49 protein-coding genes (2 of these 49 only partly in view) are annotated in these 57,671 nt (G+C 65.7%); 21 read left to right on the forward strand and 28 right to left on the reverse strand.

Annotated elements, in window-relative coordinates; all coding sequences use genetic code 11:
* On the reverse strand, positions 1–333 hold the start of the coding sequence (locus tag ASE49_RS08850) for an OPT family oligopeptide transporter (RefSeq protein ID WP_056770636.1). 1,635 nt of this gene lie to the left of the window's left edge; only the first 333 of its 1,968 coding nucleotides appear in the window; it begins with the start codon at positions 331–333; its stop codon lies off the left edge, out of view.
* 130 nt (positions 334–463) lie between these two features.
* Here ASE49_RS08850 and ASE49_RS08855 point away from each other — a divergent pair, with 130 nt between their 5' ends.
* On the forward strand, positions 464–1,339 hold the full coding sequence (locus ASE49_RS08855) for a 2-C-methyl-D-erythritol 4-phosphate cytidylyltransferase (RefSeq protein ID WP_056770638.1): 876 nt from the start codon (positions 464–466) through the stop codon (positions 1,337–1,339).
* A 68-nt stretch (positions 1,340–1,407) separates the two neighbouring features.
* Here the strand turns inward: ASE49_RS08855 and ASE49_RS08860 are convergent, their stop codons facing one another.
* A complete protein-coding gene (locus ASE49_RS08860) occupies positions 1,408–1,674 on the reverse strand; it encodes a DUF2171 domain-containing protein (RefSeq protein ID WP_056770643.1) in 267 nt (88 codons plus the stop codon).
* 190 nt (positions 1,675–1,864) lie between these two features.
* On the opposite strand from ASE49_RS08860, the gene ASE49_RS08865 reads away from it, so the two are divergent.
* Together ASE49_RS08865 and ASE49_RS08870 are read left to right on the forward strand one after the other, a co-directional pair.
* A complete protein-coding gene (locus tag ASE49_RS08865) occupies positions 1,865–4,357 on the forward strand; it encodes a putative bifunctional diguanylate cyclase/phosphodiesterase (protein WP_235522898.1) in 2,493 nt (830 codons plus the stop codon).
* Between the two features lie 993 nt (positions 4,358–5,350).
* A complete protein-coding gene (locus tag ASE49_RS08870; RefSeq protein WP_268778247.1) occupies positions 5,351–5,740 on the forward strand; it encodes a PilZ domain-containing protein in 390 nt (129 codons plus the stop codon).
* 12 nt (positions 5,741–5,752) lie between these two features.
* Here ASE49_RS08870 and ASE49_RS08875 read toward each other — a convergent pair whose 3' ends face one another.
* The 4 genes from ASE49_RS08875 to ASE49_RS08890 form a co-directional block, all read right to left on the reverse strand.
* Positions 5,753–6,709, reverse strand: coding sequence for a MarR family transcriptional regulator (locus ASE49_RS08875; RefSeq protein ID WP_056770647.1), 957 nt, complete (start codon positions 6,707–6,709; stop codon positions 5,753–5,755).
* An 87-nt stretch (positions 6,710–6,796) separates the two neighbouring features.
* On the reverse strand, positions 6,797–7,819 hold the full coding sequence (hemH, locus tag ASE49_RS08880) for a ferrochelatase (RefSeq protein WP_056770651.1): 1,023 nt from the start codon (positions 7,817–7,819) through the stop codon (positions 6,797–6,799).
* Complete coding sequence (locus ASE49_RS08885; protein WP_056770654.1) at positions 7,819–10,077, reverse strand: xanthine dehydrogenase family protein molybdopterin-binding subunit; 2,259 nt, start codon at positions 10,075–10,077, stop codon at positions 7,819–7,821. The genes hemH and ASE49_RS08885 overlap by 1 nt, the downstream gene beginning before the upstream one ends.
* Positions 10,074–10,871, reverse strand: a complete 798-nt coding sequence (locus tag ASE49_RS08890) for a P-loop NTPase (protein ID WP_235522915.1) — start codon at positions 10,869–10,871, stop codon at positions 10,074–10,076. The genes ASE49_RS08885 and ASE49_RS08890 overlap by 4 nt, the downstream gene beginning before the upstream one ends.
* Positions 10,872–11,299: 428 nt before the next feature.
* Between ASE49_RS08890 and hflK the strand changes: the two genes are divergently transcribed.
* The 3 genes from hflK to ASE49_RS08905 all read left to right on the forward strand — a co-directional run bounded on the left by hflK (position 11,300) and on the right by ASE49_RS08905 (position 15,075).
* Positions 11,300–12,493, forward strand: a complete 1,194-nt coding sequence (hflK, locus tag ASE49_RS08895; protein ID WP_056771045.1) for a protease modulator HflK — start codon at positions 11,300–11,302, stop codon at positions 12,491–12,493.
* Positions 12,493–13,344 carry a protease modulator HflC gene (hflC, locus tag ASE49_RS08900; RefSeq protein ID WP_056770658.1) on the forward strand — a complete coding sequence of 284 codons (852 nt, stop codon included), beginning with the start codon at positions 12,493–12,495 and terminating at the stop codon, positions 13,342–13,344. Before hflK ends, hflC begins: the two co-directional genes overlap by 1 nt.
* Before the next feature lie 177 nt (positions 13,345–13,521).
* A complete protein-coding gene (locus ASE49_RS08905) occupies positions 13,522–15,075 on the forward strand; it encodes a Do family serine endopeptidase (protein ID WP_235522916.1) in 1,554 nt (517 codons plus the stop codon).
* 775 nt (positions 15,076–15,850) lie between these two features.
* Here the strand turns inward: ASE49_RS08905 and ASE49_RS08910 are convergent.
* Positions 15,851–17,929, reverse strand: coding sequence for an NAD(+) synthase (locus tag ASE49_RS08910; RefSeq protein ID WP_056770660.1), 2,079 nt, complete (start codon positions 17,927–17,929; stop codon positions 15,851–15,853).
* A gap of 78 nt (positions 17,930–18,007) precedes the next feature.
* On the opposite strand from ASE49_RS08910, the gene ASE49_RS08915 reads away from it, so the two are divergent.
* Positions 18,008–18,418, forward strand: coding sequence for a SufE family protein (locus ASE49_RS08915; protein ID WP_056770663.1), 411 nt, complete (start codon positions 18,008–18,010; stop codon positions 18,416–18,418).
* Complete coding sequence (locus ASE49_RS08920; RefSeq protein ID WP_056770666.1) at positions 18,405–18,764, forward strand: YbaN family protein; 360 nt, start codon at positions 18,405–18,407, stop codon at positions 18,762–18,764. Before ASE49_RS08915 ends, ASE49_RS08920 begins: the two co-directional genes overlap by 14 nt.
* A gap of 210 nt (positions 18,765–18,974) precedes the next feature.
* On the opposite strand, the gene ASE49_RS08925 is transcribed toward ASE49_RS08920, so the two are convergent.
* Entirely contained in the window at positions 18,975–19,496 is a 522-nt protein-coding gene (locus tag ASE49_RS08925; RefSeq protein WP_056770670.1) for a sterol desaturase family protein, read from the reverse strand.
* Positions 19,497–19,702: 206 nt separating this feature from the next.
* Between ASE49_RS08925 and ASE49_RS08930 the strand changes: the two genes are divergently transcribed.
* The 8 genes from ASE49_RS08930 to ASE49_RS08965 all read left to right on the forward strand — a co-directional run bounded on the left by ASE49_RS08930 (position 19,703) and on the right by ASE49_RS08965 (position 24,541).
* The gene (locus ASE49_RS08930; RefSeq protein ID WP_056770674.1) at positions 19,703–20,062 is read left to right on the forward strand and encodes a hypothetical protein; all 360 of its coding nucleotides are present in this window, start codon (positions 19,703–19,705) and stop codon (positions 20,060–20,062) included.
* A 94-nt stretch (positions 20,063–20,156) separates the two neighbouring features.
* Positions 20,157–21,608 (forward strand): 3-isopropylmalate dehydratase large subunit, encoded by a 1,452-nt coding sequence (gene leuC, locus ASE49_RS08935; protein WP_056770677.1) that lies wholly within the window; start codon positions 20,157–20,159, stop codon positions 21,606–21,608.
* A gap of 13 nt (positions 21,609–21,621) precedes the next feature.
* The gene (locus ASE49_RS08940; protein ID WP_056770679.1) at positions 21,622–21,804 is read left to right on the forward strand and encodes a hypothetical protein; all 183 of its coding nucleotides are present in this window, start codon (positions 21,622–21,624) and stop codon (positions 21,802–21,804) included.
* Entirely contained in the window at positions 21,804–22,406 is a 603-nt protein-coding gene (leuD, locus tag ASE49_RS08945; protein WP_056770683.1) for a 3-isopropylmalate dehydratase small subunit, read from the forward strand. Before ASE49_RS08940 ends, leuD begins: the two co-directional genes overlap by 1 nt.
* A 97-nt stretch (positions 22,407–22,503) precedes the next feature.
* Positions 22,504–22,821, forward strand: a complete 318-nt coding sequence (locus ASE49_RS08950; RefSeq protein ID WP_056770687.1) for a DUF1476 domain-containing protein — start codon at positions 22,504–22,506, stop codon at positions 22,819–22,821.
* Between the two features lie 11 nt (positions 22,822–22,832).
* The gene (locus ASE49_RS08955; RefSeq protein WP_056770690.1) at positions 22,833–23,066 is read left to right on the forward strand and encodes a BolA/IbaG family iron-sulfur metabolism protein; all 234 of its coding nucleotides are present in this window, start codon (positions 22,833–22,835) and stop codon (positions 23,064–23,066) included.
* A 30-nt stretch (positions 23,067–23,096) separates the two neighbouring features.
* Positions 23,097–23,426, forward strand: coding sequence for a Grx4 family monothiol glutaredoxin (gene grxD / locus ASE49_RS08960; protein WP_056770694.1), 330 nt, complete (start codon positions 23,097–23,099; stop codon positions 23,424–23,426).
* A gap of 347 nt (positions 23,427–23,773) precedes the next feature.
* Entirely contained in the window at positions 23,774–24,541 is a 768-nt protein-coding gene (locus ASE49_RS08965; protein WP_235522900.1) for an NUDIX hydrolase, read from the forward strand.
* Between the two features lie 7 nt (positions 24,542–24,548).
* On the opposite strand, the gene ASE49_RS08970 is transcribed toward ASE49_RS08965, so the two are convergent.
* The 5 genes from ASE49_RS08970 to ASE49_RS08990 all read right to left on the reverse strand — a co-directional run bounded on the left by ASE49_RS08970 (position 24,549) and on the right by ASE49_RS08990 (position 30,349).
* Positions 24,549–24,863 (reverse strand): PilZ domain-containing protein, encoded by a 315-nt coding sequence (locus tag ASE49_RS08970; protein WP_056770699.1) that lies wholly within the window; start codon positions 24,861–24,863, stop codon positions 24,549–24,551.
* A gap of 32 nt (positions 24,864–24,895) precedes the next feature.
* Positions 24,896–26,206: a sugar MFS transporter gene (locus tag ASE49_RS08975; protein WP_056770702.1), complete on the reverse strand. Its 1,311-nt coding sequence runs from the start codon at positions 26,204–26,206 to the stop codon at positions 24,896–24,898.
* Between the two features lie 215 nt (positions 26,207–26,421).
* A complete protein-coding gene (locus ASE49_RS08980) occupies positions 26,422–26,799 on the reverse strand; it encodes a hypothetical protein (RefSeq protein ID WP_056770707.1) in 378 nt (125 codons plus the stop codon).
* A gap of 177 nt (positions 26,800–26,976) precedes the next feature.
* Positions 26,977–29,442 (reverse strand): PhoX family protein, encoded by a 2,466-nt coding sequence (locus tag ASE49_RS08985; RefSeq protein ID WP_056770710.1) that lies wholly within the window; start codon positions 29,440–29,442, stop codon positions 26,977–26,979.
* Between the two features lie 154 nt (positions 29,443–29,596).
* Positions 29,597–30,349 carry a Crp/Fnr family transcriptional regulator gene (locus ASE49_RS08990; protein WP_056770714.1) on the reverse strand — a complete coding sequence of 251 codons (753 nt, stop codon included), beginning with the start codon at positions 30,347–30,349 and terminating at the stop codon, positions 29,597–29,599.
* A gap of 225 nt (positions 30,350–30,574) precedes the next feature.
* Here ASE49_RS08990 and ASE49_RS08995 point away from each other — a divergent pair, with 225 nt between their 5' ends.
* The gene (locus ASE49_RS08995) at positions 30,575–31,177 is read left to right on the forward strand and encodes a hypothetical protein (RefSeq protein WP_056770717.1); all 603 of its coding nucleotides are present in this window, start codon (positions 30,575–30,577) and stop codon (positions 31,175–31,177) included.
* Positions 31,170–33,317, forward strand: a complete 2,148-nt coding sequence (locus ASE49_RS09000) for an HWE histidine kinase domain-containing protein (RefSeq protein WP_082456368.1) — start codon at positions 31,170–31,172, stop codon at positions 33,315–33,317. Before ASE49_RS08995 ends, ASE49_RS09000 begins: the two co-directional genes overlap by 8 nt.
* A gap of 137 nt (positions 33,318–33,454) precedes the next feature.
* On the opposite strand, the gene ASE49_RS09005 is transcribed toward ASE49_RS09000, so the two are convergent.
* From ASE49_RS09005 to phhA, 11 genes are all read right to left on the reverse strand, one after another.
* Positions 33,455–34,576 (reverse strand): M23 family metallopeptidase, encoded by a 1,122-nt coding sequence (locus ASE49_RS09005; protein WP_056770719.1) that lies wholly within the window; start codon positions 34,574–34,576, stop codon positions 33,455–33,457.
* A 329-nt stretch (positions 34,577–34,905) separates the two neighbouring features.
* Positions 34,906–36,210 carry an ABC transporter ATP-binding protein gene (locus ASE49_RS09010; RefSeq protein ID WP_056770723.1) on the reverse strand — a complete coding sequence of 435 codons (1,305 nt, stop codon included), beginning with the start codon at positions 36,208–36,210 and terminating at the stop codon, positions 34,906–34,908.
* A gap of 29 nt (positions 36,211–36,239) precedes the next feature.
* Complete coding sequence (locus ASE49_RS09015) at positions 36,240–37,940, reverse strand: ABC transporter permease (protein ID WP_235522901.1); 1,701 nt, start codon at positions 37,938–37,940, stop codon at positions 36,240–36,242.
* A 308-nt stretch (positions 37,941–38,248) separates the two neighbouring features.
* Entirely contained in the window at positions 38,249–38,920 is a 672-nt protein-coding gene (locus ASE49_RS09020) for a response regulator transcription factor (protein WP_056770733.1), read from the reverse strand.
* On the reverse strand, positions 38,917–40,038 hold the full coding sequence (locus ASE49_RS09025; RefSeq protein WP_156370224.1) for a sensor histidine kinase: 1,122 nt from the start codon (positions 40,036–40,038) through the stop codon (positions 38,917–38,919). The genes ASE49_RS09020 and ASE49_RS09025 overlap by 4 nt, the downstream gene beginning before the upstream one ends.
* On the reverse strand, positions 40,035–41,237 hold the full coding sequence (locus ASE49_RS09030; protein ID WP_056770736.1) for a DUF1501 domain-containing protein: 1,203 nt from the start codon (positions 41,235–41,237) through the stop codon (positions 40,035–40,037). The genes ASE49_RS09025 and ASE49_RS09030 overlap by 4 nt, the downstream gene beginning before the upstream one ends.
* Positions 41,238–41,249: 12 nt before the next feature.
* A complete protein-coding gene (locus ASE49_RS09035; protein WP_082456370.1) occupies positions 41,250–42,785 on the reverse strand; it encodes a DUF1800 domain-containing protein in 1,536 nt (511 codons plus the stop codon).
* A 98-nt stretch (positions 42,786–42,883) separates the two neighbouring features.
* Complete coding sequence (locus ASE49_RS09040; protein ID WP_056771059.1) at positions 42,884–43,510, reverse strand: glutathione S-transferase; 627 nt, start codon at positions 43,508–43,510, stop codon at positions 42,884–42,886.
* An 81-nt stretch (positions 43,511–43,591) separates the two neighbouring features.
* Positions 43,592–44,158 carry a VOC family protein gene (locus tag ASE49_RS09045; RefSeq protein ID WP_082456371.1) on the reverse strand — a complete coding sequence of 189 codons (567 nt, stop codon included), beginning with the start codon at positions 44,156–44,158 and terminating at the stop codon, positions 43,592–43,594.
* Between the two features lie 31 nt (positions 44,159–44,189).
* Positions 44,190–45,290, reverse strand: coding sequence for a 4-hydroxyphenylpyruvate dioxygenase (hppD, locus tag ASE49_RS09050; protein WP_056770738.1), 1,101 nt, complete (start codon positions 45,288–45,290; stop codon positions 44,190–44,192).
* A complete protein-coding gene (gene phhA / locus ASE49_RS09055; protein WP_056770742.1) occupies positions 45,287–46,144 on the reverse strand; it encodes a phenylalanine 4-monooxygenase in 858 nt (285 codons plus the stop codon). The genes hppD and phhA overlap by 4 nt, the downstream gene beginning before the upstream one ends.
* A gap of 106 nt (positions 46,145–46,250) precedes the next feature.
* Here phhA and ASE49_RS09060 point away from each other — a divergent pair, with 106 nt between their 5' ends.
* Positions 46,251–46,712 (forward strand): Lrp/AsnC family transcriptional regulator, encoded by a 462-nt coding sequence (locus ASE49_RS09060; RefSeq protein ID WP_056770745.1) that lies wholly within the window; start codon positions 46,251–46,253, stop codon positions 46,710–46,712.
* Positions 46,713–46,756: 44 nt separating this feature from the next.
* Here ASE49_RS09060 and ASE49_RS09065 read toward each other — a convergent pair whose 3' ends face one another.
* Both ASE49_RS09065 and ASE49_RS09070 read right to left on the reverse strand, forming a co-directional pair.
* Complete coding sequence (locus tag ASE49_RS09065; protein ID WP_056770748.1) at positions 46,757–51,511, reverse strand: NAD-glutamate dehydrogenase domain-containing protein; 4,755 nt, start codon at positions 51,509–51,511, stop codon at positions 46,757–46,759.
* Positions 51,512–51,698: 187 nt separating this feature from the next.
* Complete coding sequence (locus tag ASE49_RS09070) at positions 51,699–52,607, reverse strand: ROK family protein (RefSeq protein ID WP_056770751.1); 909 nt, start codon at positions 52,605–52,607, stop codon at positions 51,699–51,701.
* Between the two features lie 148 nt (positions 52,608–52,755).
* On the opposite strand from ASE49_RS09070, the gene msrA reads away from it, so the two are divergent.
* Positions 52,756–53,424 carry a peptide-methionine (S)-S-oxide reductase MsrA gene (gene msrA / locus ASE49_RS09075; RefSeq protein WP_056770753.1) on the forward strand — a complete coding sequence of 223 codons (669 nt, stop codon included), beginning with the start codon at positions 52,756–52,758 and terminating at the stop codon, positions 53,422–53,424.
* Positions 53,425–53,440: 16 nt separating this feature from the next.
* Here the strand turns inward: msrA and ASE49_RS09080 are convergent, their stop codons facing one another.
* Both ASE49_RS09080 and ASE49_RS09085 read right to left on the reverse strand, forming a co-directional pair.
* Positions 53,441–54,628: an NAD(P)/FAD-dependent oxidoreductase gene (locus tag ASE49_RS09080; RefSeq protein ID WP_056770756.1), complete on the reverse strand. Its 1,188-nt coding sequence runs from the start codon at positions 54,626–54,628 to the stop codon at positions 53,441–53,443.
* Positions 54,625–56,253, reverse strand: coding sequence for an NAD(P)/FAD-dependent oxidoreductase (locus tag ASE49_RS09085; RefSeq protein ID WP_056770759.1), 1,629 nt, complete (start codon positions 56,251–56,253; stop codon positions 54,625–54,627). The genes ASE49_RS09080 and ASE49_RS09085 overlap by 4 nt, the downstream gene beginning before the upstream one ends.
* 94 nt (positions 56,254–56,347) lie before the next feature.
* On the opposite strand from ASE49_RS09085, the gene ASE49_RS09090 reads away from it, so the two are divergent.
* A protein-coding gene (locus ASE49_RS09090) for a tetratricopeptide repeat-containing sulfotransferase family protein (protein ID WP_056770760.1) crosses the window boundary here: on the forward strand, positions 56,348–57,671 show its 5' portion. The gene runs 272 nt beyond the window's last position; the window shows 1,324 of its 1,596 coding nt (coding positions 1–1,324); its start codon is at positions 56,348–56,350; its stop codon lies off the right edge, out of view.

Raw genomic sequence — 57,671 nt, forward strand, 5'->3', positions numbered from 1 at the left:
GATCGCCGCCGTGGTCCAATAGGGGAAGCCCTGCCACCAGCCGATCATCACCAGACCGGGCAGCACGAAGATGATCGCCGCCAGCGTACCTGCCGCGCTCGCCACGGTCTGGACGATATTGTTTTCCCAGATCGTGGAATCGCGAAAGCCGCGCAGCACCGCCATCGAGATCACGGCGGCGGGAATGGACGTGGCGAACGTCAACCCCACCTTGAGCCCGAGATAGACGTTGGCGGCGGTGAACAGCAACGTGATGATGCCGCCCAGCGCAATGCCGCGAAGCGTCAGCTCCTTTACCGATGCCGGACGCGTTTCCCCCTGATCGTTCGCCATGCGTATCTTTGCCTTTTGCGTTTCAAGCCATTATTGCCACGGGGCGCTCCTTCGCAACAGGCAAAACGCGCGCATTGCGGACCTGTCGGTTTCATCGCTCCGTCACATCGGTGCCGCACAGCGTATAGCCATGGACCTTTCAACGCACCCCGCAGCGCCTGTCATCGCTGCCCTGGAACCGGATCGCCCGGTGCGGGTCATCGTACTGGCCGGGCGCGGCAGCGCAGGGGCGGACGCTCTGGCCCGCCGGTTCGGCGTGACTCACCCCTGTCTGGTGCCGCTGGCCGGGCAGCCGCTGATCGCCCATGTGCTCAAGGTGGCCGCCCTGCACCCCAGCGTAGAAAGTCTGGCTGTGTCGATCGCGCCCGACGCTTTCGACGCGGTGTTCGATGTGCTGTCGCATGTGCCGGGGCGCGGGATCGTCAAGCTGGTGGCGGCGCGCGAGACCGAAGCGCAGAGCATCGCCGCCGCTGCCGAAGGGTGGGGCGGCGCGCTGGTCATCACTCGTGCAACCCACGCACTGCTGACAGGCGAAGCGGTCGATACCATGATCGCTGCGCTGGACGGTGCGCAGGCTGCCTTCGCGGTCATCCGCTCGCAAAATACAATTACCGCGCCTCGCGCAGCATTACATGTGTTTGCCGATGGAGCTTATGCCGATTGCGGCCTGATTGCGCTGTCATCCTGCGATGCGCTTGGCGTTGCCCGCCTTCTGGGAAGTGGAGGTCCGTTTGCGGGCGGGCTGTTACGCACTCTTCGCGTATTCGGGCTTTTGGCGAAACTGCTATTGATGCTGCGCGCGCTGTCCCTGAGCGGCGCCACAACGCGCCTTGGCGATCGCCTCAACCTGCATCTCGCAGCGGTCGTTATGGACGATGGATTGCCGGCCCTGCGTGTCGACGATGAGGAGACACTCGCGCTGGCCGAGGCCGTCCTGGAAGTCAGGCCATCTCCCGCCAAGAGCCCGGCATCCTGCGCCAACGTGCGCGGCATTGCCCTGTCGTAAGCCGTCGCCCTCCGCCCGGACTGGCGCGGCACGCTGGCCGCACGCGCCGGGCGATGGGCGCAGCGCTATCAGGCGCCCTTGTCGAACGTCGCGCCGCCGCCCTTTTCTTCTTCCAGCAGCACCGCCGTGTCAGCATTGGCGGACAAGCGCACCGCGTTGCCTTCCACTTCGGCGACAAGGCCGCCGGAAATGTAGTGGTGATGGTTCTGATGGGCGCCGCCGACCTTCTTGGTCAGTTTGATGCGATCGCCGTCCACCTTGTCCACCGTGCCCACATGCACGCCGTCGGCACCGATGACATCCATGTGCTCGGTGATCTTGGAAAGGTCGCTCATCGTATTCTCCTGCGTTGGACTATGAACTGACTGTTGAACGAGCGCGCGGCGTTATCGCTCCCGCCTTCACCAACAACTTTGCCTCATCGCGGCACGCGGCGACGGTCAAGATATGTCGTTAACCAATTATAACGTAATTTTCCCTAGACTTCGCCGCACAGGAGGGGCTGGGAGGTTCACCATCCGTAACGTGATAGTGCTTGTGTCGATGCTGATGACCTGGCTGCTCGTGGCCGGGCAGGCCGATGCGCAAGTCATCACGTTGCGGCAGGACGCCTGCTATGCAATTGCTCCCGCAGGCCACCGCGCGACCGCGGCAGCCATATCCGCCCTCCCCTACGACTGCCGGGCCGAGCCGCCGTACGCACGCTATCGCAACGCGTGGGTATGGCTGAAAGTGCAAGACCCTTCGCGCCTTGCCGCGCTGCCCGCGAACTGGAAGCTGCTGGTGGACCAGGCCCGCTTCGCACGCCTTTCCGTCATCGTCGTCAACACCGATGGCAGCGTCCAGCAACGCACGCTTGCCCCGCGCGCGATGGGGGACAACTGGGCGCTGGGCGGCAGCCAGCGCTTTACCGTCCACCGCCCGGGCGCGCAGGTCAAAGCGGTCTACGTGGGCTTTCTCAAGCTCGACGGGCTGTCGCTGATGCGCAAGCTTTCGGCGATCGGCCCGCATAACGCACGGCGGCTGGACAACCTGTGGATGGGCCTGATGGGCGTGTTCGGCGGCGCGATCCTGTCCGCCTTCGCCTACAACCTGCTGATCTACACCGGGCAGCGACTAGTCTATCAGCGCTGGTATCTGCTGTGGTCGGTACTCGCCCTGGCCTACGGCTTCACGTGGACGAACGTAACCGCCTTTTTCATCCCCGGCTTCACCGGCCCGCTGGCGGTGCGGACGGACATCCTGCTGGTGTCCGGCCTGATCGCGGCAGGCAACATGTTCTTCCTCTCGGTGATCGAGGACGGCGTGCTGCCGCGCTGGCTGAAGCGGACCGGCACCGCATTCGCCGCGTTCAATATCGCCGCCGGCCTCGCTGCCTGGCAGGGTGGCCTCGCAAGCCCGGTCACCCTCGATCGCGTGCTCAATGTCGCCTTCGTGTGCAGCGCCTCGTGCGGCATCGTCGGCGTGACACTGGCGATCCGCGCCCGCAGCCGGGTCGTGTGGTTCTACCTCGCCGGATGGACCCCGGTGCTGGCGGTATTCGCCCTGCGCGTGCTGCGCAACTTCGGCCTTGCCCTGCAGGCCGACGCGATCGACATGGCGACCTTCGCCACCTTGGCGTTCGAATCGGTGGCCCTCTCCCTCGCCATCGCCGACCGTTTCCGCCTGCTGGGCCGCGAACGCGATCTGGCCGAACAGGCCCGCCGCGCCATCGCCATCGAAAGCGAAAGCCACCGTCGCGCCGCGCACACCGATTACCTGACCGGCCTTGGCAACCGCGCGGCCTTCAACAAGACCCTGACCGCCATGTGCCGAGCCCCCGCGGGCGAGCCGTTCGTACTGATGCTGGTGGACGTCGATCATCTGAAGGACATCAACGACCGGCTGGGCCACGATGGCGGCGACAAGTTGCTGGAAAAAGTGGGCAAGGGCCTGCTCCAGGCCGGCGGCGTACACGCCCATGTGTCACGCATCGGCGGGGACGAGTTCGCGCTGGTGATCGCGGCGGGGGAGCATGAACAGGCCCGTGTACGCGACGCGCTGGAAGCGCTGCAGGGAACCACGCTCTCCCATGCCGGGCGGTCGTGGGCGGTCTCGTTCAGTATTGGCTGCGCACGCTTTCCTGCCGATGCCGATACCCCGGAAGTGCTGTTCACCAACGCCGACCTGGCGCTGTATCAGGCCAAGGAACAGGGCCGCTGCCGCCTGCGCCATTACAAACCGCCCCTGCGCGCCCGGCTGGACAGCACCCTGACATTCAGCCGCGAGGCCGACGAAGGCATCGCCCGGGCCGAGTTTTCCCTGCATTTCCAGCCCATAGTGGACCTGCAGACCGGCCTTACCGACTCGTGCGAGGCACTGCTACGCTGGCAGCATCCCACCCGCGGGCAAATCACCCCCGCCGTCTTTGGAGACATGCTGAGCGAGTGCAAGGCAGGCCTTGGCGTGCAGCACCATGCGCTGGACATGGCGCTGCAGGCCCTGCGCGATCATCCCGGCGCCCTGCCGCGCCTGTCGGTGAACCTGACGTCCGCGCAGCTTGACGGACCGCACGCCGCCGCACGGCTGCTGGGCCGCCTGCGCGAAATGGACATCACGCCTTCACGCCTGTGCATCGAGGTGACGGAGAACGTCGTGCTGGACCGTACGCTGGATCGCACTGCCGAGGCGCTGGCGCTGCTGCACGGGGCCGGCATCGGCGTGGCGCTGGACGATTTCGGCACCGGCTACGCCTCGCTCATCCATTTGAAGCACCTGACGTTCGACAGCCTCAAGATCGACCGGTCGTTCACGCTGGGCCTGTTCGAGGACGACGGCCAGAGCGAGGAAATCATCCGCGCGATCATCGGGCTGGGCCACGGCCTGCGCAAGACGGTGGTGGCCGAAGGGGTGGAAACCCACCTCCAGCGCAACCGGCTGACCGAGATGGGCTGCCGCCTGGGCCAGGGCTACCTGTTCGCCCGCCCCGTGGCCGTGCTGGATCTGGCCGGCCCGATCTACACCCCGATCGCGGCATGATGCGGGGCGCTGCGCGCTGTTGGCGGCGGAACCTGAGGGTTGGCAGCCGACGCGGGTGCATAGGGGAATGGCGAGAATCAGTGGAAAGCGGACAGGCAGCATCCCCGTAAGCGCTGGATTGTGCTCGCTCGATGATGCAAACAGCGCGAATGGGAGATGAGGCCAAGCAACCGAGTGTCAGGCTCACAAAGTGTGCTTGGTGGTGGCTGGGTGCGTTGGGGTTCGCGATGCTGTCGGTGTGGCCTCTCGGCCATTTTGATAACACGACCGAACTCACGCCAAATCATACTGATGTTCTTGAATACTGCTTCTGGTTTGCGAGTGCTGTTGCCTTCACATCGGCTTTCGTCGGCTTTTTCCAATCTAGCGGCAAGCTTGTTTCACGCTTGTTGATGTCCGTCTTTTGCTTCGCCCTTTTAGGGGGCTTATCGTCTCTTCTGACCACAAGCACTATCGCAAATATCATTGAGAATAGGCTCGACTTTCCAAAGGCTAAAACGGTGACATATCAGAGCTTAGTTCCAATACATCGCGCGTATCGCTCGGACTCTAGAACGGGATCAAGTTGGACTATACAGCCTGAGCCTATCTGGTCCAACATTGACATTGCGCACTTAGACTACAAGTTCATGCTCGAGAAGTTAGGGGCTGGGTATGAAGGAGCAGAACCTTCCAGCTTGTCGAGCCGAGGATATTTCTGCGCTAAGGTGATCATGCAGCGATCAGGAGAGGCGCTCCGCGTGTTGCATGCGGGAACGCAAGCCCTTCCGCGCGGGTCCGTTGGGGTCTGCTCCTCAATGGTTGCGAAAGAGCCATCGCTTCCAGTGCTTCACTGATGTCCGGAGTTGGGCGTTTGCAGCCGTTCCGAGATCGGGCGCCGAGCGTGCGATATTGACCGCGAGCCGGTCAGAGCGTCTGCCAAAGGCAGTTTACGGATCTATCCTGATGGCGCGCGCAATCCCCTGGTAGCCACCGGGCGCGTACAAGTGCGACGTGGTAGATGGTTCCTTACCAGACCCCGGGATAACGACGGGCCGACGCGGCAATGGGCGGCTGCATGTCCGCCTGCCCGCCCGTCTGGTGACCCACACCGCAACGCGCCAGGTCGTGCTGAGCGACTTGTCGTGCAACGGCGCGCGGGTGCTGATGCACGAGCCGCTGGCGATCGGCTGCGAAGTGGTGCTGGAATGGGACCGGTTCGACGCGTTCGGCACGGTCGTGTGGTGCCATGCCGACCGCAGCGGCATCGCGTTTATCGACCCGGTCGAGAAGGCGGTGCTGATTGCCACGCGCGCGCTGGATGATCGGGCGCGGTTGCCGCAGGACCGTGAACTGGTGCGGCAGGTGGCGAAGCGCTGGGTAGAAGGGTCTGCGCGGCTTTGACCAGAGGCGGCGCTACACCGGCAACGGCGTGGCGGGGGTGATTTCCGCGAAGTAGCGCGCCATCGCCGCCGCCGCCGTATCGCTCAATGCAATGAACGCACGGCGCTTGTCGGCATCGTCGCTCACGCGCACGAACAGCCCGGCATCGACGAGCTGGCCGATCCAGCGCAGCGCCGTGGTGGGCGGCACGTTCGCGGCGATGCACAGCGAGGTGACCGACACGCGCTTGCCCTCTATCCGCGCCGCCGTCAGGTCCAGCAGCATGTCCCACGCAGGGTCCGCGAACAGGTCCCCCTCCAGAAAGCGGGCGCGCAGCTGGCGCTGGCGGATGATCCGGCGCACCAGCTTGGCATCGGGCAGATCGGTTTCACCGCGCGCGGTCGGCGCTGACAGCACTGGAGCTGGCGGGGCAACCGGCACTACGCCGCCGCGCGGGTCCAGCCGTTCCATCCGCCCGGCGATCTGGCCAACCTGCTCGGTCAGCCGCAGCAGCATCAGCCGATCGTCTTCCGACAATTCGCGCAGGCGGGCAGACGGGAACCGCGCCAGCACCTGCCCCAGCGCGATCACCCGCTCCGCCCGGTCCGGGTTGACGAGCAGCACCGGGAAAGACTGGTCCATGCAGGCGAACACATCGTCCAGCGCATCGACCGTGGTGGACACAATGAGACGCGCACCCGCCTGCTGCGCGCGCATATCCAGCGCCGCCAGCGCGGCCAGTGCCGCCCCGTCAACCTGCGGACAATCGACCAGCACTACATCGCTTAGGCCCCGATGATCGTCCTCCAGCTCGTCCAGTCGCTGTGCGCTGTGCACGCGCAGGCCCGCCGCCGCGGCATCTTCCCGCAAAGTGGCGCGCAAGTGCGGACGGTCCGCATAGATGGAGAGCGATGGCGCGGCATCGCGCCCGGCGTTGTCCGCAGGCGCGCCGTAGACGAAATCTTCCCCGCCGTGCCCGGTCTGCTGCATTGCCCCGCCTTTTCGCTCCATGCCCGCGCTGCGATGCGAACAAAGCAGGACCGGGTCAAGCAGCGGCGCGGTTAAATTCCTGCAAGGTCAAGCCCAGCCCGACAATTCGCGGCGCATCAGCGCCTCCAGCATGGCCATGCCGGGCGCGCGATCGTTGAGGCAGGCAAGCACCGCCAGCCGCTCACCGCCCGCGCCTTCGAACACCTCACGCCCGCGGATCGCCAGTTCCTCCAGCGTTTCCACGCAGTCCGCCGAAAAGCCCGGCGCGGCGATCGCAAGGCGGCGGGTCCCGGCGCGGGCCTCGGCGGCAAGCACGGTGTCGGTTGCGGGTTCAAGCCACTTGGCGCGCCCAAAGCGGGACTGGAAGCTGGTTTCCACCCGGATGCCGGGAAGCCGCACCGCCAGCCGCTCGCCCAGCAGGCGTGCGGTCTTGCGGCAGTGGCAGTGGTAGGGATCGCCCAGTTCCAGCGTGCGCTGGGGCATGCCGTGGAACGAGAGCAGCAGCACTTCGGGCGCGAAATCCAGCGCTTCCACTTGCGCCGTAAGGTCTGCCTCCAGCGCGCCGATGTAGGCCGGATCGTCGTGATACGGGGGCAGCGTGCGCAGCGCGGGCTGCCAGCGCATGGCGCGCAAACTATCGCCCAGCTTATCCATCACCGAGGCGCTCGTCGCGCCGCAGTACTGGGGGTAGAGCGGGGCGACCAGGATGCGATCGCACCCGGCGTCCTTCATCGCCTGCAGGCGCGCCGGGATCGCGGGATTGCCGTACCGCATCGCCCAGTCCACCTTTACGCCATCGCCCAGGATGGCCTGCAGGGCGGCGGCCTGCGCGGCAGTGATGGCGGCCAGCGGCGAGCCGCCCTGCGTCCACACTTGCGCATAGGCATGGGCCGATTTGGCCGGGCGGGTGCGCAGGATAATGCCGTGCAGGATAGGCTTCCACGCGATCGGCGGGATTTCCACTACGCGCCGGTCGGACAGGAATTCGGCCAGATAGCGGCGCACGGCAGGCGCGTTGGCGGCATCGGGGGTGCCAAGGTTCACCAGCAGCACGCCCACTTTGCGGGTGGCAAGCGCGGGGTGACCGGACGGGGCGTGAGCGGGCTGCATTACAATTCCTCGGCAAAGAAGGGCAAACGGCGCAGGCGCAGGCCCGTTGCCGAAAATAGCGCATTGCCGACGGCAGGGGCGATGACGGCTACGCCGATTTCACCGGGATCGGCGGGATCGGCGTTGCTGTCGATGAACTCTACCTCGATCTGCGGACAGTCCGCCAGGGTTGGCAGGCCCATCGTACCCAGCGTTTCCTGATCGGGCCGACCACGCTCATAGCGCACCGTGCAGCCCAGCGCGAGGCCGAGGCCGAAGATCAGCCCGCCCTCCACTTGCTGGCGCGCGATGTCGACGTTGATGCCCCGGCCCACGTCCGCCACCGCGCTCAGCCGATCGACCCGCACCCCTTGCGCATCGCGCCGGGCGCTGGCGACCAGCGCGATGCGCGCCTCGCCAATGCGGTGGCAGGCGATGCCCTGCCCGCTGGCATCGCCGCCGCCGCCCCACTGCGCCAGCGTGGCGGCACGCTGCAGGCATGCGGCCAGGCGTGGGTCGCCCCCCAGCATCGCCATGCGATATGACAGCGGCTCGCGGCGTGCGCGGTGCGCCATCTCGTCCACGAAACTTTCGTTGAAGAAGGCGGTCCAGCCATGCGCGTTGCCCCGCATCCGGGCGCTGGGCAAGCCGGTGCTGACCGGCACGTGATCTATCGCCACGTTGGGGATCGCGTAGACCGGCAGCGCGCCTTCCAGCGCCATCGGATCGGCCTTGCCGGCAACGGCGGCCATGGCATCGAACGGCGCGTCTCCGGCGAACAGGCGGCGGGCGAATTCGCGCGCGGTGGCAGGCACCGCGATGCGCGCGCGCCACGCGGCGATGGACCCTTCGGTATCGGGCCGCGCCGCCATCACCGCCACCACGGGGGCGCGCGGCAACCCGGCGCGAAACTCCTCGGCCCGGCTCCAGGTCAGTTGCACCGGCTTGCCGATGGCCTTGGCAATCGTGGCGACTTGCGCGGCGTGTCCGCATTCCAGCCGCCGATCGAAACTGCCGCCGATGGGAAGCGGATAGAGGATAACGTCGCGCGCCTCCAGACCAACCGCGCGGCCCGCCGCTTCCCGCGTGGCCTGCGGGGCCTGGGTGCCGATCCACAGCTCGAGCTTGCCGTCATGCAGCCAGGCGGCGGCGGCGGCGGTTTCTATCGTCGCATGGAGCGCGGGGGCCACCTCGTAACGCACCTGCACCGGCAGGGCGCCGCGCATCAGGCTACGATCACCCGCCTCGTACAGCACCTGCCCGCTGCCAGCCCGCATCGCCTCGTTCATCGCCGCATCAACCGCGTCGGAATTGGCGCCTTGGGTAAAGGAAAAGCGCGGGGCCATCGCGGTCAGCGCCGCTTGCGCGGTCCAGCTGTCCTGCGCCACGGCGGCCACCCAGCCGGATCCGCGGACGGTGTGCAGCATCCCGCGCAAGGGCTTGGCCGCGGCCTCGTCCAGCGATGCCAGCGCCGCGTCGCTGCCGATCGGCGCGTGGTGGATGGCGGCGAACACCATGCCGGGCAAGCGCACGTCGGCGGCGAACGTCCAGGATCCATCCACCTTGGAGGGCAGGTCCAGCCGGGGATAGCGCAAGGCCGCGCCGGGCGGGACCTGCACCGGGTTTTCGGCCATCGGCTCAGGCAGCAGCGGCGGGGGGGATGGCGGCGCATATTGCGCGGCATCCTCTACAAGCGGGCCGAACGGCAGGCGCTTGCCCTGGTGCTGCACGAAGCCGTCGCGCGCGGTGCATTCCTCCCACGCCACGTTCCAGCGCGCCGCCGCCGCCTGCATCAGCATGACGCGCGCGCAGGCTGCGGCAGCCCGCGCGCCGGCCTCGTACGCGGCGATCTCGGTGCCGTCTGCCGTAGCCATGAACAGATGGTCGGCCGCCCAGCGCCGGGTGATGAGATCGTCCGGGCGGTCGGCCAGCGCCGGCATCGTGGGCATCCACAGCGGCGCCCACTTGGCGGCCAGCACCAGATTGGCATACTGCGGGCTGACCGGCGCGGGCTGGGCCGAGACCTGTCGCCAGTCCGCCCCCAGTTCATGCGCCACGATTTGCGGGATCAGGGTGGTGACGCCCTGCCCCATCTCCACTTGCGGGACCGATACCGTGACCACGCCGTCGCGCCCGATGCGCAGCCATGCGTCGAAGGCAAATTCGCCCGCGCGCGGCGCAAGCGCCAGCGGATAGCGGCGCGGCAGCACGGCATACCCCAGCGCCAGCCCGCCACCCGCGAGCGCACCGATCAGCACGCGGCGGCGGGTGGGCGTCATGCCGGGTGTGCGTCCAGCCAGGCGGCCACTTGCGCGGCCAGCGCGGCGAAGGCCTGCGCCTGCGGGCCATCGCCCGCCGCCGTGGGGGTGCCGGCATCGCTTTCGCGCCGGATCGCGATGTCCAGCGGGATGCGCCCCAGGAACGGCACGCCCATTTCGCGCGCGGCATCCTGCGCGCCGCCGTGGCCGAACGGATCGCTCACCTCGCCGCAGTGCGGGCAGGCATAGCCCGCCATGTTCTCCACCACCCCGATCACCGGAATGTCGCCTTGGGTAAACAGGCCGACGGCGCGCGCCGCGTCCATCAGCGCCAGATCCTGCGGGGTCGATACGATCACCGCGCCTGCGGGGCGGCAGCGCTGCAGCATGGTCAACTGCACGTCGCCGGTGCCGGGCGGCAGGTCCACCACCAGCACCTCGGCCCCCGCCCAGTGCGCCTCCACCAGCTGGATCAGCGCGCCGGAAATCTTGGGGCCGCGAAAGGCGATGGCCTGGCCGGGGGTGGTCAAGTGCGCCATCGACAGCACGGGCACGCCATAGCGGCTTTCCACCGGCACCAGCTTGCCTTCATGCGCCTTGGCCCGCGCGCCCTCGGTGCCCAGCAGCCGGGCCTGCGACGGGCCATGAATGTCCGCGTCCACCAGCCCCACCTTGTGCCCGGCGCGCGCCAGCGCCACCGCCAAGTTGGCCGCCAGCGTGGACTTGCCGACACCGCCCTTGCCGGAGCCGACGGCGATGATGCGCGGTCCTTTCGCTGGCTGCGCAACAGCCTGCGCATCGTCCTTCCCCGCCATCAGGGCAATCCGCAGGTCGGTTATGCCGGGGGCACCGGACAATGCCGTGCGCACCGCGCTTTCCGCTTCGGCGCGTGCCCTGGCGTCCATCCCGTCCGCGCCCAGCACCAGCGTTGCCCGCCCATCGCGCACCTGCACGGACTGCACGCGCGGCGCCAGACCGGGGGGCAGCAGCGCCGTCAGGCGTTCGGCAGCATCGTCGGGTGCGGGCTTGCCACCATCGGGGCCGCCATCTGTGCCACTCACTGGACGTCTCCGCTTTTCCGGGCATCCCCGCTTGTCGTGCGCTCAGGTGGCGCACACGGGGAAAAAGGGCAAGAGAGAGGCTGTTATTTGATGGCGGGGTTCCTATAGATAGGGCCATGAAATCTTACGGTGGCGCAGACACACGCAGCAACAATGCGGGGGACGATACGGGACCCCTGGCGATGGCCGGGCCGGTCAGCCCCTGGGGCGGCGGTGGCAAGGATGGCGGCGACAAGGACGGTGGCGCTGGCGGCTCCGGTCCTGACGACTCAGGCACCGGCGACGAAGGCGATGCCGGCGGTACGGATCACGGCGAGCGTCGCGGACCGCGCAATCCCTGGCTGCCCAGCGGCGATACGCCTCCTCCCCCGCGCCGTGCGTCCGGCCTTGAAGACATCCTGCGCGGCCGCGATCCGCGTCGTTCTGGCGGCGGTAGTGGCGGACCCGGCCTTGGCGGGTTTCCGAACCTGCCGCGCCGGCCCGACGGCAAATCCTGGCTGCCGCTGGCGATCGGCGCGGCGGTCGTCGTGCTGCTCGGCGCGTCCAGCGTCCACATGCTCGGCCCCAAGGAACAAGGCGTCGTCACAACCTTGGGCAAATATTCGCGCACCATCGATTCCGGCGTCAGCGTAACCCTGCCCTGGCCGATCGAGCATGTGAACGTGGTGGATGTCAGCTCGTTCAAGCTGGTCACCATTCCTGACGACGACAACGAAAAGCTGATGCTCACCAGCGACAAGAGCCTGGTGGACCTGAGCTATCTGGTGCGCTGGAACGTCAAGGACCTGAAGAATTACACCTTCCGTCTGGCCGATCCCGAGCAGACCGTGCGCGAAGTGGCCGAGGCCGCGATGCGCGCCTCGATCGCGCAGATATCGCTGGGGCAGGCGCTTTCCGGCGCCGGGCGCGCCGATGTGGAGCAGGACGTGCGCGAACGCATGCAGACGATCCTGGATTTCTACCACGCGGGCATTTCCGTGCAGGGCGTCGAAATCAAGAAGGCGGACCCGCCGGCCAAGACCAAAGGCGCGTTCGACAATGTGAACGTGGCTCAGCAGGAAGCCGAGCGCGACCGGTCGGAAGCGCGCGCCTGGGCGCAGCAGGTCCTTGCACGCGCGCAGGGCGATGCCAGCGCGTTCGACAAGATCTACGCCGAATACAAGCTGGCGCCAGAGGTAACCAAACGCCGTTTGTATTACGAGACGATGGAGCGCGTGGTGCGCGATAACGATACCGTCGTTGCCGAAACCAATGGCGGCACCACCACGTATCTGCCGCTGCCCGAATTCAAGCGGCGCACGGCTGCCGCACCCGATGGCACCACCATCACCGTGCCGGACACGCGCACCTCTACCAACACTGGGGGGCAGCAGTGATGGGAGACCTTTGGCACCACTACAAGACTGCGATCATCGCCGCTGGCGTCGCCGTCATCGCGCTGATGCTCAGCGTCATTATCGTGCCCGAAAACGAGCAAGCGGTGATCGTCCAGGCCGGGCGGCCCGTGCGCGTATACAACCCGTTCGTGCCCAACGCCGCCTACGGGCAGACCGGCGCGGGCGTGCATTTGCGCATCCCGCTGGTGGAGCAGGTGATCCGCATCGACAAGCGCCTGCTGTCCGTGGACATGCAGCAGCAGCAGGTGCTTTCCACTGACCAGCAGCGGCTCAACGTGGACGCCTATGCCCGCTATCGCATCGTCGATCCGGTCCGCATGGTGCGGTCTGCCGGCACCAGCGAACGGGTGACCGAGCAGCTGGAGCCGATCCTGTCCTCGGTGGTGCGCCAAGAACTGGGCAAGCGCACCTTCCAGTCACTGCTCACGGCGGAGCGCGGCCAGGCGATGGCCAACATCCGCGACCTGCTTGACCGCGAAGCCCGCCAGTACGGCGCGCAGATCGTGGACGTGCGGATCAAGCGCGCCGATCTTCCCGAAGGGGCGCTCGCCGCAGCCTTCGTGCGGATGGAAGCGGGCCGTCAGGAAGAGGCCAAGACGATCGCCGCCAAAGGCCAGCGCGACGCGCAGATCATCCGCGCCGATGCGGAGGCGCAAGGCGCGAAGATCTATGCCGACAGTTACGGCAAGGATCCGGCGTTCTACGATTTCTACCGGGCGATGCAGAGCTATTCGGTGGCGTTCGGCAAAGATGCCGCAGGCCAGAACGGCAACAAGACCATCCTGCTCAGCCCGGACAACACCTATCTTAAGCGCTTCCGGGAGCCATGAGCCGCGTGGCTCGTTGCTGGCCCGAACATCCGGTGAATGGCGCGATCAAGCCGGCGTCATTCAAATCCGGTTAAGCTGATCAGGCGTGAATCGGGCGGTATGTTTCGCCGGCCCCGCATTCGCGGGAAACCCGGCCCCCATACTGCCGAGACGGAGGAATCAAAGGACGTGAAGCCCGTGCGATACGCTTATGGACTGACCACAGCGCTCCTGCTTGGAGGCGCCACCGCCACCCTCGTCACCGGTTACCCCGCAGGCGCGCAGGTGGCTCAGAATGAAGCCAGCGAAATTTCCCGCGTCGTGCCGCGCGCCGGCGCGCCCGCCGGGTTCGCCGACCTCACCGCGCAGCTGCAACCCGCTGTCGTCAATATCTCCACGCGCCAGAAGGTTCAGGTTCAGGGCGGCGGCGGCGCCAACCCCTTCGCCGGCACGCCCTTCGAAGGGCTGTTCGGCGGCCAGGGCGGCGGCGGCGGTGGCGGCACCCCGCAGACGCGCGAGGCGCAGTCGCTGGGATCGGGCTTCATCGTATCGTCCGACGGCTATGTGGTGACCAACAATCACGTCATCACCGCCGAGGGCAAGGGCCAGGTGGAATCGATCACGATCACCATGCCTGACGGTGCGGAGTATCCCGCCAAGCTGATCGGCAAGGACGCTGCATCGGACCTGGCCGTGCTCAAGATCAGCGCGCCCAAGCCGCTGCCGTTCGTCAAGTTCGGCGATTCGCGCAATGCCCGCGTAGGTGACTGGGTGATCGCCATCGGCAACCCGTTCGGCCTTGGCGGCACGGTGACCGCCGGCATCATCTCCGCCGTCTATCGCAACACCGGCGCGGGCGGCGCGTACGACCGCTACCTGCAGACCGACGCGGCGATCAACCGGGGCAATTCGGGCGGCCCGATGTTCGACATGAAGGGCCAGGTGATCGGCATCAACAACGCCATCTTCTCGCCCACCGGCGGCAGCGTGGGCATCGGCTTTGCGATCCCTGCGGAGACCGCCGCGCCCATCGTGCAGAAGCTGATGAGCGGCCAGGCGATCGAGCGCGGCTACCTTGGCGTGCGGATCCAGCCGATCAATGAGGATCTGGCGGATTCGTTGGGTATCGAGCACAACAAGGGCGAATTCATTCAGTCCGTCGAGCCGGGCGGCGCTGCCGCGAAGGCCGGCATCCAGGGCGGCGACGTGGTGGTCAAAGTGGCCAACAAGGAAGTCACCCGCGACCAGACGCTTTCGTACATCGTGGCCAATACCGCGCCGGGCACCACCATCCCGATCGAGGTTATTCGCAACGGCCGCCGCATGACGCTGAATGCCACCGTCGCCAAGCGGCCGGCTGAAGATCAACTGGCGCAGGCTTTCGATCCCAACGCCGATCAGGACGACGATTCGTTCAGCGATTCGCCCAGCAAGCAGGAGCAACAGGGCGTCGCCGAAAAGGCGCTGGGCCTGTCGGTCATTCCGCTGACACCCACGATCGCGCGCCAGCTCGGCGCCGCCGAAGGTACGCGCGGCGTCGTCATCGTGGCCGTCGATCCCAATTCGGATGCGGGCCAGAAGGGCTTCCAGCGCGGGTTCATCATCCTGCAGGCGAACGGTCGCCCCGTCGCCACGCAGGCGGACCTGACTGCGGCGGTGAATGCCGCCAAGGCCGAAAACCGGAGCGCCATCCTGCTGCGCGTGCAACCACGCGGCCAGCCCGCGATGTTCGTGCCCGTCCGCCTGCGCTGACGCGCACCGCCGGCAAACACACGAAACGCCCGTCGGAGCGATCCGGCGGGCGTTTTCGCGTAACTGGCCCCACTTGACAATTATAGGCAATTATGGACTAGATAGTTTGTTCTCATGCCCGACCTGAGACAATCCCAACTCGACAGGTTCAAGTAAGCCGCCCACTAGCTAGAGACGGACCACGATCCTAAGCGCTTCAGAGAGAAGCTGGCTAGGATCGCCAAGCACAAGCCGGTGGAGAAGCCAGCTGACTGAGCAAACGCCAACAGCAGCTTATGTTCTTGCCCTCCTGGTGGGGGGAGGACTAACCTACCAAGGCTTGGCCGACCGGGTGACGGGGCTCAGGTCGTTTGATGTAAGCCGCGCCCGGCACCCGTTCTGGTACTGGCTGTTCATGTGCCTATGGGGCGCTACTGCCTTAACGAGCCTCTACAGGCTCATCGCCAACATGGCGGGTTTGTAAAGTACATAAACGCCCAATTATAACCATTTTGGTTATAAGCCCCGCCATCTGCCAGGCCTTGAGCGCTTTAGGCACGGCGGTGTATCGGGCCGGCGTCGTGGGCCGTCTTGCGAATCCACGCCGCCGCCCCGACGAACCGTTCCGTCAGGATCGAGCCGGGCTGTGAAAGCTCTTACCCGGTTGTTCGCACGCAGAAGCTCCCCCCTCGCGTCCCGCACAGGACGCCCCGACGCCGGCCCGATGTTCGTTTCGGCCCTTGCGCCAGTCCCCGGCGTTATCCCGCATTCGCCAGCGGGCGCCGGGCCGTGCGCGTTATCGCGGCACCCTTGCGTCCAGTTCGGCCAGCCACACCGCCGCGCTGGCATCGGAGGGGGCGCGCCAGTCTCCGCGCGGGCTGAGTGCGCCGCCGGAGGAAACTTTCGGCCCGTTGGGGATGGCGGAGCGCTTGAACTGGCTGAAGGCGAAGAAGCGCTGGAGGAATTTCTCCAGCCACGAACGGATCGTCGCCAGATCGTAGGCGTTGCGGCGTTCGTGCGGGAAGCCCGCGGGCCAGGTGCCCACCGCTGCATCGCGCCAGGCATGCCACGCCAGGAACGCCACCTTGGACGGTTTCTGGCCGAAGCGGACCACGTGGTGCAGGAAGAAATCGTTCAATTCGTACGGGCCGATCCGGCTTTCCGTACTCTGGATCGCGCCGTCCGCGCCGGCCGGCACCAGTTCGGGCGAAATTTCGGTATCCAGGATCGCCAGCAGCGTGCGTTCGGTGTCGGCGCTGAACTGGTCGGTCGTCGCGCACCAGCGGATGAGGTACTGAATCAGCGTCTTGGGCACGCCCGCGTTCACCGCATAATGGCTCATCTGGTCACCCACGCCATAGGTGCACCACCCCAGCGCCAGCTCGGACAAGTCCCCCGTCCCGATCACGAAGCCGGAATGCTGGCCCGCCAGGCGGAACAGGTAATCGGTGCGCAGCCCCGCCTGCACGTTCTCGAACGTAACGTCATAGACCGGCTCGCCCTTGCCGAAGGGATGGCCGATATCCTCCAGCATGGTGGTGGCCGCCGGGCGAATGTCGATCTCCGCCGCGGTGATACCCACCGCCTCCATCAGCTTCCAGGCGTTGGCCTTGGTGCCATCGCTGGTGGCGAAGCCGGGCATCGTGTAACCCCGGATGGTGGAGCGCGGCAGGCCCAGCCGGTCGCACGCGCGGGCTGCAACGATCAGCGCATGAGTGGAATCCAGCCCGCCGGAAATGCCGATCACCATCGACTTTGCCTGCGTCGATTCCATCCGGCGCATCAGCCCGTCCACCTGGATGTTGAACGCCTCGTAGCAGTCCGCATCCAGCTTGTCGGCACGGGCAGGCACGAAGGGGAAGCGGCTGACGGCGCGCAGCAGGCCGATGTCGCCGCCCGCCGGCGCGTGCCGGAAGGTGACGGTGCGGAAGGTGTCCTGCGGATGGCCGGCAAGGTCCGCTGCGTCGTTGAAGGTGGGCACGCGCATGCGGTCCATCACGATGCGATCGCAGTCCACATCGGCGATGCACATCTGCGGCTCCAGCGCGAAACGCTCCGATTCGGCGAGGATGTCACCCAGTTCGTAGACGATGCCCTGCCCGTCCCAGGCCAGATCGGTGGTGCTTTCCCCGTGCCCCGCCGCGCAATAGACATACGCCGCCATCGCCCGCGCCGATTGCGAGCGGCACAGCAAGTGCCGCTCGTCCGACTTGCCGATCACGATGTTGGAGGCCGACAGGTTGCACAGGATCGTTGCCCCGGCCATCGCGCCCAGCGAACTTGGCGGCGTGGGCGCCCAGACATCCTCGCAGATCTCCACGAAGAAGCGGAAGTTGGCCAGCACGTCCGACGCGAACACCAGATCGACGCCGAACGGCACCTCCTGCCCGTTTACCGCGATGGTGGCATTGCGGATCGCCTTGCCGCTGGCGAACCAGCGCTTTTCGTAGAACTCGCGGTAATTGGGCAGGTAGGATTTGGGCACCACGCCCAGCAGCCGCCCGTGCGCGATCACCGCCGCGCAGTTGTACAGCCGGCCCTTGCGCGCCAGCGCCACGCCCACCAGCAGCACTGGCGACAGGTCGGCGCTGGCTTTCACGATGGTGGCCAGCGCGGCTTCCACCGCATCGATCATCGCGCCTTGCAGATGCAGGTCGTCGATCGCGTAGGAGGACAGGCATAGCTCGGGAAACACCAGCAGGTCGACATGGCGCTGGTGCGCGGCGCGCGCATGTTCCAGCACCGCATCGCAATTGAACGCGACATCGGCGGTGCGCACGCGCGGGGTGGCGGCGGCCACGCGCACGAAGCCATGGTCGTGCATCGCGAAGAACGGATGCTGCGTGGCGGAGGACGGGTCATGCGGCTCGGTCATGCGCAAATCCCTGACACCAACCGGCGTTGGAGGCAATGTTCCCCTTGCCCTTGGCGCTTCCGCCCCTAAATGCCGGCTATGCGATCCCTGGACGATATCCGCGAAGAATACGAGTTTCTCGATGGCGACGAGCGGTATCGTCTGCTGATCGAACTGGGCCGCGAACTGGACGCGATGCCCGATGCGCTCAAGACCGACGCCACCAAAGTGCGCGGCTGTTCGGCCAGCGTGTGGGTCTATCCCACCGCGCGCGAGGATGGCACGCTCCACCTTCTGGCGGACAGTAACGCGGCCATCACCAAGGGCATCGTCGCGCTGGTGATCGCTGCCGTGCAAGACCGGCCCGCCAGCACCGTGGCGCAGACCGACATTGCCGCCGCGTTGGCCCCGTTCGACCTGGGCAACCAGCTGTCGTCCAACCGCACGCAAGGCATCCCCAACATGATCGCCCTGATCCGGGAGACGGCTGCGCGCTATGCGCCGGATTAGCCGGCCGCTCTGGATTGCGGGCGGCGCGTTCTTCGTCGGGCTGGGCACGCTGGGCATTTTCCTGCCCTTGCTGCCCACGGTGGTGTTCTACCTGCTGGCGGCGTGGTGCTTTTCCAAAAGCCATCCGGCCTGGGCGGAGCGGCTATACCAGCACCCGATCTACGGCACCCACTTGCGCGCTTGGCGCGATCGGCGCGCGGTAAGCCGCAAGGGCAAGATCGCCGCCATCGCCTCGATGAGCCTGAGCATTCCTGCGGTGTGGTTCACGCTGGGCGGATGGTGGACGCTGATCCCCGTCGCCGTGCTGGCGATCATCGGCCCGTGGATCTGGACCCGCGCCGAGTAGCCGCAAGAACCCGGCGTTGCGTCATATCAATGATCGAAGGAGCAGCCGGTTGGGAGGGCGCAAGGGGGACAACGCCCTCCCGGTGGCTCGCATACTAACGTATCCTTCTTGTCCTGCATGGGAATAGGTAAACGTGCACCCGCAGGATGAAAGGTGCCATGCGCGGGGCAGGTTGCCGCCCCTTGCAATCATACGCAATATATCGGTCGCTTAGCGATCCTCTACCGCGTCGCGCAGCACCGCGATGCCGCGTTCGCGCTGGACCTTCAGTTCGCGCTTCAACTGCGCCGGGTCGCGCGCCACCACGAACCCGAAGCTGACCCCGCCCTCCTTGCCGATCGTGGCGTGATGCAGCTTGTGGGCCTGCACCAGCCGCTTGGCGTAGCCGCGCTTGGGCACCCATTTGAAATAGCGCTGGTGGACCAGCCCGTCGTGGATCAGCGTGTAGATGACACCATAGATCAGCACGCCCAGCCCGATCCAAGTGCCCGGCGCCCACGCCGATGCACCCATCACCAGCGGTGATCCCAGGGCGAACATGGCGATACTCAGCCCTGCGCCGAACACCGCATACAGATCGTTGCGCTCAAGCAGGTTGTTGTGCGGTTCGTGATGATCGCGATGCCAGCCCCAGCCAAAGCCGTGCATCACATACTTGTGGCTGGACCACGCGACGAATTCCATCGCGGCAACGGTGGCAAGAACGATAACGATGATGGCAGGCAGCGACATGGCCAGCGCTATAGCGCCAAAGCCGGGCGCAAACAAAGCCTCCCGTCATCCTGCCGGGCGGGGCCTTGCGACACTCTCTTACAATCGTCGACACGCCTGCGACGGGTCGTCTAGCTGACGTTCAGCTTGGGAGGCTTAAATCTGAATGCATCGAGACGGCGCCAACATCCGTCCGAACAATCAGATTGAAGCAACAGGAGTTACTCATGCGCAAGTTCACCAAGATCGTCGCCCCCGCGCTTATCGCCGCCCTTGGCCTGTCGGCCGCCGCGCCTGCCATGGCGCAGCCGATGCGCCATCAGCAGCAGACCATGCGCCATGCCGACATCCGCGCCGACATCTCCGGCCTGCGCGCCCAGATCGACCGTGCCGCCCAGCGCCGCACCATCTCTCCGCGCGAAGCGGCAGGCCTGCGCAATCAGGCCGCCCAAGTCCAGCGCCTGTATGCGCAGTATGCCCGCGATGGTTTGAGCGCCCGGGAAACGCGGATGCTGGAAACCCGCGTGAATCAGGTCCGCGTGGCCCTGCATATGGAACGCCGCGATTATGACGGACGCCGCGGCTAAAACCCGCGCTGCTGCCCGCAGAACGATAATTGCCTGAAACGGCGCGCCGGCACCGCTTGAATTGCGGGGCCGGCGCGCCTATTCGCCCATAATCATGACACAGCACCCGCGCACGCTTTACCAGAAGATCTGGGACGCCCATGTCGTCGACCGCCGCGACGATGGAACCTGCCTCATCTATATCGACCGACACCTCGTTCACGAAGTGACGAGCCCGCAGGCCTTCGAAGCCTTGCGCGCCGCTGGCCGACCCGTGCGCCGCCCTGACCTTACGCTCGCGGTGCCCGATCACAACCTGCCCACCACCGCGCGCCGCGATGCCGCCGGCAACCGCGTGCCGATCGCCGATCGCGAAAGCGCGCAGCAGTTGGCCGCACTCGAAGTGAACGCGCCCGAATTCGGGATCCGCTACATCGGCGATGCCGATGTGGAGCAGGGCATCGTCCATGTCGTGGGCCCCGAACAGGGCTTCTCGCTGCCGGGTGCCACGATCGTGTGCGGTGACAGCCACACCGCCTGCCACGGTGGCGTGGGTGCCCTCGCCTTCGGGATCGGCACCAGCGAGGTGGAGCACGTGCTCGCCACGCAAACCTTGCTGCTCAAGCAGTCCAAAACGCTGGAGATCCGCGTGGAAGGCACGTTGGGCGCAGGGGTTACGCCCAAGGACGTGATCCTGCACATCATCGGCGTGATCGGCACCGCCGGCGGCACCGGCTACGTCATCGAATATCGCGGCAACGTGTTTGCAGAGATGTCGGTCGAAGGACGACTGACCGTGTGTAACATGTCGATCGAAGGCGGCGCGCGTGCCGGCCTCGTCGCGCCGGACGAAACTACGTTCGCGTATCTCAAGGGCCGTCCCTACGCACCCGTAAGTGCCGACTGGGACAAGGCGGTCGCCTGGTGGAAAAGCCTGGCGAGTGACGAAGGCGCGGTCTTCGACAAGTCGGTATTCATCCGCGCCGAGGACATCCAGCCCACCGTCACCTGGGGCACCAGCCCTGAGGACACCGCCGCGATCGGCGGTGTGGTGCCCGCCCCCGAAGACTTCGCGGACGCCTCCAAGCGCGATGCGGTGAAGGTGAGCCTGGACTACATGGGCCTGACGCCTGGTACCCGGCTGACTGACGTGGAAGTGCAGAACGTATTCATCGGCAGCTGCACCAACAGCCGCATCGAGGACATTCGCGCCGCCGCCGCCGTGCTCAAAGGCCGGCACAAGGCCGACAACGTCAAATGGGCGATCATCGTGCCCGGCTCTGGCCTCGTGAAGCAGCAGGCGGAAGCCGAAGGGCTGGACAAGATCATCACCGATGCCGGCATCGAATGGCGTGAACCCGGCTGCTCGGCCTGCCTGGCGATGAACCCGGACAAGGTGCCGCCCGGCGAACGCTGCGCGTCCACCAGCAACCGCAACTTCACTGGCCGCCAGGGCCCCGGCGCGCGCACCCACCTGATGAGCCCGGCGATGGCCGCCGCCGCGGCGGTTACCGGGCACCTTACCGACGTGCGCGATCTGCCTGTTTTGGCTGAAGCCGCGAACTGATAGGATCGAAACCATGTCCAAAGACTCGGAAAACTCGCTGGCGTCCAAAGCCGCCATTGCCGCCGGCGCCGCCATCGGCTCCGCCGCGGTTGCCGCCGCCGTGATGTTCGTCAAGCGTCGCAACGATCGCAAGGCCGCCGGACAGCAGCCCCCCGCTACCGGCACCGCACCCCACTATCCGCCCGAGACCGACTGATGCAGGCGATCGATCACGTTGCCGGCAAGGCGATCCCGTTCGGCCGCAAGAACGTCGACACCGACGTCATCATCCCGGCCCACTGGCTGAAGACGATCACGCGCGAAGGCCTGGGCCAGGGCGCGTTCGAAGCGCTGAAGGCAGAGCCGGGCAACGTCTTCACCGACCCGCGCTGGGCCGGCGCGCCGATCCTGATCGCCGGGGACAATTTCGGCTGCGGGTCCAGCCGCGAACATGCCGCCTGGGCCTTGCTCGACATGGGCATCACCTGCGTGATCGCCCCCAGCTTTTCGGACATCTTTTCCGGCAACGCCTTCAAGAACGGCATCCTCACCGTGGCGCTGCCGCAAGACGCGATCGACCGTCTGATGGAAGTGGCACAGCACCACCCGATCGACGTGGACCTCGATACGCAAACCGTGACCACGCCGTTCCAGGATCGCTTCACCTTCGAACTGGACGCTTTTCGCAAGCACTGCCTGCTCAATGGGCTGGACGAAGTAGGGCTGACGATGGCGCAGGGAGATGCGATCGCGGCGCACGAAGCCAGATCGCGTGAGGCTTTGCCGTTCCTGGCCCGCACGCCGGCCAGCGTGGCATAACGCGAATCGGGATTGAACCCCGGCCCCGCGCAGCCTATCGCCAGAACCCGAGCCCGGTCTTTGCTTTTGCGAGGCCTTTTCACATGCGAGGTGTCTGATGACAGGTTTCCAGGACCGCGAGCGTGCCGAAGCAGAGCAGTTCGCGCATGATGCCGACACGCTGTTTCGCATCCAGGCCCGCCGGAACCGCCTGCTGGGCGAATGGGCGGCGCAGCGCATGAAGCTGTCTCCGGCGGAAACCGAAGCCTATGCCAAGGGCGTCGTGCAGGCAGACTTCGAGGAAGCCGGCGACGAGGACGTAATCCGCAAGCTGATGGGTGACATTATCGCGGCGGGCGCGGACACGACCGAAGGCGAAGTGCGCCTGATGCTGGAAGCCAAACAGGTCGAAGCGCGCCGCCAGTTCCTGACGTAAGGATGTAAATCATGGGCATGTCTGCCATCGAAATCGAAACGCTGATCCGTGCCGCGCTGCCGGACGCACAAGTCACCATCACCGACCTTGCCGGTGATGGTGATCATTATGCTGCGCACGTTGAGTCTGCTGCCTTCGCAGGCAAGCCGCGCGTGGCCCAGCACAAGCTGGTCTACGAAGCACTGGGTGGCCGGATGGGCGGCGTGCTGCACGCCTTGCAACTCACCACCGCCGTCCCCAACTGATCAGCCTACAATTTGCCAAAGGTTTACGAGATGTCCGACGTCAACACCCGCATCGATAGCATTGTGAAAAGCAACGATGTCGTGCTGTTCATGAAGGGAACGCCGCTGTTCCCGCAGTGCGGCTTCTCCAGCCAGGCCATCGCGATCCTGGAACACGTGGGCGTGCCTTACGAAAGCGTGGACGTGTTGCAGGACATGGAGATCCGCCAGGGCATCAAGGCCTTTTCCGACTGGCCGACGATCCCCCAGCTGTACGTGAAGGGTGAGTTTGTGGGCGGCAGCGACATCATGATGGAAATGTACGAAGCGGGCGAACTGCACCAGTTGATGGCCGACAGCGGTATCGCTGCACAGGCCTGAAACCGTTCGATGAATTTGCGAAAGCCCGGGGGCCTGGCGCCTCGGGCTTTTTCGTGGCTGGCGGGGGAATACCCTTGCATGAATGTCCGGGGAGGCGGGACCGGGAGACTAAACCAGCCCCGCCTCTAGCAAGGACTGCTACGGGTACGGATTACTCTAAGCACGAGGCGTGCCAATACGCATTTTGCCGTGATTTGCGGGCATTCCTTGTCACCCACTGCTGGTTTCCCCGAGGTCAGGTGTAAACGATCCCGACACAACATGTGCCGGCGACGGCATTGCTACTTGCGGTATGCCCCCTTCCCGGCAAGACCATGATGATGATTACCGCACCATCAGACCAACCTATGCCGAAGGACGGCCCGGTCGTATCGCCCGCGGCCACCGTGGTGGTTATGCGCAATGCCCCCGGCGGCGGCCCTCCCGAACTGCTGATGGTGCAGCGCGCGCAAGCCATGCGCTTTGCCGGCGGTGCCACGGTATTTCCGGGCGGGCGCGTGGACCCTGCCGATTACGAGTTGGCGGAGCGTCTGGCACCGCAGCAGCCCCCGGAGCTTGCCGCCGCCCGCGTGGCGGCGATCCGGGAAACGCTTGAGGAAACCGGCCTGCTGATCGCCACGCACGACCCTGTCAGCGCGGCCGACGCTGCTGCCGCCCGGGCCCTGCTGCTGGGCAGCGGGCGGCTGGATACGGTGCTGGAACGCTATGGCTGGACGCTCGATCTGGATGCGCTGTGCCTCTTCGCGCACTGGTGTCCGGCCCTTCTGCCCCGCGCCTTCGACACGCGCTTTTTCCTGACCGACCTTGGCACCGGCGCGGTGGATCTGCAGGTGGATGGCACGGAAAATGCCCGGCTGTTCTGGGTCACCGCGGGCACGGCGCTGGACATGGCGGACCGGGGCGAGATTTCGGTGATATTCCCGACCCGCCGTAATCTGGAACGGCTGGCGCTGTATGAAAGCCATGCCCATGCGCTGGAGCAGATCGCCGCCTACCCCGTCGTGCGTATCCAGCCTGTGGTGCAAAGCCGGCCGGACGGCGACTGGTTGGTGTTTCCGGAAGGGCTTGGCTACCCGGTAACCGGTGAACGGGTGGACACCGCCAAACGCGGCTGATGCGCTTTCAGGCGCGGCGCTGGACGGCAAAAGCCGTGGCGATGTGGTCCAGCACCGGGCCATACAGCGGGCGATCGAATTCCACCCCAGCCAGATCGCGCGTTACCCACCGCACCACACCGGGCAGGCCTTCCATGCCCGTGGGGCGAATGATCAGCCGGGTACCTACCCGAAAATACAGCCCGTTCATACGCAGGCAGCACCCTTCAGCGGAAATGTCGGAAATCTGACCGTCATCGCGCATCCCGCTTTGCGTGCGGCACTGCACCGCCAAGGCAACCGGGCGGCGCATCGATCGACGGGCAAGAACGGGGCGGGTCATGCGAAACACAATACGCACGACCCGCTTAACAATCAGCTAAACACAGGCTCGTCAGCCACAGGGGGGGCCGGCTTGCGGGCGAATAGGCCGAACCCGGCAATCACCGCATAGCAGGCCGCCGGCAGGACCAGGGCCACCGCCAGATTGCCCCCTGCGGCATCGGCGATCGCGCCGGTCGCGAGCGGCACGATCGCACCGCCGCAGATCGCCACGTTGATGATGCCCGAACCGTCTGCCGCGCGCAGGCCCAGCCTTTCGCTCGCCAGGCTAAAGATGGTGGGGAACATGATCGAGTTCATCAGGCCGATCGCCAGCAGCGAATAGCCGGCGACATGCCCGGTGGTGGTGACGGACACGGCAATCAGCGCGATCGCGGCGCAGGCATTGAAGGCCAGCACAAGACCGGGGTTCAGCACGCGCAGCGCCGCCGACCCGATGAAGCGGCCGATCATGGCGCCCAGCCAGTAGACGAAGATGAGGTGCCCGGCAGACTGTTCTGCCAGCGCCATGACGCGCGGCTGCATGAGGTAGCTGACGATCAGCGACCCGATCGACACTTCCGCGCCGACATACAGGAAAATGCACAAGGCGCCGTAGCCAAACCGTGGGCGCTTGAGCAGGCTGAATCCGGCAAAGCCCTTGCTATCGGCATGGGTCTGCTCGGGCAGGCGATTGCGGAACATCCACACGGCGGCGGCAACCAGCGCCAGCGCAACGGCAATGCCCAGATACCCGTAAACGATCGCCTGGCTCTCCGCGCTGCGGTACGCATCGAGCGCGGCGCCGGACAAGTCCTTGGCGGATACCTTGCTGAGACTACCCAGGATCAGCGCCGACCCGGCAATTGGGAAAAGCGTGGTGCCCAGCGAGTTGAACGCCTGCGCGAAAGTGAGGCGCGAGCTGGTCGTCTCCGGCTTGCCCAGCAGGCTGATCAGCGGATTAGACACGACCTGCACAATCACCACGCCGGCGGCCAGCACGAAATACGCGGCAAGGAACAGCCAGTACGTGGCAGTCTGCGAGGCCGGGATGAACGCGAGGCACCCCGCGATCATGACGATGAGGCCGATCGCGGCGCCGCGCATGTAGCCGACCTTGCGCACCAGCATGGCACCGGGGATGCCGATCAGCGCATAAGCGGCGAAGAAGCAGAACTGCACCAGCATCGCCTGCGTGTAGGTGAGTGTGAACAATTCCTTTAGCTTGGGAATGATCACGTCGTTCAGGCTGGTGATGCCACCGAAGATGAAGAACAGCCCCATCACGAAGTAGCGCAGTTCGGGTGCGTCGACATATCCGCCGGGCGCGGTGTCGGTGCCGCTTTTGTCCATCATGACGGCCATGGCCGTGGGTTCTCCGAAGGCTGAAGGTATGAGCCACCGTCTTTGCGCGGTTTGGCCGCTCACGGCAAGCCGCCATGAGGGTGTTGCCACCAGCCGGAGAGGTCTGGCGATTGGTCCTTTTATGCAAGGCTCAACTTGCGGGCCGTTTCAGCACGACGACCTGGGTTGGTAAAGGCGGGCCGGATGCAAGCCCGCTTTCCCGAATGCCAATTGCCTCAGCGGTGGCCGCGATGGCTGCCCGGTCCGCCGCGCCCGCCGCCGAACTGGGGCATGTGCATGCCCTGCTGCGGACGGAACTGGCCGCGCATCGGCTGGTAGCGGTTCTGCCCCATAGGTGCCTGACGCATGAAGTGGTTGCGATCCGCACGACGGAAGCGACGATCGCCATCGCGGTTGCGATAGTAGAAATAATTGTCGCGGCCCCAGTAGCCATCGTAAATGGGCCCGTAGAACCCATCGTAATAGCCATCGTACGCGTAGGGCGTGCCCCAACCGACTGACGAGTAGCCGTATCCGCCATACCCGTCGGTTGCGCAGGCGCTGAGGGACAATGTTGTGCCGGCCAATGCCAGCGCCAGGATTTTCACGTTCATGGGGCACACCTTTCAGGGCGGGCGACCCGACATGGCCGCTCATGTTGAAAGATGGAACGCGTGCATTTGCAACCGGTTCCGGGCGGCACTTTGCGGTATACCTAAGAAAGGGCGACACCGCGCGGCGCCGCCCCTTCCCCTGATCATCCGCCCTGACGGGCCGCCATGACTACCGGCTCACAAGCCGATCACGCCGCCATCGTCCTTGGTGATCGCGATCAGCGCGGAGCGCGGGCGCACGGTAGCGCCGGGCGTTCCAGTCTGGCTGTAGGGCCAATGGCTGGTCGGCGCGGAATACGTACCGCCCTCGCCCGGATGCTGGATACCCACGAACAGCGTGCGACCATCGGGCGTCATGTCGATGCCGGTGATCTCGCAATCCACTGGCCCAACGAGGAACCGGCGCAAGTTGGCAGCCGTAGCCTTGGCGCCTGCGATGGTAGCCTGCGTGCGGGTGCCGCCATTGGTGTTGGTGATCGTCACCGCGCCGCCGTCTCCCACTTTGCCGGGGATCGCCGCCAGCAGCATGCAGTTGGTGCGATCGGTCAGCGCGCCATCGTCCGTCTCGATCCACAGCAGCGGATTGACCTGGCCCGACGGGCTGGTCGAGCGCGAGAAGTACAGGCCATCCGGGCTGGAAAAGTCGTTCGCGACCGTAAGGCCCGAAATGTTGACGTTCACCGGATCGGCATCGGTGGCATCGGCGCCGAACAGGTAGATGTCCCACTTGAACGTGGTGGCGCTGGTGGTGTCGCCATCTTCACGCAGGCGGATGATGTGGCCGTTGGGGTTTCCGGTCTGCGCCGTGTTCGCGGTGCCCTTGGGGTCGTTGTACGAACGGGGATTGGCCGCATCGGTGCCGGTAAGCGGGCGCGAGGCGTTGTTCGAGTTGGTGAGGGTGAGGTAGATTTCCCCGGTCACCGGATTGCCCGCCGTCCATTCCGGGCGATCCATCGGCGTTGCTCCCAGCGCGTCCGCCGCGAACCGAGTGTTGACGCAGATGTCGGCCTGGCTCTCGAACGTGTAGGCGGGATACGATCCGCTGGCCGCGCGCGTCGGCACCGAACCGTAGACCAGCGGCAGCCAGGTGCCGGTGCCGTCCGCATTAAAGCGCGCGACATACAGCGTGCCGGCATCCAGGTACTTGTCTCCCATGGCCAGACGATCGCTGGCATTGGCGTCGGCAGCGTTCCAGGTGGTGGCGGACATGAACTTGTAGAGATACTCGCCGCGCGAATCGTCGCCCATGTACAGGCCCACCTTCTGGCCGGTGGCGATGCGCACGAACGCGCCCTCATGGCCGAAACGACCCAGCGCGGTGCGCTTGCGCGGGGTGGAAGCGGGGTTGTACGGATCGATCTCTACCACCCAGCCGAACTGATTGGGCTCGTACCGGAAATCGTCCTTCGCCGCCGCGCCGCTGATCGTGGCGTTCCAGCGGGTGAAGCGCGTGTCGGTGGACGATGCGGTAGACCAGCCATAGCTTCCGGTGCGGCTGGTCACGCCGTTGCGCTGGAGCGAAGCGAGTTCGCGCGGCGTACGCTTGGCATCGTCAGCGGCATCGCGGCGGAAATACCCGGCGTAGTTTTCCTCGCACGTCAGGTTCGTGCTCCAGCCGGTGATGCCATTGGCGCAGTTGTTGATGGTGCCCCGGCCGGTTTTGCCGTCAGCGCCGTAGGCGGTGACGAGATAGGCCGAGCCTGCCGCCGGGCCAGTGAACACCATTGGCGTGTTGGGGGTGATGCGGCGGTTGAAGCTGCTGTTCTGGACATAGCTCCACTTGCGGTCACCGCTGTCGACGTATTCGACCACGGACACGCCGTGCGCTTCGATTTCCTTAAGCGCTTCGGCCTGCGGACGCGCGCCGCCCACGGTGGTGGGGCCGGCGGGATGCAGATAGGTCTGGGTGATGTTCTCATGGTTTTCGACCATCAGGCCGCGCGTCGAACTGTTCACATCGGGCGCGCCGGCAGCGGACAGACCGAAGAAATGGAGCGCATCGTGATGGTCGCCCACCCGCTGGTCGAAGCCGGTGTCAGTGCCATCGTTCGCGTACGCCGAAACGGACGCGGCGAGCGGATCGCCAAGGCGCGTCATGACGGTGACCGAATAGCCAGAGGGCACGGCAACCACATCGGCCAAGCTGTGCGCAACGGCGGTGAAGCCCAGTACCGCGGGCGAGACGCGCACCGTGGTGGTGGCGGTACGAACGTCACCGGCCACTGACTTGGCGCTGAAGGTAAACACAAGGTCGGTTGCCGCAGAAACAGCCGGCGCGATGAAAGTGACGGTGCTGCCCGAGCCGGTCAGCGTGACCGAAGGCCCGCTGGACTGGGCCCAACCGGTGATAAAGCCAGCATAGCCGTTGTCCGGGCTGCCCGTCAGCGTAACGACGCGGCCCGCGCTGGTAGCCACGCTGGCCCCGGCGGATACGCTTACGCTCGAACCGTTGGCATCATCGCCGCACGCCGCGATCAGGCTGGTGCCCATCACTGCCATCGTAGTGGCGCCAGCGCCGCGGAACATCGCCTGACGGCGCGAGTAGCGCTCGGCAGCAAGGCTTTCCAGCGTCGGCTGGATCGAGTCGTTGGTATCGGTGCCGCCGTCTGTATACGCCGCAGCCGCGTGGGAAAGATCTGTCATGGTAGCCCCCTTCGTTAGTCGCGGGACCGACAGCTAGGGATGCTTCATGACAGCAAAACGCAGGTTTGAAGGCGGTTCGATGGCGCTTTTCTGACGTGGATCTGACGGTGCGCTGTTCCGCCGCCGGTTTGCTGCGGGCGGGCCGGCGCTACAATCAGTTGCCTTGGGGATAGACCTCGCCGAGCACCTTGCGGAAATGCTCCTCGACCTGGGAATTGCACACGCACGCGCGCTCGCGCAGACCGGCCTTGTCCAGCACCTCGATGCCGCCGCGCCGCGTGCGCACCATGCCGTCACGTTTGAAGCGTTGCAGCACCCGGCTGGCATAGCTGCGGCCGATGCCCATCATCGAGGCCAGCTGTTCCTGTGTCATCGTCACGTCGTTGCGGCCGATCCGCTCCACGGCCGACGCCAGCCATTTCGCCGCGCGCTGCTCGATCGTATGCACCGCGTTGCAGGCGATCGACTGAAAAACCTGGGCCATCATGCAATCGGCATAGCGGGTGAACAAATGGGCAATCGCGGTAGAACGGCTTTTCGCGTCCTCAAGGTCGCGCATGGTGATGCGCATGAACACGCCCTCGTGCAGCACATTGGCGCGCGCATACGCCGGAAGCGAGCCGTGGCTTACAATCCCGCCAAGCGCGCCTTCGCGACCGACCAGAATGGTTTCCACCGCCGTGCCATCTTCCATTTCGACAAAATAGGAACACATCGCGCCATCGGTGGGAAAATAACAGTAGTCTACCGTATCACCAGGGTGGTAGATGATCTCTCCGGCCTTAAGCGTACATTCGCTCAGACGCGGTTCCAGCAACGCCAGATCGTCCAGCCGCAACGCGGAAAGAAGGTCGCTTCCGGCGATCGACCTGCGAGAGGCCGGCGTGGCGTGCGGGATACTGCTCATATTCGGTCCTTGGCACCTGCGGCCCGCCTTAAGGTGCCGCCGGGTAACAAAACATCGCTCGGCAGAAGCGGTTCCCCCGCAGTTTAGGCCAAAAGTGCACAGACGCCGGAATTGGATGACGCTATTGTGTTACTACGGAACAGTCTGGACGAATCCGCGTTTTGAAAAGGCGCCACAGCCGGATCGTTCAGCCATCGCCTGCGGGCATTTTTGCGGTACATATCAATGCAAGCCGAAGCCGAAACCGCCCACACAGACCTGCTCTCGGCGCTGCGGGAATCGACCGGCGCATCGCATGAGCGGCTCGATGTGTCGTTCGGCCGTCTGGACTTGTCGACGCGAGAGGGGTTGATCGGGTTCCTGTCCGCCCACTTCATGGGCCTGAACCGACTGTTCGAGACAGTCTGCGCATTTATAGAAGGTGCGCTTGGTCTACCTTGCCCGGATTACCCTGCCATGCTGCGCGGCGATCTGCGGCAACTTGGTATCGATGCGGATGCGTTACCTGTAATCACGCCGCCAATGCCGCTCGATTCCGCGCGCCCCGGCATCGCGGCCGGCGTGGGTTATGTGGTGTGCGGCTCTCGGCTTGGCTTGGCCATGTTGCGCCACAACGGATACTGGGGCGAGGATCATGGCTTTCGCTCAGCCTACATGAGCGACACGCAAGGGCAGGAAGCCTGGAAAGCCCTGGTGCCATTGTTCAAGCAGGGCGGGCATTCGCCTGACGACATCGCGGCAGCGCGCATGGCCGCATTGGCCGCGTTCGAAACCTTTGCCAGCGCCGTAGCGGCTGTTTCGGAGGCGAAGCAGAACGCGCATGGCTGACGACGCCCGGCCCGTTGACTTGTCCACCTGCGATGCGGAACCGATCCACACGATCGGCCGGATCCAGAGCTTTGGCTGGCTGCTGTCGTTTTCCAGCGACTGGGTGGTCAACCATGCGTCGCTGAACTGCGATGCGCTGTTCGGCATCGAGGCGCGCGAACTGGTGGGCATGCGCGCGCCGCAAATTCTGTCGCCCGATGCCATCCACGAAATTCGCACCCGCCTGCAGATCGTCGGGCCCGGCGGCGCGGTAGAGCGGTTGTTCGCGTTCGATCTGCTGGGCGATGGCCGCACCTTCGATATCGCCGTCCACGCATCGGGTCGCTCCTTCGTGATCGAGGTGGAGCCGCACGCATCCGGCAAGCGGCAGGACACCATCTCGCACATCCGCCCGATGATCGAACGGTTGCGCCAGTGTGGCACGATCGAGAAGCTGTGTTCCAGCGCCGCACGCAACTTGCGCGCCCTTACCGGCTTCGACCGGGTGATGGTGTACCGCTTCGATGCGGACGGATCGGGCGAAGTGCTGGCCGAAAGCCTGAACGGCGCGGTGGACAGTTTCAAGGGGCTGCATTTCCCCGCCTCGGACATTCCCGCGCAAGCCCGGAGGCTCTACGCGCGCAATCTGCTGCGCATCATCAGCGACGTGGGCGAGCCCACCGTCCCGATCTATCCGGACAATACGCCGGGAGGTGAGCAGCTGGACCTGAGCATGTCCGGCCTGCGCGCGGTATCTCCGATCCATATCGAATACTTGCGCAACATGGGCGTGCAGGCCTCGATGTCGGTGTCGATCATGCGCCGGGGCAAGCTGTGGGGGCTGATGGCCTGCCACCATTATGCGCCGCTGGTGCTGTCCTATTCGGTCAGGACGGCGGCTGAGTTGTTCGGCGAATTCTTCGCGTACCTGCTCGAACAGAAGGAAGCGGATTTCCTGCTTGAGCGGCAGGCGCTGTCGATGCGGGTGCATGACGAGATCATGGCCGGCATGGTAGGCAGCGGATCGCTGCTGGATACGTTCGACGATTTTGCCCGGTCCATCGCCAAGGTCATCGCGTTCGATGGCATTGCGGGGCGGGTGGATGGCCGCTTCGTGTCGCAAGGCGCGGCGCCGGACGAGGCGCAGTTCGGCGCCCTCACTCACTTTCTGGACGCGCAAGGCAACGGGGCAATCCTGGCGGCGGACAGCATCGCCGCACTCTATCCGCCCGCCGGGGACTGGATCGACAAGGCCGCCGGCATGTTGGTCCTCCCCGTCAGCCGCACGCCGGGAGACTATATCGTGCTGTTCCGGCATGAGGCGACGCGCGACGTCAATTGGGCGGGCAATCCCGATAAGAAGATCGAGCCCGGCCCGCTCGGCCCGCGCCTGACGCCGCGCAAAAGCTTCGACATCTGGAAAGAAGAGCGGCGCGGCCATGCCAAGGCGTGGAGCCCGGACGAAGTGGCGGCGGCAGAATTGCTGCGGGTGACGCTGCTCGAAGTGGTGCTGAAACTGTCAGATGCGGTCAATGTGGAGCGCGAACGGGCCAGTCAGCAGCAGGACGTACTGGTCGCGCAGCTCAACCACCGCGTGCGCAACATCCTGAACCTGATCCGTGGTCTGGTGATGCAAGGCAAGGACAGCGCACGCACGATTGACGAGTTTGCCGACATCGTGGGCAGCCGCATCCATGCCCTGGCCCGCGCGCATGATCAGGTCACCCGGGTGGGCGGGTCGCCGGCATCGCCGCACGACCTGATCCGCACCGAGGCCGACGCCTATTCCGGCGACACCCGCGATCGGGTGGTGTTGACCGGGTATGACGCTACGATCACGCCTGGTGCCTTCACCGCGCTGGCGCTGGTAATCCACGAACTGATGACCAACGCGTGCAAGTACGGCGCGCTGTCGGGCCCGCGTGGTCAGGTCGTGGTCGATGTCGCACGCACGGATGAGGGTGGTCTGAGGATCGACTGGCGAGAGGAAGGTGGGGCGCCCATGCAGCCCCCATCGAATCGCGGCTTGGGTGCCGCGATCATCGAACGCACGGTGCCCGACGAACTGGGCGGCACCGCGTCGGTAGAGTTTCCGGTGGAGGGTCTGCGTGCTCGGTTCCTGATCCCGCCTTGTCATGTGGCCGCGCCCGAAGCACCCTGACCTTTGAGGCCGAGAATCTTCCGCGTGGCGTCGGCTTTGTCATCGGCGTCGCGCTGATCGGGGCGAACCTTTGCGCGGAAACCAGCGAGGCGATACGCCCTGCAAGATCGCGGTATCGCTCCATTTTCGCGATGGTTTCATCCGGCGAAACGGACGATGTCGCCATCCAGCGGTAGCCCCAGCGATACCGTGTCCGTCTTCTTCGAGCGCCAATCAACCGGGCGAGCCGGGTCAAGCATGTCGTTGATCGATCCGTGGCCGATCCGGGCGAAGCTATCGATGACATAGGACAGTCCCTCCGACTGCTCGAACCGGGCACTGTCGCTGAGATGGAAATGTAGGTGAGGCGCACCCGCCGCGCCGGTCTGACCAAGGCGGCCGATGACCGTTCCCCGCTTTACCCGCTGCCCAATCCGCATGGTGACGGAGCCGTTGCGTAGGTGCGCATAATGAGCGTAGACGTTTGGGCCGATCTTCAGCACGACGAAATTGCCGTACAGCGTCCGGCTCGTAAGATCGTCGGGAGAAGCCACCGGTGCCAGCGGTTTCCCGTTGGGCACGCCATCCCTCGCATCCACGACGACGCCATCTGCCACCGCGAGAACGTCCTGGTTATACCCGAACCAGTCCTCATCCGTGGTTGCGGACGGCATCGGTCGTGCCTCGCTGAACGCATGGCCGCGATCGTCGATCAAGAACCAGTCAATCGCGAAACGCTGCGGAATGGTCAGCTTGCCGTCGATGGCGGTGATGCCGCCCCAGTGGTGTGACAGGTGGTTCCCCGGCCCCTCGGCTGCGAGCCAAGGGCCTGCCCGAAGCGGAGGGGCGATCACGATAGGTTTAACGGCTGAAACGGGAATACGCACATTACGAGCGATTTGAACCACACCGTGGGCGGTCGTGAACGTCAGTTCGTGCCGAAGGGCAGTCGCGTCTCGCGGTGCGGCCAAGCGCAGCCACAGGAACAACGTCCTGGTCGTGCCTGCGGCGATCGGCACCCCATCTGTTGCATCGCCATCGTCACCGGTTTGAACGATAACCCCGGCAAGTGCCCGACCTTCCAGGGTCATCAGCGGGCGCGGGTCCGATCCTTGCCAGACCTGCAGCTTGGTCAATCGCAAAAGATCGCTTCCGGCCTGAAAACTGGTGATCCGCAATTCGTAAGCGACATGCAAGGCGCCATCGCTTCCCCGAGTGGGGCGAGGCGTGTTCAGCGCCCTGATCTCCACCTGCGCCTGATGCACAACCGGAGGCAGCACTGCGGCTCGCGGCGCAGTGCCCTCGGCGAACGCCGGGGCACCGGCGAGGAGGCAGGCAGCCGATCCGGCGATGCTGACGACTGTTGTGCATCCGAACGCTGTGAGACGGCTTGTCCGTTGAAATCCACGACGCATCATGCCCCCTCCCGATCGGCTAGCTTGCCATACCAAGTTTACGTGCACCTTTGCCTAGACCTGCGCCGTGCTTCCGCGAAAATCGGCCTGCTCTGCACCCGAGGTCATGACTTGAACGGGCCGAGATGGAACATAACCGGAAAGGCCAATTACGGCCAATAGCTTGCCGCCCCGGCCACCCTGCATTTGCCCACCTAAGCCGGATCGTCCAAGCTGAACTGGTCGGCGTCTTCGTGATAGGCGAAGATTTCGGCGTAGCGGCCCCAGTGGGTGACGGCGGTGAGGGTCGCGCTGGCGTAATCGGGGGACATGTGGTCCTCCAGCTCGTCGCGGAAACGGCGGGCCGGGGCGACGTGGCTGGGACGCTCGTCCAGAATGCGGCGAATGTGCTGGGCGAGCGGCACGTGCGCCAGCAGCGCCTGCGCGAACAGGGCCTTGCGCTCGTCCACCGTGTGCTGCGCGAACTGGCGGGCGGCCGGGGTCAGCGCGATGTCAGCGCCCTTCAACTCGGCAAAGCGCATAAGTTGCAGGGTTTCGGCAATGGGAAAAAGCTCGTCCACCTCCAGCTGCAGCTGGTCGGCAAGGTCGGCCATGCTGGCGCGGCCATCGAACGGCGCGCCGTCCACCTCTTCGATCAGGCCCGCCAGCGCATTGGTGGAAACGACCGGCAGGACCATCGCGATTCCGGTGCCGGGAAACAGCCCCTCGTTGACCGGATTCGATGGCGCGCGCGCCGTCATGCGCGCATAAATGTCGTCCACCAGCGCGCGAAAGGCCGGGTCCAGGCGATCACGCGGCTGGGGCAGCTCCACCGTGATTTCGGCGGCTACCCGACCGGGGTTGGACGAAAACACCAGGATGCGGTCGCACATCAGCACCGCTTCCTCGATGTTGTGGGTGACGATCAGGATCGACTTGATCGGCATGCGCCCTTCGCACCACAAGTCCAGCAGGTCGGTGCGCAGCGTTTCCGCCGTCAGCACGTCCAGCGCCGAGAACGGCTCGTCCATAAGCAACAGCGCGGGGTCAACCACGATGGCGCGGGCCAGCCCCACGCGCTGGCGCATCCCGCCCGACAGTTCCTTGGGATACGCGTTCTCGAACCCGTCCAGCCCGATCAGGTCGATCGCCGCCAGCGCGCGGGTGCGGCGCTCCTCGACCGGCACGCGCTGTGCTTCGAGGCCCAGTTCCACGTTCTGCAGCACCGTGAGCCACGGGAACAGCGCGAAGGTCTGGAACACCATGCTGACGCTGGGGCGCTGGCCAGCAGCGTCGGCGATGAAGCGGATATCGCCCTCATCGGGGCGGAGCAGCCCGGCGATGGAGCGCAGGAGCGTGGACTTGCCCGAGCCCGAGCGTCCCAGCAGCCCGACGATCTCGTTTTCGCGCAAGGTCAGATCGACATTGTCGAGCACGAGCATCTGGCCCTGCCCCTTGCCGTAATGATGGCGCACGCCGGACAATTCCAGAAGCGTGCGGGTTGCTGCGTGGGTAGCCATGAGCAAAGGCTCCTTTCAGGTCGGAAGGATCAGGCGAGCCGCAGGCGGCGTTCGGCAAAGGCGTAAAGCGGCCGCCACAACAGGCGGTTGAAAGCGATGACGAAGATCGACATGACGGCGATGCCCAGCGCCACGCGGGGATAATCGCCCGCTGCAGTCGCCTTGGCGATGTAGCTGCCCAGCCCCGCTGCCTCCAGCCGCGCATTCCCCCATGATACCGCTTCGGCCACGATGCTGGCGTTCCACGATCCGCCCGATGCGGTCAGCGCGCCGGTAACGTAATACGGGAAGACGCCGGGCAGCGCGACCTGGCGCCACCATTGCCATCCCTTCACGCCGAACATGCCAGCCGCTTCCCGCAAGTCGGTGGGAATGGCGCTGGCGCCGGCGATTACGTTGAACAGGATATACCACTGGGTGCCCAGGATCATCAGCGGCGAAAGCCAGATGCCGGGGCTCAGCTTCCAGTGCACGATGGCGATCACTGCGAAAGGGAACAGGACGTTGGCTGGAAACGCCGCCAGAAATTGCGCGATCGGTTGCAGCCGCTCCGCCCATTTGGGGCGCAGGCCGATCCATACGCCGATCGGTACCCACACCAGACTGGCCAGTGCGATCAGCACGATCACCCGCAGCATCGTCAACCCCGCCAGACCGAACGCGGTCACCGCATCGCCCGGCGTCAAGTGGCGGGAAACGTAGCCCACGATGGTCCAGGCCGCCCAAGCCAGCGCGGCGGCCACCGCTAGGCTCCAGAGCGCGTTGCCCAACGTGCCGGGGCCGCGATCGGCTTTTGCGGCCAGTCCGGCTGGGCGGCCTCGATCGAGCGTCAGCAGCAGCCGGCCCGCAGCCGTGAACGGCACCAGCAGCAGCGGCAGCAGGCGCGTGCGGCGAAACAGGTCGAACGCCCAGGAGCGTGGCCGTTCGGTGCTGGCGGTCTGCTCGAAACGAAAGCGATCGGCCCATGCCACCACCGGGCGAAATACCAGCTGATCGTACAACACGATCACCACCGCCATAGCGCCGACCGCCCAGCCGATGGCGACGAAATCCTCACGCGCGATCGCCAGCGCCAGCCACGAGCCGATGCCCGGCAGCGTCACCGTGGTGTTGCCCACCGTGATCGCTTCTGACGCGACGACGAAGAACCAGCCGCCCGACATCGACATCATCATGTTCCACACCAGCGCGGGGGTGGCGAACGGCAGGTCCAGCCGCAGGAAGCGGCGCACCGGTGAAAGACCAAAGCCGCGCGACACTTCGTCCAGGTCCGACGGGACCGAGCGCAGCGACTGGTAGAAGCTGAACGCCATGTTCCATGCCTGGCTGGTGAAGATGGCGAACACCGCCGCCAGTTCCACGCCCAGGATGCGTCCGGGAAACAGGCCCATGAAGAACGTGACGGTGAAGGTCAGAAAGCCCAGGATCGGCACGGATTGCAGGATGTCGAGCGCGGGCACGATGATCTGGCCGGCCCGCTTGCTGCGCGCGGCCAACGTGGCGACCACCAGCGTGAAGGCGAGCGAGGCGAACAGCGCGGCGAACATGCGCAGCGTGGTGCGCAGCGCGTAATACGGCAGCATCGCCGGATCGAGCGTCACCGCCTCCACCCGCAGGCGTGACAGCGGCTCCGCCATCCCCTCCGCGCCGCGCACGACCAGCATCGCCAGCCCCGCCAACAGCACGAAGGCAATAGCGTCGGCCCGGTTGGGAGCGGTAAGGCGCAGCATGCGTGAAAAAGGCCGCATGCCCCGCGAGATCGGGATCATTTTTTGCACGTCTCACCTTAACGCAGCGCCATCGGCAACCACTGTGAGACAAGACCGCCGGGGATCAGGCTCGGCGCGTGGCCGCCAATGACTGGGACAATCGACTACTGTCGCTTGGCATTGATTGTGGGCTTTCCTGGCTGCCGCACCCGGTGCGGACGGGCGGGCCGATGCCCCCCACGCCATGCGATGTCAACGCGCAGCGGAAGGGCGATACCAATGTATCGTGGTATGGGTCTGACGGATTTGCGAAGACGTGCCCCGTATTTTTACCGGACCGGCGCATCCTCAAGCGCGGGCACGTCCTCGATCTGCGCGGCGATGGAATCGTACATGCGCACCAGTTGCGGCAGCGAGGTGGCGCCCATCTTGAGCATCACCTGGCGGCGGCGCACCTTGACGGTGATCTCGCTGACCTCAAGGAACCCTGCCACCTGCTTGTTGAGCAGCCCCTTCACCACCAGCGCCATCACGGCCCGTTCACCTGCGTTAAGGGTGCTATAGCGCGCCAGTAACGCCGCGATTTCGCATTCGAACGCGCGCCGCAGCCGATCGCGACCGATGCCGTCGTGAATTGCATCCAGCAGCGCCTGATCGTCGAACGGCTTGGTCAGAAACTCGACCGCCCCGTCCTTCATCGCGCGCACCGACATCGGCACGTCCCCGTGCCCGGTGATGAAGATTACCGGCAGACCGATGCCCAGGCCCGTCATCTCGCGCTGGAAATCGAGCCCGCTCTGGCCCGGCATGCGAACGTCGAGCACCAGGCAGCCCGGTGCCTCGGGCTCATCGCTATCTAGAAAGGCCTGGGTCGAGGGGTAGGATCGCGCCTCCAGCCCGACCGATGCCAGCAGGTCTTCCACCGCAGCACGCACGGATGCGTCGTCATCGATGATCCGCACGACGGGGGGCACTTCGTGAGATTCGGTTTCGTCGGTCATGATTTCGCTCGCACAGGTAGACTGACAGTGACTTCCAATCCGCACGGCTCCGGCAGCGCCACGTTCATCGCGCCGCCGTGCGCCTCGACAATCGTCCGGCAAATCGCCAGACCCATGCCGGTGCCGCCGTCTTTGGTGGTCCAGAAGGCATCGAACAGCAGGGGAAGATCCTGCTCTGGAACACCTATGCCTTCATCCTTTACGCGCAGATGAACCATGCCACGCGCAACCCCCGTAGACAGCGTAATCACGCGCCGCGCGGGCGGGAGGCCAGCGCTGGCTTCGATCGCGTTGAGGATCAGGTTGCCCAGCACTTGCTGCAACTGGATACGGTCGCCCAGGATCATCGGCAGATCGGGCGCAAGGTCGGTGCGCACCACCGTGCCGTGGCGCGCCATTTCCCCCTGCGCGAGCGCAAGCGCATCCAGCACGACAGCGTTCAGCGCCGTTTTCGTCTTGCGCGGTCCCTTGCCCCGCACCTGCTGGCGTATCCGCCCGACGATGCCGCTGGCCCGGTTCGCATCCTCGACGATGCGGGTTGCCGCCAGCCGTGCGCGATCCAGATTGGGCGGATCGGCGCCCAGCCACCGCAGGCACGCATTACCGCTGGTGGCGATGGCGGACAGCGGCTGGTTCACTTCATGGGCGATGGACGCCGCAAGCTCGCCCAGGCTGTTTACGCGCGCGATGCGTATCAACTGCGCACGCGTTTCGTATGCGGCGCTTTCAGCGGAGACCACTCTGAGCGCCAGCCACGTGGTGATGGCGATCGCGGCGATGCTGATGCCCGAATTGATCACGCCGGCTTCTTGCGATCCCGTGCGCGTCAGCGTTGCGCTGAAAACCGTCAGGACCATGCACACGACGGCAAGCCGGATGACTTCGCGACGGCTGAACATGCCCACCGCGATAAGAATCACCATGATGTAGAACACCGGGGTCGCTATTTCGAGATCGGTGCCCGTGTCGATAGCGAAAACGATTGCCGTAAGCACAGTCACGATGGCGACCTTGCCGATCCGGCCACGGCGCAGGGCGGCAAAGACCCGTCTGGCGCGCGCCGCCTTGGCTGATTTGCGCTGGGTCACGATGTGCAAAGCCGCCAGACCAAAAGTCACACCAGTTCCAGCCCGACCGGCGGCGCACCGGGAAACACGTTTGCAAGCCGGTCGGCGCCAAGCCCGAACTGGGCCTGCACAACCCCGCCGATAAGGCCGCGATAATCCGTGAGGACCGGCAGGTCGCGGTTCTGGTTCAGCTTTTGGGCCGACAGGCGCACCTGCGGGCCTGCCATGCGGCCCCCGCGCACGTTCCCGCCCATCACCCAATACACGCTGCCGTGCCCGTGATCGGTACCCTTGTCCCCGTTCTCGCGGAACGTGCGGCCAAATTCGGAGACGACGATCACCGTCGTGTCGCGCCACGCCGCGGGGCCGATTTCCTCCACGAAGCCGGCAAGGCCGCGCCCCAGCTCGCCGATGCGGCCCGCAAGATAGCCTTGCGCCCCGCCCTGATTGACATGGGTGTCCCATCCCCCCACGTCCACGAAGGCGAGATTGTAATGATCGCGCATCAAGGTGCCGATGCGCCGGGCAGACAGTTCAAAGCCCTTGGCTGTCACCGCGCCGCGGCTTGCCTGCGTCATCTCGTCGGCCAACGATTTGAAAACGGTTTCGCGAGTCGCAAACCCTTGCGCCACCGATTGCGACAACCGGGCATCGCGGCCTTCGTACATCGCCTGGATCAGCTTTGCGGAATGGGGATCGATCGAGGATTTAAGCGTGCCAGTCAGCGCGATGTTAGGGATCGCCTGCCGCGTCGACCCTTGGAAACACAGCGGCACCTGATCCGAAAAGGCGATCGGCTGATCAGACCCCAGCGCTTGGGACAGGCGCGCCATGAACCCGGACCGGAAATCGCGCTGTCCGCCGATCGGCTGGCCCAGTTCGATGGTGTCCTGCGTTTCGAAATGGCTGCGGGTCATGTCGTCCGTGCCGGCAAACGGCACGAAGGCGATCTGCCGGGCCTTCCACAAGGGATAGATGCTGTCCTTGAGCGCGGGGTGCAAACCCCAGTCCCCCTCCAGTGGCAGCGCGGCGTTCGGGTTCGCCGGATCGGGCTTTGCCAGCCCGATCGTCGGACGCGCTTCGTGATAGAAGTCGGCGCCCACCGGGGCGACGATGTTCGCCGCATCGTACGCGCCGCGCAGGAACACCACCAGCAGCCGCGCGCTCGCAGCGGGGGCCGCAAAGGCGCGCCCGGCGATCACCATCGGGGCCATGGCGGCGGCAGCTTTCAGCAGATCTCGACGGTCCACGATACCTCTCCTTCAGCGATGCATGAATTCCGGGGACGACAAATAAAGCGTGTTCCACTCCTGCGGGGTTTTCGCCTGCGCCAGCACATGGGCGGTCGCCGGGCTCAACTGCTGCTGCAAAGACCCGAAAAACAGCGCGCTTTGAATCTGCGGAAACGCGGGCTGCTCCGGCATCTCAGGGTCGCGCGGCTTGAACAGGCCTGCCGAGCCGCTGCCAACGGATTGCGCAATTTCGAACCGCGTTTCCATCTGGCCGGGGCCCGACCATGCCGCCGGCGCCAAGGCATATCCGTCAGGCGTTTCGTGATTGTACAACCCCTCGCCCATGCGTTTGAGCCAGTTCGCCAGCGGATCGGTGTTGACGATCACGCGGTCGCCATAGGCCAGCCGCACCGCCGATACCGCGTAATGCACCGGGTCCTTGAAGGCCTTGCCCAGGGACGCCTTGAACTCTGCCGAGCGGAACAGCGTGCGCAGCACGGCGGCAATATCGCCGTCGCTGTGGCAAAAGGTGGTCGCCATCTTGTCCACCAGTGCGGGCGGCGGCGTATCGCCGATGAAATAGGCGGCGATCTTTTCGGATACGTGGTGCGCGGTGGCGGGCGATGCGGCGATCAGGTCCAGCGCCTGCTCAACCTCGTCGAAACCGCTGCCCTTGATGGTGTGGCCCAAGAACGTCTTGGTACCGAAATCATGGCGGGCCGGATTGAATTCGAACAGGCCCGCGCGGATATACAGCGGCTGCAACTGCGGCTTCATCTTCGGCGCATCGGGCTTGATGTCCACCCCCACCCCGGTCAGGATGCGCGCGAGTTCCTGCACATCCTTCTGGGTATAGCCGGAACCCACCCCCATGGTGTGAAGCTCCATGATCTCGCGCGCGTAATTCTCGTTGATGCGGTTGGCGGCGTTCTGGTCATTATCCAGATAGCGCAGCATCGCGGGGTGGCGCAGCGTGGCCTCCAGCAGATCGCGAAAGCGGCCCAGCGCGTGCGGCCGGATGGCCTGATCCTCGTAATCGCCCACCATCGCGCGAATGTCGCGCTTTTGCGCGTGGACGTTGAAGTGGTTGAACCAGAACCACGTCATCTGTTCACGCAAGCCGTCTGGCGCGTAAAGATCGCGCAGCAGCGAACGCGATTGCGCTTCCCGGTCCAGATCCGCCAAGGCCTTGAAATATGCCGTATGCGCTGCCTTTTTCGCCTCGGGATCGATGAGCGCCTTGGCCGCGCGGTTTTGCGCATCCACTTCCACTACCAGTTGCGCCATCGGTTCGCGGGTGATGCGCATGGCATCCACTTGCGCCTGCGCCGCCGGGGGCAATGCTGCAGTCTCGGCGCGCAACTGCTGTTCGACGAACCGCGATGCGCCGCCTGCCGCAAGATCGCGCACGCCCTGCGCATTCACGCCCCAGGTCATCCGATCAAGCAACTGGATGTCCGCGGCGGACGGGTCAGCGCGGGCCGGCGCTGCGGTCAGCACCGAGCAGAGCACCAGCGCTACCCCGCCGTGCCGTAAAACAGAAGGTAAGCTGGCAATCATGACCATGTGTCCGCCTCGCCGGACGTGTCGTCCAATATGGCGAAAGTATCCCGGGTCAGATTAACCGTCGAGAAATGGTGGACACGCAGATGTCCCCGCTCAACTCAGCCCCCGATGATGACGTCGGGTGTGTGCGGAGACCACGGCGGCACGCGCAGCATGATCGCACCAAACAACCCCGATGCCAGGTAGGCCGAAAGCCACGCCTTGAGCCTGGGCAGCGGCTCGGCGTCAAACCAGCCCCGGTCCACGGCAGCGAACTGACGCACGAACGGGATGATCGCCGCGTCGATAAGGCCGCGCTCGTTACCGCCCAAATAGGCGCTGGCGCATAGCGTATGTTCCAGTCGCTGCAGAAAGTTCAGCCCGGCATCGCGGTGCGCGGCTGCGTCCACGCCGTGGCGGTCGGGATATTTGTAGCGGTCAAGGCCGTGCTTGAACGGGCCGTCGTTGTCGGCGATCAGCGCCGGATCGTCGCGATCCAGCCAGCGTTCCGGATCGTGCTGCGCCAACGCATGGCGCATGATGTCGATGCTCTGATCAATCACGCGCCCATCGGGCAGCACCAGCACCGGCACGGTGCCCTTGGGCGAGGCCGCCAGCATCGCCTCTGGCTTGGCCGAAAGCTTCACCTCGCGCAATTCATACCGCTTGCCGCTGATCGCCAACGCCAGCCTGGCCCGCATGGCATACGGGCAGCGGCGAAAACTGTAGAGGATCGGCAGCGGCACGAAAAAGGCCTTTACGTCAGGAAGCTGCCGCCGCGTGCCATTGCGCTGCCTGACGCGCAAGAGCGCAAGGCCCTGCGCGCGTCAGCTTTCCGCCGCGATCTTTTCGTGCAGCCAGGCGGCATGGCGCGGCGCCTTGCGGGTGCGCGCCCATTCCTCCAGCATGTCGTCAGCCACCGCGCGCAAGCTAGCCATCTGATCGATGGTGCCGAATTGCCAGGCCAGTTCGAGGCGGTGGCCGTTGGGATCGAAGAAATAGATCGACTTGAACACCCCGTGGTGCGTTGGTCCGATCACGGCGAGGCCAGCCGCCTCGGCCCGCGCCTTGGCGGCCACCAGCGCCTCCTCGCTATCGACCTTGAAGGCGATGTGCTGCACCCATGCCGGGGTTGCCTCGTCGCGGCCCATCGCCGGCGCGTTGGGCAGTTCGAAAAAGGCCAGCACGTTGCCGCCGCCGCAATCGAGGAACACGTGCATGTACGGATCCGGCGCGCCGGTGGAAGGCACTTTATCCTCCGCGATGGCCAGCATGAAATCCATGCCCAGCACATCGCGGTAGAACGTCACCGTCTCGTGCGCATCGTGGCAGCGGTACGCCACGTGGTGGATCCCACCCAGCGCCGGTGCGGGCATAATGGTGGTCTGCGTCATCACATCTCTCCCAAGAAGCAGGTGGCTGGCATCACTGTGCCGGCTCGCTCACCTGCAATACGCCGCGCTTGATCTGGTCGCGCTCCATGCTTTCGAACAGCGCCTTGAAGTTTCCGTTCCCAAAGCCGTCATCGCCGCGCCGCTCGATGAATTCGAAGAACACCGGCCCGACACGCGCTTCGGCAAAAATCTGCAGCAACAGGCGCGGCTGGCCGCCCTCCACCGTGCCGTCCAGCAGGATGCCCCGGCTTTTGAGCGCCTCCACCGGCTGTCCGTGGCCCGGCAGGCGTTCTTCCAGCATCTCGTAATAGGTCTGCGGCGGCGCGGTCATGAACGGTACGTCCAGCGCCTTGAGCTTGTCCCATGCGGCAACGAGATCATCGCAGATCAGCGCGATATGCTGGATGCCCTCGCCGTTGAAGGCGCGCAGGAATTCATCGATTTGGCCTTTGCCGCCGTCCGCTTCCTCGTTCAGCGGAATGCGGATCTTGCCGTCGGGCGCGGTAAGCGCCTTGCTGGTGAGCCCGGTATATTCGCCCTTGATGTCGAAGAAACGGATTTCGCGGAAGTTGAACAGCTTCTCGTAATAGTCCGCCCAGTAGGCCATGCGCCCGCCATAGACGTTGTGCGTCAGGTGATCGATCGTGGTAAAGCCGGCTCCTTGCGGGTGGCGGTCAACGCCGGGCAGGTATTCGAAATCGATATCGTAGATCGAAAGCGCGGCATCGCCGTTCTTCTCGTAACGGTCGATCAGGTAGATGATCGAATTGCCGATCCCGCGAATGCCGGGAAGATGCAGTTCCATCGGCCCGGTGGACACCTGCACCGGCTCTGCCGACCGGGCAAGCAGTTCGGCGTAGGCGGCGCGGGCATCGCGCACGCGAAAGCCCATGCCGCACGCGGACGGTCCATGCTCACGGCTGAAATACCAGGCCGGACTGTGCGGTTCGTAGTTGGTGATGAAGTTGATGCCGCCCTGCCGCCACAGTTCCACATCCTTGCTGCGGTGGCGTGCGATCTTCGTGAAGCCCATGGCCGCGAACACCGGTTCCAGAACGCCCTTTTCTGGCGCCGAAAACTCCACGAACTCAAAACCATCGAGGCCGATCGGGTTGTCGAAGATGTCAGTCATGCGCGGGCTCCGGTAAAGGGAATTTCGTTCGGCAGGGTTGCACCCGCCGGCAGCGGCGGATGGTCCCGCCAGGTTTGATAGACCGGTCCGAAATCGAGCCGCACCAGTTCGTCGATCAGTTGCGGCAGGCTTTCGAGCACGAAATAGGTCTGCTGGAAGCTGTCGATCCGGTAGGCCGTGCGCATGATGCGCACCGGGTCGAACGGCAGGCGCAGAACATCGGGGTCCTCGATCGCAAAGCGGGTTTCGCCCGAGGACGAAATGATGCCCGCGCCGAATACCTTGAGCGCATCGTCTTCGCGCACCAGCCCAAATTCTACCGTGTACCAGTAGATGCGCGCCAGCATGTCCAGTGCACCCATCTCCATCGCACGCGCGCCGGCCTTGCCGTACAGTTCGAGGAAATCGGCGATCGTGGGATCGAGCAGCATCGGCACGTGGCCGAAAAAGTCATGGAACACGTCCGGCTCGACCAGATAGTCCAGCTCATGCTCTTCGCGCAGCCAGCGGGTTACCGGGAACCGGCGGTGGGCAAGGTGATCGAAGAACACCGCGTCCGGGATGAAACCCGGCACCGCCACCAGTCGCCAGCCGGTGGCCGCGCCCAGCACCGCATTGGCATCCTCGAAGCGCGGGATACCATCGGCGCAGTCCAGTCGCGCCAGACCGTCGCGAAACGCGGCGCAGGCGTGGGTGCGCACCAGCGCGGACTGCCGGGCATACAGGCGCGCCCAGCGATCGTGCATATCAGGCGTGTAGGCATGCCAGTCCTGCCCGACGACATAGTCATCGGCGGCGGCTTCGTACTCTCCACGAAGGCCGCTGCTTGTGGTCAGCGTGCTCGGCTTCTTCATGCCTGAACGATACCACAAGGCCCGCATCAGGTTCGTGCGATTGATGCGCGGGCACAGCGTGTTATTAGGGTATCGCGCCAAGAATGTGGGTGGACATGGAGGATTCGTGCAACTGGACCAATTCGATCGCGGGATCATTGCAGCGTTGCAAGAGGATGCGCGCATGCCGGTAGCCCAGGTGGCGGAGCGCGTGGCGCTGTCCGCCACGCCGGTCAGCCGCCGGATCAAGCGGCTGGAAGACGAAGGCGTGATCCGCGGGTACATGCCCGTGCTCGATCCCGGCAAGCTGGGTTTCGAACTGGAAGCCTACGTCCTCATCAACCTGGTCGCGCACGTCGATGAAAACATCGCGCGGTTCGAGGCGGCGATCGCGGCCAACCCGTGCATCATCGCCTGCCACGCGGTGACAGGCGACATGGACTATTTGGTGCGCGTGATCGCCCGCAACGTCGAACACTTGTCCGAAATCACCCTGCGCACATTGCTGCGCATACCGGGCGTGCGCGACGTGAAATCCATCATCGTGCTGGAAACCGTGAAGGAAGAACGCGCGCTGCCGGTGGGATAGTGCGCCCCGCCGCCCCTTTTGCAGGAGCGGCGGGTATCGCGCGTTTAACGCCCCAGCAGATTTCGCGCCTGGCTGGCGATCTGCGCCAGCATGGCGGGCGTGATCGCCACTGCGCTTTCGGCCCGGTGGACGATGCCGCGGAAGGCGGTGATCGCCGCTGCGTGCTGACGGCCCCATTCCTCGGTCGCCGCCAGAGGGTCCGCCTTGCCGGCCTTGGTGCGGGCAAGACCGCGCAGGAAGTCCAGCCGCATCTGCTGGAAATCGCGGGCAAGCCCGGCCACCAGCAGCCGCTCCCACGGATCGGACGGGCTCATCATCGCCGCGTTCGCCTGTGCCCAGTCAAGGCCCAGACCCGCGCCGACGCGAGTGAACGCGGTGACCAGACGGCGCGGCGCGATCCCCGTTTCGGCGGCAAGGGACGCAATACCCACCGCGCCGTCAAGGTCGAACAGGTTCGCCACTTGCGCCGCCATGTCATCGGGCGCACCCATTTGCGTGAGCCCGTCGCGCAGCTTGCGCGAGTGCGCCAGCGTGCGCTCACCCAGAAGGTCCAGCGTATCGGTGGACAGTGCCGCGATGCCTTTCTGCAGGCGGTCGGCAAGTTCGGAAGGGGCGATCTGGCCGGCGCCAGCGCGCAGCAGGTCGGCCATGTGGCCGCGCACCGCCAGCGCCACCGTTTCGAACAAGGCGACGCGGGTGGTCTCAGCCATTGGGGCCACCTCCAGCCGCTCCCACAGCGCGCTCAGGTCGAACAGCCGGTCTGCCAGCGCGAAGGCGGCGGCGACTTGCGACAGGTCAGTCCCTTCCTCCTCCGCCAGTTCGAACGGGATGACGATGCCCAGCCGGTTTATCACCCGGTTGGCCAGCTTGGTGGCGATAATCTCTCTCGCCAGGCGGTGCCCCTTGATGAACTTGGCGAACTTGTGCTGCATCTGGGTGGGGAATGCCGACAGCAGCAGGTCGGTCAGGCCTGGATCGGACGGCAAAGTGCTGTCCTCTATCGCGGCCTGCATCTGCAGCTTGCCGCTGGACAGCAGCACGGCCAGCTCTGGCCGGGTCAGCCCGCGACCGTCCTGCGCCCGACGGACCAGCACGTCATTGTCCGGCAGCCCTTCCGTGCGCCGATCCAGATAGCCGCTATCGCCCATCGTTTCGATCAGGCGGATATGCGAAGGACTAGCCTGGGCGCCGCCCCGCTCGGCGATGGACAGAGCGAGCGCTTGAAGGCGGTTGTCCTCCAGCACCAGCGTCGCCACTTCGTCGGTCATGTCACGCAGCAGTTCTACGCGCTTGGGCTCCGTCAGCTTGCCCGCGCGCTTGGCGGCGGCGAGCGCGATCTTGATGTTGACCTCGTTGTCCGAGCAATCGACGCCGGCGGAATTGTCGATGAAGTCGGTGTTGATGCGCCCGCCGCGCGTGGCAAATTCGATACGTCCGGCCTGCGTGACGCCCAGGTTCGCGCCTTCTCCCACCACCCGCACCCGCAGTTCGTTGCCACTGACGCGCAAGGCATCATTGGTGGGATCGCCCACCTGCACGTTGTTTTCGGCAGAGGCCTTCACGTAAGTGCCGATGCCGCCGAACCACAGCAGGTCAACCGGCGCGCACAGAATTGCCGTGATCAGCGCATCGGGGTCGATCTCCGCCTGGGTGAGGCCCAGCACGCTGCGCACTTCCTCGCTCAGCGGGATCGACTTCATCGAGCGTGGGAACACGCCGCCGCCGGGGGAGATCAGCGCCTTGTCATAGTCGTTCCAGCTGGAAACCGGCAGGTCGAACAGGCGCGCGCGCTCTTCCCAGCTTGCCTTGGGATCTGGCGTTGGGTCGAGGAAGATGTGCCGGTGATCGAAGGCCGCCACCAGCCGTAGCGACTTGGACAGCAGCATGCCGTTGCCGAACACGTCTCCCGACATGTCGCCGCAGCCCACCACCCGCACCGGGTCTGCCTGCACGTCCACGCCCAGTTCCAGGAAATGGCGTTGCACGGACAGCCACGCACCCTTGGCGGTGATGCCCATCGCCTTGTGGTCGTATCCGTTGGAGCCGCCACTGGCGAAGGCATCGTCCAGCCAGAAATCGCGCGCTTCGGCGATGGCGTTGGCAACGTCGGAGAACTTGGCCGTGCCTTTGTCCGCCGCGACGACGAAATACGGGTCTTCCCCGTCCAGCACCACGACGCTTTCGGGGTGCGCCACCTTGTCGTTCACGATGTTGTCGGTGATCGACAGCAGCGTATCGACGAACACTTCGTAGGATGCCTGCCCTTCTGCCGCCCATGCCGCGCGGTCTCGCGCGGGATCGGGCAACTGCTTGGGATAGAACCCGCCCTTGGCACCGGTCGGCACGATCACCGCGTTCTTCACGCGCTGGGCTTTCATCAGCCCCAGCACTTCGGTGCGGAAATCGTCCCGGCGGTCGGACCAGCGCAACCCGCCGCGCGCCACCGGCCCGGCGCGCAAGTGGATGCCTTCCACCCGCTGCGAATAGATGAAAATCTCGCGCCACGGCAGCGGCTTGGGCAGGCCGGGGACTTGCGCGGAATCGAACTTGAACGCCAGCGCCACCTCGCCCGCAGGCGCGAACGCATTGGTGCGCAGCATTGCCAGAACGATGTCGCGATAGGCGCGCAGCACGCGATCGTCGTTGATCGCGCTTACGCCGGCGAGGCCGTTGCGGATCGCATCTTCAGCCTCCTTGCGGGCCTTGATGCGATCGCCAGCGAAGGCCGGATCATGCAGCGCCTTGAACAGCGCGACGATGCCCACCGTTACGCCGGCCGCGCCTTCCAGCGCGTCCACCACGGTCGGAATGCCAAAGTGCGTGCCGGCCTGCCGCAAGTAGCGATACCAGGCGCGCAGCCAGTTCACTTCGGTGCTGGAAAGGCCCAGCGCAGGGACAAGGCGGTTGAACGCGTCGTTCTCACCGCTGCCGTTCAACACGGAACGCAGCGCGTCCTCGATCGCGGCGGCGCGGTTGAGCACGTCGCCCGGCGCGCGGCCATCGGCGGTTTCCACCAGGAAATCGTGGATCGTGCCCAGCGCGCCCTTTTCCAATGGCGTCGGCACTTCGGCCATGACGCGAAAACCGAAGTTTTCAAGCGCCGGCACGGCATCGGACAGCGCGAGGCCACCTTCGGACTGGTAAATCTTGAGCCGCAGCCAGTTTTCGGGATCACCTTCGCGTGCATGAAAACGCACGTCGCGGTGCGCCGCCTCGACCTCGGCGGTGCCGGCCCCCTCGCCCACGGCAATACGGCGCAGATAGGCGATGTCGGTCGCCGCTTCTGCAGCGCCGAACTCCGAGCGATAGCCGATCGGGAAGGCCTCCGCATACCGAGCAGCCACCGCAGCAGCGCGGCCCGGTTCCAGGGTGGTGGCCAGCGCCGCTTCCACGGCCTGCGTCCAGCCGCGCAGAATGACCTGCAACGCGCCGTCGAGTTCGTCTTCCGAAGGCTCCTGTGCGCCTTCGCGCACATCCAGCGTGTAGCGCAGCATCGCCAGGTTGCCAGCTTCCACCTGCATGCTCCAATCGAGCGTGGGGGCCTGCGCGGCCTCCTCGATCATGTGCTGGATGCGCTTTTGCATCTGGGTGGACAGCAGATCGCGCGGCAGCCACACGAACGCGAACAAGTGACGCATCAGCGGCGAGCGGGCGAGCAGCAGGCGTGGCCGGGGACGATCGACCAGCCCGGTCATCATCATCGCGAGCCGTTCCACGTCCTCCTGCGCGAAGCCCAGAACAAGATCGTGCGGCAGGCTGGTGAGCGCGTGGGCCAGCGCCTTTCCGGTGTGCCCAACTGGGTCCAGCTCAAGCCGCGCCGCCATTTCCGAAAAGTGGCGGCGCAGGCGTGGCACGCGGCTGGGCGGCGCAGCCAGCGCGGCGCTGGTCCAGATCCCGGCGTGGACGGACAGGGCAGTGACTTTGCCTGCCTTGATCACCGGCACCAGAAACAGGTCCATCGGCACCCGGCGGTGGACGGTGGACATGCGGTTCGCCTTGACCACCAGGGGCGCGCGGATCGCCCCTTCCGCAAGCTGCGCGTCGAACACGGCAAACGCGCGCGCATAGCTTTGATCGGACAGCAGGTCTTCGGGGGCATCGCGACATACGCCCAGCGGCTGCGTACGCGTGCCATCACGGTGGCGCGTGACATGGCCGATCTGCGTCAGCATGCCATCGGCAAGCCAGCGCAGCAGTTCGGCGCCTTCGGTATCGCCAATGCCCGCGCCGTCGGCCCGGTCCGCATCGGCGCGCATGGCGGCCACCATCGCCTGCCAGTCCGCCACGGCGGCGCGTACATCCGCGAACGTGGTTTCAAGAGAGCGCAACAGCTCGCGGCGCTGGCGGGCATCGGCGCGCGGGGTTTCGATGTAGATCATCGATTCGCGCGCAGTGGCACCGTCCGGCCCGGCGGGCAGTTCCAGCAGCTTGCCATCGCCATCACGGCGCACCGGGATGACCGGATGAGCGAGGCGATCGATCACCAGACCTGCCTGCGCAACGGCGGCAGCGGCGGAATCGACCAGGAACGGCATATCGTCGTTGATGAGCGCGATGCGCAGGATGCGCCGCTCTTCGCTGGCCGAGGTGACATCTATCGCGGTCTTGCCCGGTGCCCGCTGGTCTGCGGCGGCAAGGAGGAAGCGTGCAGCCTCCTCGATCCACGTGCCGTCCGCCTCTTCGCCGGGGAGCACGGTGGCGCGCAGTTCATCACAAAGCCCGGCGTGCAGCGCATCGGGCGGATGGCCTCCGCGCTTTTTGGAAGCCTTCTTCGAAACGTCAACGTCGCCTTCGCTCATAACTTTCTCCGCGATCCTCGCTGCTGCATAGCGCCCGCTTCTGGTGGCGGGACGGCCAGGCATGTGGCCATATAGGTCCATGGGCGCGGCCCTGCATCCACCGGATTACAGGATTTCTCCGCAGCTCCACGTAATTCCCGTGGCTCGTCATCTTTGTAACGAGATTTCCGACCTGCGCAATATTAGTTCAATGGCGGTGAGACGGCGATGGTATCGCAGCCAACGCCTCTCCAGCCAGGATCAAGGCACCAACCGGCCCGGCGTCGTCTCCCAGTTGCGGCGGCACGATCATCGCCTTCAGCACCTCGGGCGTACAGTCGCGCAGATATCCGCCCAGCAGCGCCGGCACGCGTGCGCGCGCCATCGGCAGCAAGTGCGGCTGGTGTCCGGTCACCCCGCCACCCACCACGATGCGTTCGGGCGAGAGCGTGAGGATCAGGTTTGCCAGCAGTTCGGCCAGATCATGCGCCACCGGCTCCCACATCGGGTTTTCAGGGTCGACGCGCGAGGGGTGCGTGCCGAACCGGGCCGCCAGCGCCGGGCCGGCGATCAGGCCTTCCAGGCAATCCCCATGAAACGCGCAGTGCCCTTTGTAGCGGTCTCCTGCAGCGCGGCGAAGGCGCATGTGGCCGATCTCGGGGTGTAGCAGACCATGCGCCGGTTTACCGGCCACCAGCACACCGCCGCCCAATCCCGTGCCGATCGTCAGGTACACGGTGTTCTGGCACCCCTGCGCCGCGCCGAAGCGATGTTCGGCCAGCGCGGCGGCGTTGACATCCGTATCCAGCCCCAAGGGACAGCCGAGCGGGGCGAAGGCGGCGATCACCTCGGCGCCGCGCCATCCCGGCTTCGGGGTATCAAGGATGGTGCCATAGTCCGCCGCGCCGCGCGCCACGCGCACCGGGCCGAAGCTGGCGATACCCACCGAATCCACCGGCTTCGCGGTGCGCCAGTCCTCAATCACCGCCACGGCGCGGCCAAGCGTTTCAGCAGGGTCCGTGGTGTCGAACTCGACCCGGTCGTCGATGCGGCCCGGCTCGCCCAGAACAACGACGGTGTGCGTGCCCCCCATTTCGATACCAGCAAGCCGATGCATAGTGCTTCACCCTTCCATCGCAGCCGCCCACGTGTCGGTCGCAACGGCAGGCGCGCGGCGAAGTTCCGTAGCCGCGATGCTTTAGCTGCGGCGGCTCTGGCGCGCGGGGTGCGGGCTTCCCATATCCGTCTAAACCGGAGTGTCTTTCATGCCTGTGCGCACCCTGCCCCTTGCCGCTGCCGCCGCTGTTCTTGGCCTTGTCGCCGTTGCGGCGGGCTCATGGCCCTCGACCCAGGCGACCGCCGCCAATTTCCCCGCCCCGCCGTCCGAACCCGCAGCGTCGGGCGATCAGGTGGCGGTGCTGGCCGGCGGCTGCTTCTGGGGCATCGAAGGCGTGTTCGAGCACGTGCGCGGGGTGAAATCCGTGACCGCCGGCTATGCCGGGGGCAGCCGGGCCGACGCCACCTATCGCGCGGTGTCTACCGAGAAGACCGGCCATGCCGAATCGGTGCGCATCGTCTACGATCCGCGCGAAGTGAGCTATGGCACGTTGCTGAAGATCTTCTTTTCCGTGGCGCACGACCCGACGCAGGTGAACCGCCAGTTCCCCGATTCCGGCCCCAGCTACCGCTCGGCGATATTCCCGCAGTCCCCCCAGCAGCGCCAAGTCGCAGCGGCCTACATCGCGGCGCTGAACAAGGCGCATGTCTACGATCGGCCCATCGCCACGCGGCTGGAGACGGGCAATTTCTACCCGGCGGAAAGCTATCATCAGGACTATCTGCGCCGCAATCCGGACAATGGCTACATCGTGCGATACGATGCGCCCAAGCTGGCTGCGCTGCGCAAGACGTGGCCCACGCTATGGCGCACCTAAGCGCGCCTTAACGGGGCTATAATGCCAGGCCAGCGGCGCGCGCGCTCGCCCAGGCCCACTGGAAGTTGTAGCCGCCCAGCCACCCGGTAACGTCCACCGCTTCGCCGATCGCGTACAGGCCCGGCACGCTGCGCGCCTCCATCGTCTTGGAGGACAGGCCGGCGGTGTCGATCCCACCTGCCGTCACTTCCGCCTTGGCGAACCCTTCGGAGCCGTCGGGCAGGAACGGCCAGCGCATCAACTTCGCTTCGGCGGCAGCCAGCGCCTTGTCGGTCAGGCCCACAAGTTCGCCCTCCAGCCCCAGCCGCGCGCAAAGCGCATCGGCCAAGCGCTCCGGCAGCGCATCGCGCATCGCCGTCCGGAAGGCCTGGCGGGGCCGTTCGCGCTTGAGCGTGCGCAACCAACCCTCGGTGCGATCGGGCAGGAATTGCGCCGTCACCGTATCCCCGCGCGTCCAGTAGCTGGACACCTGCAGGATCGCGGGGCCGGACAGCCCGCGATGGGTGAACAGCGCGGCTTCGCGAAACGACGCCTTGCCGCAGCGCGCAACCACCTCTGTCGATACGCCGGACAGATCGCGAAACAGTGCCTCGTCGCCAGCCAGCGTCAGCGGGACCAGGCCGGGGCGCGGCTGCACCACCTTCAACCCGAAACGACGCGCCAGATCATACGCTAGGCCGGTCGCGCCCATCTTGGGGATCGAGGGTCCGCCGGTGGCGATGACCAGCGCGCTTGCCTGCGCCATCTGCCCGCCATGCGCCACCTGGAACACGCCGTCGGCATGCCCGATCTCGCCGATTGCCTGCCCGCACTGCAACGTCACCGAACCCTTGGCGCATTCCTCCAGCAGCATGGCGACGATCTGCTTGGCCGACCCGTCACAGAACAGTTGCCCCAGCGTCTTTTCGTGCCAGGCGATGCCGTATGCGTCCACCAGCGCAACAAAGTCCGCAGCCGTATAGCGGCTCAAAGCGGACTTGGCGAAATGCCCGTTGCTGGACAGATAGCGGTCGGGCGCGGTGTGCAGGTTGGTGAAATTGCACCGCCCGCCGCCCGAGATGACGATCTTGCGGCCGGGCTCCGGCGCATGGTCGAGCAGCAGCACGCGCTTGCCCCGCTGCCCGGCAGTGGCCGCGCAGAACAGGCCCGCCGCGCCCGCACCCAGCACGATGGCGTCATACTGCTCGGCGGCGCCCTGGCTCACGCCTGCGGCCCCACCAGTTCGAGAGCGAGCGCTTCGGCCAAGCGAATACCGTCCACCGCGGCGGACAGGATGCCGCCCGCATACCCTGCACCCTCCCCGGCGGGATAGAGCCCGCGTGTGTTGAGGCTTTGGAAGTCCCGCCCCCGTGTGATGCGCACGGGCGAGGACGTGCGCGTCTCCACCCCGGTCATCACCACGTCCGGATGGTCGTATCCGGGCACCTGCCGCCCGAATACCGGGAGTGCCTCACGGATCGCCTCCACGGCATAATCGGGCAGGCATTGCTTCAGGTCCGTCAGGTGGACGCCGGGCTGATAACTGGGCGTCACCGACCCCAGCGCGGTGGAGGGCCGGTCTGCCAGAAAATCACCCAGCTTCTGCCCCGGCGCCTGGTAATTGGACCCGCCGGCCACGAACGCCAGTTCTTCCAGTTTGCGCTGCAGGGCGATGCCCGCCAGCGGGTTGCCGGGAAAGTCGGTTTCCGGGCTGACGTCCACCACCAGACCCGAATTGGCATTGAGCTCGGCGCGCGAATACTGGCTCATGCCGTTGGTGACGACGCGCCCTTCCTCGCTGGCGGCGGCGACCACGCGCCCGCCGGGGCACATGCAGAAGGAGTAGACCGTGCGCCCGTTGCTGGCCTTGTGCGAGATCGAATAGGCCGCCGCGCCCAGGATCGGGTGGCCGGCGCAAGCGCCATAGCGGGCCTTGTCGATCCAGCTTTGCGGATGCTCGATCCGCACGCCGATCGCGAAAGGCTTGGCTTCCATATAGACGCCGCGCGCGTGCAGCACTTCGAACGTGTCGCGCGCGGAATGCCCCACCGCCATGATGACGTGCCTGGCCTCCAGATAATCGCCGGACGACAAGTGCAACCCTTCGATGCGCCGCTGCCCGTGCGCATCTTCCCCGATCGCGAAGTCCTCCACCCGCGTGCCGAAACGGTATTCGCCGCCCAGCCGCTCGATCGTCTCGCGCATGGACATGACCATGGTGACCAGCCGGAACGTGCCGATATGCGGATGCGCTTCGGTGAGAATATCGTCCGGCGCGCCGGCCTTGACGAATTCGGTCAGCACCTTGCGGCTGAGGTGCCGCGGGTCCTTGATGCGGCTGTACAGCTTGCCGTCCGAGAACGTGCCAGCACCGCCCTCCCCATACTGCACGTTGCTTTCGGGATCGAGGACCGAGCGGCGCCATAGGCCCCAGGTGTCCTTGGTCCGCTCGCGCACGGCCTTGCCGCGCTCGATGATGATGGGCTTCAGCCCCATCTGCGCCAGCACCAGCGCCGCCAGCAGCCCGCACGGCCCCGCGCCGATCACCACCGGGCGTGGACCGTCCCAGCCCTCGGGCGCGCGCGCCACGAACTTGTAAGCGGTATCGGGCGTGGGCTTCACATGCGGATCACCGGCAAAGCGGGCGAGCACGTCGGCCTCGTCACGCACGATCACATCCAGCGCATAGACCAGCTTGATGGCATTCTTGCGCCGCGCATCGTTGCCACGGCGGAACACCGTCACCCGCTCAAGATCGGCGGGCGCGATATCCAGGCGCGCGCAGACCGCCGCGTCCAGATGGGCGGGGGCATGGTCCAGCGGCAGGGTAATGTCGGTAAGGCGAAGCATCGCGGCGCTTTATACGCTCGCGCCGCATAGCGCCAGTAACGCCACGGCGCGCCACAGTACGATTGTCACGCTGCCTGCGCTTGGCTATCGCCGAATGCATCATGCGACAGGACGAGGCTCCCCTTTGACACTGGAAGCACAGGCCAGGGCAGCCCTCGCGCGCGGAGATCTGGCCGCCGCCGTTTCGGCCGCCCGCACCCTCACCGAACAGCAGCCGGACCGCGCCGCCGGGTTTTTCCTGCTCGGCATGGTGGCTGCAGAAGCCGGGCATGTGGCCAAGGCCGTCCCGCTTATCGAGGCCGCTGTGTCGCGCGAACCGCAGGCTGAACATCTGGCGCAGCTTGCGCGGCTGCTGATCCTGCTGCGCCGCGATGGCGATGCCGCCAAGGCCGCGCGTGCCGCGCTGGCGCTGGAGCCGGACGACGCGCTGACGCTGGATACCATCGGCTGCGTGCTGGCCCGGCTTGGCGATCACGAAACCTCGGTGCAGCCCTTCACCGCCGCCGTGGCGGCAGAGCCCGACAATCTGGATTATCGCTATAACCTTGCGGCAGCGAGCGGCTTTACCGGGCGGGTGGACGAGGCGCGCAGCCACTACGAAGCGATCCTGGCGGATAATCCCGGCGATGCGCGCACGCATTACGCATTGGCGATCCTGTCACGCCAGACCGCTGCGGCCAACCATGTACCCCGCCTTGAAGCCGCTTTGGCGCAGGCCCGCGATCCGCAGGACGCGCTGCGCATCCGGTACGCACTGGCCAAGGAACTGGAAGACATCGGCGAAGCCGCCGGCGCATTCGCGCATCTGTCCTGCGCCAACACCGCCTACAAGCGCGCGATCGGGTATGATTTCGCGCACGATGCGGCGATGTTCGATGCCATCGAAGCATTGTTCGGCGGGGACGGCACGCTGGCGCACGGCGCGGGCAAAGCCGGCCCCTCGCCCATCTTCGTGGTGGGCATGCCGCGCACCGGCACCACGCTGGTAGACCGCATCCTGTCGTCCCATCACGCGGTGGAGGCGACCGGGGAATTGCAGGCGATGCCGCTGGCGGTAAAGCAGCTCGCAGGCACGCCATCGCGCACGATCATCGATCCGGACACGGTGCGGGCCAGCGGCGGCATCGATCCCGCCGCGATAGCCGATGCGTATCTGGCGCAGGCCAGCCATCACCGGCGGACGAGCAAACCGCGCTTTACGGACAAGCTGCCCGCCAATTTCCTGTATATCGGCCATATAGCCCGCGCCCTGCCCGATGCCCGCATCGTGTGCCTGCGGCGCGGCGCGATGGACACGATCTGGAGCAACTACAAGAACCTGTTCGCCAGCCAGTCCGCCTACTACGCCTATTCGTACGACCTGATGGACACCGCGCGCTACTACGCCTGGTTCGACCGGCTGATGACGCTGTGGCAGC

The organism is Novosphingobium sp. Leaf2 (genome assembly GCF_001421325.1).
Lineage (GTDB): Bacteria > Pseudomonadota > Alphaproteobacteria > Sphingomonadales > Sphingomonadaceae > Novosphingobium.

Excerpts from the sequence above, each read along its gene's own strand:
- ASE49_RS08855 (WP_056770638.1), top strand. The coding sequence starts at position 464 with ATGGACCTTTCAACGCACCCCGCAGCGCCTGTCATCGCTGCCCTGGAA.
- ASE49_RS08860 (WP_056770643.1), bottom strand. The coding sequence starts at position 1,674 with ATGAGCGACCTTTCCAAGATCACCGAGCACATGGATGTCATCGGTGCC.
- ASE49_RS08875 (WP_056770647.1), bottom strand. The coding sequence starts at position 6,709 with ATGCAGCAGACCGGGCACGGCGGGGAAGATTTCGTCTACGGCGCGCCT.
- hemH (WP_056770651.1), bottom strand. The coding sequence starts at position 7,819 with ATGCAGCCCGCTCACGCCCCGTCCGGTCACCCCGCGCTTGCCACCCGC.
- ASE49_RS08885 (WP_056770654.1), bottom strand. The coding sequence starts at position 10,077 with ATGACGCCCACCCGCCGCCGCGTGCTGATCGGTGCGCTCGCGGGTGGC.
- ASE49_RS08890 (WP_235522915.1), bottom strand. The coding sequence starts at position 10,871 with ATGGCGGGGAAGGACGATGCGCAGGCTGTTGCGCAGCCAGCGAAAGGA.
- hflK (WP_056771045.1), top strand. The coding sequence starts at position 11,300 with ATGGCCGGGCCGGTCAGCCCCTGGGGCGGCGGTGGCAAGGATGGCGGC.
- hflC (WP_056770658.1), top strand. The coding sequence starts at position 12,493 with ATGGGAGACCTTTGGCACCACTACAAGACTGCGATCATCGCCGCTGGC.
- ASE49_RS08910 (WP_056770660.1), bottom strand. The coding sequence starts at position 17,929 with ATGACCGAGCCGCATGACCCGTCCTCCGCCACGCAGCATCCGTTCTTC.
- ASE49_RS08915 (WP_056770663.1), top strand. The coding sequence starts at position 18,008 with ATGCGATCCCTGGACGATATCCGCGAAGAATACGAGTTTCTCGATGGC.
- ASE49_RS08920 (WP_056770666.1), top strand. The coding sequence starts at position 18,405 with ATGCGCCGGATTAGCCGGCCGCTCTGGATTGCGGGCGGCGCGTTCTTC.
- ASE49_RS08925 (WP_056770670.1), bottom strand. The coding sequence starts at position 19,496 with ATGTCGCTGCCTGCCATCATCGTTATCGTTCTTGCCACCGTTGCCGCG.
- ASE49_RS08930 (WP_056770674.1), top strand. The coding sequence starts at position 19,703 with ATGCGCAAGTTCACCAAGATCGTCGCCCCCGCGCTTATCGCCGCCCTT.
- leuC (WP_056770677.1), top strand. The coding sequence starts at position 20,157 with ATGACACAGCACCCGCGCACGCTTTACCAGAAGATCTGGGACGCCCAT.
- ASE49_RS08940 (WP_056770679.1), top strand. The coding sequence starts at position 21,622 with ATGTCCAAAGACTCGGAAAACTCGCTGGCGTCCAAAGCCGCCATTGCC.
- leuD (WP_056770683.1), top strand. The coding sequence starts at position 21,804 with ATGCAGGCGATCGATCACGTTGCCGGCAAGGCGATCCCGTTCGGCCGC.
- ASE49_RS08950 (WP_056770687.1), top strand. The coding sequence starts at position 22,504 with ATGACAGGTTTCCAGGACCGCGAGCGTGCCGAAGCAGAGCAGTTCGCG.
- ASE49_RS08955 (WP_056770690.1), top strand. The coding sequence starts at position 22,833 with ATGGGCATGTCTGCCATCGAAATCGAAACGCTGATCCGTGCCGCGCTG.
- grxD (WP_056770694.1), top strand. The coding sequence starts at position 23,097 with ATGTCCGACGTCAACACCCGCATCGATAGCATTGTGAAAAGCAACGAT.
- ASE49_RS08965 (WP_235522900.1), top strand. The coding sequence starts at position 23,774 with ATGCCGAAGGACGGCCCGGTCGTATCGCCCGCGGCCACCGTGGTGGTT.
- ASE49_RS08970 (WP_056770699.1), bottom strand. The coding sequence starts at position 24,863 with ATGACCCGCCCCGTTCTTGCCCGTCGATCGATGCGCCGCCCGGTTGCC.
- ASE49_RS08975 (WP_056770702.1), bottom strand. The coding sequence starts at position 26,206 with ATGGCCGTCATGATGGACAAAAGCGGCACCGACACCGCGCCCGGCGGA.
- ASE49_RS08980 (WP_056770707.1), bottom strand. The coding sequence starts at position 26,799 with ATGAACGTGAAAATCCTGGCGCTGGCATTGGCCGGCACAACATTGTCC.
- ASE49_RS08985 (WP_056770710.1), bottom strand. The coding sequence starts at position 29,442 with ATGACAGATCTTTCCCACGCGGCTGCGGCGTATACAGACGGCGGCACC.
- ASE49_RS08990 (WP_056770714.1), bottom strand. The coding sequence starts at position 30,349 with ATGAGCAGTATCCCGCACGCCACGCCGGCCTCTCGCAGGTCGATCGCC.
- ASE49_RS08995 (WP_056770717.1), top strand. The coding sequence starts at position 30,575 with ATGCAAGCCGAAGCCGAAACCGCCCACACAGACCTGCTCTCGGCGCTG.
- ASE49_RS09000 (WP_082456368.1), top strand. The coding sequence starts at position 31,170 with ATGGCTGACGACGCCCGGCCCGTTGACTTGTCCACCTGCGATGCGGAA.
- ASE49_RS09010 (WP_056770723.1), bottom strand. The coding sequence starts at position 36,210 with ATGGCTACCCACGCAGCAACCCGCACGCTTCTGGAATTGTCCGGCGTG.
- ASE49_RS09015 (WP_235522901.1), bottom strand. The coding sequence starts at position 37,940 with ATGCTGCGCCTTACCGCTCCCAACCGGGCCGACGCTATTGCCTTCGTG.
- ASE49_RS09020 (WP_056770733.1), bottom strand. The coding sequence starts at position 38,920 with ATGACCGACGAAACCGAATCTCACGAAGTGCCCCCCGTCGTGCGGATC.
- ASE49_RS09035 (WP_082456370.1), bottom strand. The coding sequence starts at position 42,785 with ATGGTCATGATTGCCAGCTTACCTTCTGTTTTACGGCACGGCGGGGTA.
- ASE49_RS09045 (WP_082456371.1), bottom strand. The coding sequence starts at position 44,158 with ATGACGCAGACCACCATTATGCCCGCACCGGCGCTGGGTGGGATCCAC.
- hppD (WP_056770738.1), bottom strand. The coding sequence starts at position 45,290 with ATGACTGACATCTTCGACAACCCGATCGGCCTCGATGGTTTTGAGTTC.
- phhA (WP_056770742.1), bottom strand. The coding sequence starts at position 46,144 with ATGAAGAAGCCGAGCACGCTGACCACAAGCAGCGGCCTTCGTGGAGAG.
- ASE49_RS09065 (WP_056770748.1), bottom strand. The coding sequence starts at position 51,511 with ATGAGCGAAGGCGACGTTGACGTTTCGAAGAAGGCTTCCAAAAAGCGC.
- ASE49_RS09070 (WP_056770751.1), bottom strand. The coding sequence starts at position 52,607 with ATGCATCGGCTTGCTGGTATCGAAATGGGGGGCACGCACACCGTCGTT.
- msrA (WP_056770753.1), top strand. The coding sequence starts at position 52,756 with ATGCCTGTGCGCACCCTGCCCCTTGCCGCTGCCGCCGCTGTTCTTGGC.
- ASE49_RS09085 (WP_056770759.1), bottom strand. The coding sequence starts at position 56,253 with ATGCTTCGCCTTACCGACATTACCCTGCCGCTGGACCATGCCCCCGCC.